General features: G+C 33.5%; 52 protein-coding genes. 34 read left to right on the forward strand and 18 right to left on the reverse strand.

The features are described from left to right. Nucleotides 1–94: 94 nt before the first annotated feature. The 8 genes from J6V67_RS05615 to J6V67_RS05650 are packed head-to-tail and all read left to right on the forward strand — an operon-like array spanning nucleotide 95 to nucleotide 6290. Nucleotides 95–1372: a DUF4910 domain-containing protein gene (locus tag J6V67_RS05615; protein ID WP_291860112.1), complete on the forward strand. Its 1278-nt coding sequence runs from the start codon at nucleotides 95–97 to the stop codon at nucleotides 1370–1372. Next, the gene (locus tag J6V67_RS05620; protein WP_291859975.1) at nucleotides 1359–1586 is read left to right on the forward strand and encodes an acyl carrier protein; all 228 of its coding nucleotides are present in this window, start codon (nucleotides 1359–1361) and stop codon (nucleotides 1584–1586) included. The genes J6V67_RS05615 and J6V67_RS05620 overlap by 14 nt, the downstream gene beginning before the upstream one ends. A 3-nt stretch (nucleotides 1587–1589) precedes the next feature. Continuing rightward, entirely contained in the window at nucleotides 1590–2261 is a 672-nt protein-coding gene (locus tag J6V67_RS05625) for a class I SAM-dependent methyltransferase (RefSeq protein ID WP_291859978.1), read from the forward strand. After that, nucleotides 2258–3064 (forward strand): AAC(3) family N-acetyltransferase, encoded by an 807-nt coding sequence (locus J6V67_RS05630; RefSeq protein ID WP_291859981.1) that lies wholly within the window; start codon nucleotides 2258–2260, stop codon nucleotides 3062–3064. The genes J6V67_RS05625 and J6V67_RS05630 overlap by 4 nt, the downstream gene beginning before the upstream one ends. A gap of 18 nt (nucleotides 3065–3082) precedes the next feature. Beyond that, nucleotides 3083–4564: an amino acid adenylation domain-containing protein gene (locus J6V67_RS05635; protein WP_291859983.1), complete on the forward strand. Its 1482-nt coding sequence runs from the start codon at nucleotides 3083–3085 to the stop codon at nucleotides 4562–4564. Next, a complete protein-coding gene (locus tag J6V67_RS05640) occupies nucleotides 4551–5279 on the forward strand; it encodes a formyltransferase family protein (RefSeq protein ID WP_291859986.1) in 729 nt (242 codons plus the stop codon). Before J6V67_RS05635 ends, J6V67_RS05640 begins: the two co-directional genes overlap by 14 nt. A 1-nt stretch (nucleotide 5280) precedes the next feature. Then, on the forward strand, nucleotides 5281–5505 hold the full coding sequence (locus J6V67_RS05645) for an acyl carrier protein (RefSeq protein ID WP_291859988.1): 225 nt from the start codon (nucleotides 5281–5283) through the stop codon (nucleotides 5503–5505). An 11-nt stretch (nucleotides 5506–5516) separates the two neighbouring features. Next, complete coding sequence (locus tag J6V67_RS05650) at nucleotides 5517–6290, forward strand: AAC(3) family N-acetyltransferase (RefSeq protein ID WP_291859991.1); 774 nt, start codon at nucleotides 5517–5519, stop codon at nucleotides 6288–6290. A gap of 108 nt (nucleotides 6291–6398) precedes the next feature. Here the strand turns inward: J6V67_RS05650 and J6V67_RS05655 are convergent, their stop codons facing one another. From J6V67_RS05655 to J6V67_RS05720, 14 genes are all read right to left on the reverse strand, one after another. After that, a complete protein-coding gene (locus J6V67_RS05655) occupies nucleotides 6399–8399 on the reverse strand; it encodes a nitrate- and nitrite sensing domain-containing protein (RefSeq protein ID WP_291859994.1) in 2001 nt (666 codons plus the stop codon). Nucleotides 8400–8636: 237 nt separating this feature from the next. Further along, nucleotides 8637–9371, reverse strand: coding sequence for an oxidoreductase (locus J6V67_RS05660; RefSeq protein WP_291859997.1), 735 nt, complete (start codon nucleotides 9369–9371; stop codon nucleotides 8637–8639). Next, the gene (locus J6V67_RS05665; RefSeq protein WP_291860000.1) at nucleotides 9364–10062 is read right to left on the reverse strand and encodes an acylneuraminate cytidylyltransferase family protein; all 699 of its coding nucleotides are present in this window, start codon (nucleotides 10060–10062) and stop codon (nucleotides 9364–9366) included. Before J6V67_RS05665 ends, J6V67_RS05660 begins: the two co-directional genes overlap by 8 nt. After that, the gene (locus tag J6V67_RS05670) at nucleotides 10059–10952 is read right to left on the reverse strand and encodes a gfo/Idh/MocA family oxidoreductase (RefSeq protein ID WP_291860002.1); all 894 of its coding nucleotides are present in this window, start codon (nucleotides 10950–10952) and stop codon (nucleotides 10059–10061) included. The genes J6V67_RS05665 and J6V67_RS05670 overlap by 4 nt, the downstream gene beginning before the upstream one ends. Further along, a complete protein-coding gene (locus J6V67_RS05675; protein ID WP_291860005.1) occupies nucleotides 10949–12031 on the reverse strand; it encodes a nucleotidyltransferase family protein in 1083 nt (360 codons plus the stop codon). Before J6V67_RS05675 ends, J6V67_RS05670 begins: the two co-directional genes overlap by 4 nt. Then, a complete protein-coding gene (gene neuC, locus J6V67_RS05680; protein ID WP_291860011.1) occupies nucleotides 12028–13176 on the reverse strand; it encodes a UDP-N-acetylglucosamine 2-epimerase in 1149 nt (382 codons plus the stop codon). The genes J6V67_RS05675 and neuC overlap by 4 nt, the downstream gene beginning before the upstream one ends. Beyond that, entirely contained in the window at nucleotides 13173–14171 is a 999-nt protein-coding gene (neuB, locus tag J6V67_RS05685; protein WP_291860014.1) for an N-acetylneuraminate synthase, read from the reverse strand. Before neuB ends, neuC begins: the two co-directional genes overlap by 4 nt. A 3-nt stretch (nucleotides 14172–14174) precedes the next feature. Then, on the reverse strand, nucleotides 14175–15182 hold the full coding sequence (pseI, locus tag J6V67_RS05690; RefSeq protein WP_291860016.1) for a pseudaminic acid synthase: 1008 nt from the start codon (nucleotides 15180–15182) through the stop codon (nucleotides 14175–14177). Nucleotides 15183–15316: 134 nt separating this feature from the next. Further along, the gene (locus tag J6V67_RS05695) at nucleotides 15317–15982 is read right to left on the reverse strand and encodes a TonB family protein (RefSeq protein ID WP_291860018.1); all 666 of its coding nucleotides are present in this window, start codon (nucleotides 15980–15982) and stop codon (nucleotides 15317–15319) included. Next, a complete protein-coding gene (exbD, locus tag J6V67_RS05700; protein WP_086243446.1) occupies nucleotides 15979–16365 on the reverse strand; it encodes a TonB system transport protein ExbD in 387 nt (128 codons plus the stop codon). The genes J6V67_RS05695 and exbD overlap by 4 nt, the downstream gene beginning before the upstream one ends. A gap of 2 nt (nucleotides 16366–16367) precedes the next feature. Beyond that, nucleotides 16368–16787 carry a TonB-system energizer ExbB gene (gene exbB, locus J6V67_RS05705; protein ID WP_291860024.1) on the reverse strand — a complete coding sequence of 140 codons (420 nt, stop codon included), beginning with the start codon at nucleotides 16785–16787 and terminating at the stop codon, nucleotides 16368–16370. Nucleotides 16788–17108: 321 nt separating this feature from the next. Then, nucleotides 17109–17894: a TIM barrel protein gene (locus J6V67_RS05710; protein WP_291860027.1), complete on the reverse strand. Its 786-nt coding sequence runs from the start codon at nucleotides 17892–17894 to the stop codon at nucleotides 17109–17111. Then, the gene (gene pseF, locus J6V67_RS05715; RefSeq protein WP_291860031.1) at nucleotides 17884–18555 is read right to left on the reverse strand and encodes a pseudaminic acid cytidylyltransferase; all 672 of its coding nucleotides are present in this window, start codon (nucleotides 18553–18555) and stop codon (nucleotides 17884–17886) included. The genes J6V67_RS05710 and pseF overlap by 11 nt, the downstream gene beginning before the upstream one ends. After that, the gene (locus J6V67_RS05720) at nucleotides 18555–19295 is read right to left on the reverse strand and encodes a thioredoxin domain-containing protein (RefSeq protein WP_291860034.1); all 741 of its coding nucleotides are present in this window, start codon (nucleotides 19293–19295) and stop codon (nucleotides 18555–18557) included. The genes pseF and J6V67_RS05720 overlap by 1 nt, the downstream gene beginning before the upstream one ends. Nucleotides 19296–19702: 407 nt before the next feature. Between J6V67_RS05720 and J6V67_RS05725 the strand changes: the two genes are divergently transcribed. The 26 genes from J6V67_RS05725 to J6V67_RS05850 all read left to right on the forward strand — a co-directional run bounded on the left by J6V67_RS05725 (nucleotide 19703) and on the right by J6V67_RS05850 (nucleotide 39870). Next, nucleotides 19703–20731 carry a cytochrome-c peroxidase gene (locus J6V67_RS05725; RefSeq protein WP_291860035.1) on the forward strand — a complete coding sequence of 343 codons (1029 nt, stop codon included), beginning with the start codon at nucleotides 19703–19705 and terminating at the stop codon, nucleotides 20729–20731. A 197-nt stretch (nucleotides 20732–20928) separates the two neighbouring features. Then, nucleotides 20929–21237 (forward strand): 50S ribosomal protein L21, encoded by a 309-nt coding sequence (gene rplU / locus J6V67_RS05730; RefSeq protein ID WP_291860038.1) that lies wholly within the window; start codon nucleotides 20929–20931, stop codon nucleotides 21235–21237. A gap of 10 nt (nucleotides 21238–21247) precedes the next feature. Continuing rightward, the gene (gene rpmA / locus J6V67_RS05735) at nucleotides 21248–21505 is read left to right on the forward strand and encodes a 50S ribosomal protein L27 (RefSeq protein WP_038455086.1); all 258 of its coding nucleotides are present in this window, start codon (nucleotides 21248–21250) and stop codon (nucleotides 21503–21505) included. A 74-nt stretch (nucleotides 21506–21579) separates the two neighbouring features. Then, nucleotides 21580–22620 carry a GTPase ObgE gene (gene obgE / locus J6V67_RS05740; protein ID WP_291860050.1) on the forward strand — a complete coding sequence of 347 codons (1041 nt, stop codon included), beginning with the start codon at nucleotides 21580–21582 and terminating at the stop codon, nucleotides 22618–22620. 68 nt (nucleotides 22621–22688) lie between these two features. Next, nucleotides 22689–23453 (forward strand): glutamate 5-kinase, encoded by a 765-nt coding sequence (gene proB / locus J6V67_RS05745; protein WP_291860055.1) that lies wholly within the window; start codon nucleotides 22689–22691, stop codon nucleotides 23451–23453. After that, nucleotides 23450–24364, forward strand: a complete 915-nt coding sequence (fmt, locus tag J6V67_RS05750; protein ID WP_291860058.1) for a methionyl-tRNA formyltransferase — start codon at nucleotides 23450–23452, stop codon at nucleotides 24362–24364. The genes proB and fmt overlap by 4 nt, the downstream gene beginning before the upstream one ends. Further along, nucleotides 24339–24977: a biotin--[acetyl-CoA-carboxylase] ligase gene (locus tag J6V67_RS05755; protein WP_363316745.1), complete on the forward strand. Its 639-nt coding sequence runs from the start codon at nucleotides 24339–24341 to the stop codon at nucleotides 24975–24977. Before fmt ends, J6V67_RS05755 begins: the two co-directional genes overlap by 26 nt. Then, nucleotides 24974–25756 carry a ParA family protein gene (locus J6V67_RS05760; protein WP_086225049.1) on the forward strand — a complete coding sequence of 261 codons (783 nt, stop codon included), beginning with the start codon at nucleotides 24974–24976 and terminating at the stop codon, nucleotides 25754–25756. Before J6V67_RS05755 ends, J6V67_RS05760 begins: the two co-directional genes overlap by 4 nt. Nucleotides 25757–25758: 2 nt before the next feature. After that, a complete protein-coding gene (locus J6V67_RS05765) occupies nucleotides 25759–26595 on the forward strand; it encodes a ParB/RepB/Spo0J family partition protein (protein WP_086225050.1) in 837 nt (278 codons plus the stop codon). Between the two features lie 62 nt (nucleotides 26596–26657). Then, a complete protein-coding gene (locus tag J6V67_RS05770) occupies nucleotides 26658–27080 on the forward strand; it encodes a FoF1 ATP synthase subunit B' (protein ID WP_291860064.1) in 423 nt (140 codons plus the stop codon). 9 nt (nucleotides 27081–27089) lie between these two features. After that, a complete protein-coding gene (locus tag J6V67_RS05775; protein WP_291860067.1) occupies nucleotides 27090–27602 on the forward strand; it encodes a F0F1 ATP synthase subunit B in 513 nt (170 codons plus the stop codon). Further along, the gene (locus tag J6V67_RS05780; RefSeq protein ID WP_291860070.1) at nucleotides 27603–28136 is read left to right on the forward strand and encodes a F0F1 ATP synthase subunit delta; all 534 of its coding nucleotides are present in this window, start codon (nucleotides 27603–27605) and stop codon (nucleotides 28134–28136) included. A 14-nt stretch (nucleotides 28137–28150) separates the two neighbouring features. Then, nucleotides 28151–29668, forward strand: coding sequence for a F0F1 ATP synthase subunit alpha (atpA, locus tag J6V67_RS05785; RefSeq protein ID WP_086225054.1), 1518 nt, complete (start codon nucleotides 28151–28153; stop codon nucleotides 29666–29668). A gap of 9 nt (nucleotides 29669–29677) precedes the next feature. Next, on the forward strand, nucleotides 29678–30565 hold the full coding sequence (gene atpG / locus J6V67_RS05790) for an ATP synthase F1 subunit gamma (RefSeq protein WP_291860072.1): 888 nt from the start codon (nucleotides 29678–29680) through the stop codon (nucleotides 30563–30565). Between the two features lie 17 nt (nucleotides 30566–30582). Beyond that, nucleotides 30583–31980, forward strand: a complete 1398-nt coding sequence (gene atpD, locus J6V67_RS05795; RefSeq protein ID WP_291860074.1) for a F0F1 ATP synthase subunit beta — start codon at nucleotides 30583–30585, stop codon at nucleotides 31978–31980. A gap of 17 nt (nucleotides 31981–31997) precedes the next feature. Then, on the forward strand, nucleotides 31998–32387 hold the full coding sequence (gene atpC / locus J6V67_RS05800; RefSeq protein ID WP_291860076.1) for an ATP synthase F1 subunit epsilon: 390 nt from the start codon (nucleotides 31998–32000) through the stop codon (nucleotides 32385–32387). After that, the gene (locus tag J6V67_RS05805; protein WP_291860078.1) at nucleotides 32388–32957 is read left to right on the forward strand and encodes a MotA/TolQ/ExbB proton channel family protein; all 570 of its coding nucleotides are present in this window, start codon (nucleotides 32388–32390) and stop codon (nucleotides 32955–32957) included. It begins immediately after the preceding gene. After that, nucleotides 32958–33350 carry a biopolymer transporter ExbD gene (locus J6V67_RS05810; protein ID WP_086225059.1) on the forward strand — a complete coding sequence of 131 codons (393 nt, stop codon included), beginning with the start codon at nucleotides 32958–32960 and terminating at the stop codon, nucleotides 33348–33350. After that, nucleotides 33350–34123 carry a TonB C-terminal domain-containing protein gene (locus J6V67_RS05815; protein WP_291860083.1) on the forward strand — a complete coding sequence of 258 codons (774 nt, stop codon included), beginning with the start codon at nucleotides 33350–33352 and terminating at the stop codon, nucleotides 34121–34123. Before J6V67_RS05810 ends, J6V67_RS05815 begins: the two co-directional genes overlap by 1 nt. Nucleotides 34124–34125: 2 nt before the next feature. Further along, nucleotides 34126–35385, forward strand: coding sequence for a Tol-Pal system protein TolB (gene tolB, locus J6V67_RS05820; RefSeq protein WP_291860086.1), 1260 nt, complete (start codon nucleotides 34126–34128; stop codon nucleotides 35383–35385). 74 nt (nucleotides 35386–35459) lie between these two features. Continuing rightward, nucleotides 35460–35942, forward strand: a complete 483-nt coding sequence (locus J6V67_RS05825) for an OmpA family protein (RefSeq protein WP_086225062.1) — start codon at nucleotides 35460–35462, stop codon at nucleotides 35940–35942. Between the two features lie 13 nt (nucleotides 35943–35955). Next, entirely contained in the window at nucleotides 35956–36873 is a 918-nt protein-coding gene (locus tag J6V67_RS05830) for a tetratricopeptide repeat protein (RefSeq protein ID WP_291860090.1), read from the forward strand. A gap of 17 nt (nucleotides 36874–36890) precedes the next feature. Beyond that, nucleotides 36891–37526: a peptidylprolyl isomerase gene (locus J6V67_RS05835; RefSeq protein ID WP_291860092.1), complete on the forward strand. Its 636-nt coding sequence runs from the start codon at nucleotides 36891–36893 to the stop codon at nucleotides 37524–37526. A gap of 9 nt (nucleotides 37527–37535) precedes the next feature. Beyond that, on the forward strand, nucleotides 37536–38447 hold the full coding sequence (gene fabD, locus J6V67_RS05840; RefSeq protein ID WP_291860095.1) for an ACP S-malonyltransferase: 912 nt from the start codon (nucleotides 37536–37538) through the stop codon (nucleotides 38445–38447). Further along, nucleotides 38444–39130 carry a 5'-methylthioadenosine/adenosylhomocysteine nucleosidase gene (locus tag J6V67_RS05845; RefSeq protein WP_291860098.1) on the forward strand — a complete coding sequence of 229 codons (687 nt, stop codon included), beginning with the start codon at nucleotides 38444–38446 and terminating at the stop codon, nucleotides 39128–39130. Before fabD ends, J6V67_RS05845 begins: the two co-directional genes overlap by 4 nt. Then, complete coding sequence (locus tag J6V67_RS05850) at nucleotides 39127–39870, forward strand: tRNA 2-thiocytidine biosynthesis TtcA family protein (RefSeq protein WP_291860101.1); 744 nt, start codon at nucleotides 39127–39129, stop codon at nucleotides 39868–39870. Before J6V67_RS05845 ends, J6V67_RS05850 begins: the two co-directional genes overlap by 4 nt. A 32-nt stretch (nucleotides 39871–39902) precedes the next feature. Here J6V67_RS05850 and J6V67_RS05855 read toward each other — a convergent pair whose 3' ends face one another. The 4 genes from J6V67_RS05855 to J6V67_RS05870 all read right to left on the reverse strand — a co-directional run. Further along, nucleotides 39903–40343, reverse strand: a complete 441-nt coding sequence (locus J6V67_RS05855) for a hypothetical protein (RefSeq protein ID WP_291860104.1) — start codon at nucleotides 40341–40343, stop codon at nucleotides 39903–39905. 10 nt (nucleotides 40344–40353) lie between these two features. After that, on the reverse strand, nucleotides 40354–40809 hold the full coding sequence (locus tag J6V67_RS05860; protein ID WP_291860106.1) for a nitrous oxide reductase accessory protein NosL: 456 nt from the start codon (nucleotides 40807–40809) through the stop codon (nucleotides 40354–40356). Continuing rightward, entirely contained in the window at nucleotides 40806–41633 is an 828-nt protein-coding gene (locus tag J6V67_RS05865) for an ABC transporter permease (RefSeq protein ID WP_291860109.1), read from the reverse strand. Before J6V67_RS05865 ends, J6V67_RS05860 begins: the two co-directional genes overlap by 4 nt. Before the next feature lie 2 nt (nucleotides 41634–41635). Next, nucleotides 41636–42280: ATP-binding cassette domain-containing protein (locus J6V67_RS05870; RefSeq protein WP_367205774.1), on the reverse strand; the 645-nt coding region annotated here is incomplete at its 5' end.

Raw genomic sequence — 42280 nt, forward strand, 5'->3', positions numbered from 1 at the left:
ATATAGCAGCAATCAATCAAATTTAGATCAAAGATCAATCACAAAAGATTGTCACATTGATAATTTAACTCTTAATAACGATTATGGTAAGCGTATGCACGCACTTATATCAAGATTATATAAAATTCCACGAAGTATCACAGGAAAGGGCTTTAGGGATAGTCTTGATATTATTGATGAGAGTGTTGGAGGTATTTTAGAGCGATTTAGTATCCCAAGCGGTACGCAGGTTTATGATTGGAGAGTTCCGCCTGAATGGGTGATAAATGATGGTTATATCATAACGCCAGATGGTGATAAAATTTGCGAATTTAAAAAGCATAATCTACATATTTTAAACTATTCAGCACCAATTGATATGCGTCTAAGCCTAGATGAGTTAAAGCAGCATATCTATACAATCCCTCATATGCCAACTGCTATTCCATATGTAACTAGCTATTATGAGCGTAGATGGGGATTTTGTATGTCTGATGAGCAGCTTGGTAGTCTAAAAGATGGTGAGTATCACGCATTTATAGATAGCAAATTTAAAGAAGATGGTGAGCTAAATTACGCTCAAATCATTATCCCATCGACGATTAAAAATGATAAAGAGATATTAATCTCAGCCTATTTATGCCATCCACAAATGGCAAATAACGAACTAAGCGGTCCGGCAGTTTGGTGCGAGCTGGTGAAATTTGTTAAAAATCTAAAACATCGTAGATATAATTATAGATTTGTCATAGCGCCTGAGACGATTGGATCTATTTGCTACATTAATCGCAACTTTGAAACGCTCAAAAGCAAAGTAGTAGCTGGTTTTGTGCTTAGCTGCATTGGTGATGATAGAGATTATAGCGTAGTTTTAAGCCCTGATGAGAATAGCCTAAGCGATATAGCTACGCTTCACACCATAAAGCATATAACAAATAATCCAAAAATTTACCCATTTTTATATCGTGGAAGCGATGAGAGACAGTATAATACTCCAAATTTAAATCTTGGTATTACGACAATTTGTAGAAGTTTATTTGGCGAGTTTGATGAGTATCATACTAGTTTAGATGATTTAGATTTTGTAACACCTACTGGGCTTGAAGGCGGATTTAATTACGCTAGAAATTTGATTGAAAATCTAGAGATTAATACCAAATATCAGCTTGCAACCACTTGTGAGCCAAATTTAGGCTCTCGTGGGCTTATGAGTACGCTTAGTCGTAGTGGTATACACGATCATACTATCTTAAATTTCTTAGCCTATTGTAATGGCAAAAGAAGCGTTATAGAGATAGCAAATATTTTAGGCGTAGAGGCTAGGAGCTTAAAGCCTATAATAGACAAATTGCTTGAATTTAAACTAATAAGGGATATATGTGAAAGAGATTAAGGAGCTTTTTGTAGATATTGGTAAAGTAGATGTTGATGAGAGTTGTGCTCATTTATTAGCTAATGGTGTGATAGATAGCCTTGATATCATAGCTCTTGTAGGGGCCATAGAGAAAAAGTATGGCAAAAAATTAGATATTAAATATATCCAAGCTGAGAATTTTATCAATTTTGCTACACTTAAAGCGATGATTGATGAGTATTTAAAAGGATAGATAATGGGATTTTCAAAAGAGTGGAATGAAATTTATATAAATAACCAGCAGCTTTCTATCTGGCCATGGGATGAGGTCATCGCACTAACACATAGAAATTTTAAACAAAAAGATGGTATGGTAGTTTTAGAGCTTGGCTGTGGTGCTGGGGCAAATATACCATTTTTTGCTTCCATTGGTGCACAGTATTACGCTATCGAAGGAAGCGCTCATATAGTAGAGCGTCTGCAAAATAGCTTTAAAAGTGATAAAATTCATATAATATGTGGAGATTTTACTAAGGATTTTGGATTTGAAGAGATTATTGGCAGAGTAGATTTAATCATAGATAGAAGTGCTGTTACACATAACTCTACAGAGTCTATTAAAAATGTAGTAAAACTAGCTAATCAATATCTAAAACCAGGCGGAAAATATATGGCATTTGACTGGTTTGCTACTGATTGTGATACATATAAAAATGATGAAAAAATCAAAATCGATGATAATACCTTTGTATTTAATAGTGGGTATTTTGCAGGTCTTGGGAATGTGCATTTTTCAACTCCAGAGCATATTAAAGAGCTATTTGCCAAATTTAGCTTAGATTATTTAATCAATAATGTAAAAGAGCAGCTCCAACCAGAGCTAAAACGCAGCTCATCATATACATTTATAGCGACTAAACCACTATGAGTATAAAAGCTATAGAAGCATTTGCTAGTCTAGGAGTTAGCAAGGGTGATATACTTTATGTAGCTAGTGATGTTACAACATTTGTAATGGACGCTATGCAAAATGGTAAAAGTATAGATGAGTGTCTAGGCGAGTTGGTTGATGGCTTACAAGAGCTAGTAGGAGAGAGCGGGACGCTGATGTTTCCTATATATTCATGGGCGTTTAATAAGGGGCAAACCTTTGATATCCGCCATACAACTGGATCGACTGGAGCGTTAGCTAACTGGATATTAAAAAACCGCCCCGAATTTAGCCGTACAGCTCACCCGATTTATTCATTAATGGTTTGGGGCAAGGATGCTAAAATGCTTGCTAGCCTCAATAATATCAATGCCTTTGGGAGTTACTCGCCATTTGGTTATATGTATAAATTTGATGCGAAAATGGCTTTTTTTAATGTAGCAATCAATATGGGAATTACATTTACACACTATGTAGAAGAGGCCTTGCAAGTGCCATATCGCTATTTTAAGCCTTTTACGGCTGGATATATTGATGCTAATGGGGTAGAGACTAAGAGAACTTATGTGATGTATGTTCGTGCTGCTGAGGTAAATTCTAAAAAAAATATGCCAAATAGCTTTTATGAGAGTATTTTAAAGGAAGCTAAATTTGATAATTACTATATCAAATTACTTGGTTCTTGTGATACTTTTAGAATCACAGCTAATGATTTATTAAATAATGGCGGTAAAAATCTTTATACATTTATTGATTATGAGCTTGATTGGAATAAGGGGGTATTTGCTAGTGAAAAATAAGATATTTAAGGTGGCGTGATGATTAGCAATATTTATGAATTTCTAGATAAAAGTGTAGCAAAATATCCAAATAAAACACTATTTGTAAGTGGTAAGAATTGTATTAGTTATCTTGAATTTAGCCATAAAAGTAGCGCTTTGGCTAGCAAGATTTTAGAATTTGGGTTAAATAAAAAGCCAGTTTTAATAATCTTGCCAAAATCCATCGAAGCACTTATAGCAATGTTTGGCGTGGCTAGAAGTGGAAATTTTTATAGTATTATAGATGAGAAAATGCCATTTGAGCGAGTGCAAAAAATTATAAATATTTTAAAACCTGCACTTATTATCACAGCAAGAGATTTGGGTGCTAATAATTATGATATTCCAATGATTTATAGCGATGAATTTGATAGCTTTAAGCCAAATTTATCACTACTTAATAGAGTTGAGATTATTGATACTGATTTGCTTTATGTGCTATTTACTAGCGGAAGCACAGGTGAGCCAAAAGGTGTGAGTATCAGCCATAAAAGTGTGATTGATTATACATTTTGGGTTAGCAAAACTTTTGATGTTGGAAGTGATGAAATATTAGTAAATCAAGCACCATTTTATTTTGATAACTCAATTTTAGATATCTTTACTGCGGTTAGATGTGGAGCGACTTTACATCTTTTATCTACTTTTGAATTTGCCTTTCCAGCTAAAGTAGTGGAGTATTTAAAAACTCACGGTGTTACAATGATATTTTGGGTCCCTAGCGTACTGATATACTTTGCTAATACAGGAGCGTTAGAAAATCAAGAGCTAAAAACACTTAAAAAGGTGCTATTTTGCGGTGAGATAATGCCAAATCGTCAGTTAAATATCTGGAGAAAAGCCTTGCCAAATGCGCTTTATGCTAATTTATATGGGCCAACTGAGATAACTGATGTGTGCTGCTATTATGTGTGTGATAGAGAATTTGGCGATGATGAGCTACTACCAATTGGCAAAGCGTGTAAAAATACACAAATTTTACTTTTTGATGAGGATAATAACCTTATTACTCAGCCATTTATCAAAGGTGAATTATGCGTGCGTGGTAGTAGTCTTAGCCTTGGGTATTATGGCAATAGGGCTAAGACTGAGCAAGTATTTATCCAAAATCCACTACATAATAATTTCTACGACCCAATTTATAAAACTGGCGATATTGCAGCTTATAATGAGTATAATGAGTTAATATGCTATGGTAGGTTAGACTCTCAAATCAAGCTAAATGGTCATAGAATTGAGCTAGGCGAGATAGAAGCAGCGCTAAATTCACACCCGCAAATCAAGCGTTCAGCGTGTAAATTTACTGGTGAGAAAATTGTAGCGTTTTATGAAGCTAGTAGAGATATAGATGAAATTAGAGAGTTTTTAAGTAAAAAAATTCAAGAGTATATGATCCCAAAAATATTTATAAGATTGGATAAATTTGCTCTAAATGCTAATGGCAAAATAGATAGAAAGGCGCTTGATGATAAGCTTTGAGAGTATTATAGTAATTGGTCAAGGAAAAGTAGCTAAAGAGTGCGCTAGAATCGCTGGAGATAAATTTGATAATGTTAAGCTTTTAGATGTTAATGAAATTTCAAATTTAGATGAGTATTTTAATTCCTTAAAAAGCCATCTAATAATTAGCGCAAATAATACCTATATATTTAAGCCCAGATGCGTAGAAAATAACGCTATAATCAACTATCACAACGCTTTGCTTCCTAATCACCGTGGAGTAAATGCTCATATTTGGGCGATATGGTGCGGTGATGAAAAAAGCGGAATTACATGGCATAAAGTCGATAATGGTATAGATAGCGGTGAGATACTTATCCAAAAAGAGATAGATATAGAAAATATGAGTGCTAAAGAGCTATTATTAGCTCAGCATATGTTAGCAATATCTAGCTTTAGTGAGTTAGTAGATGTAGATTTTGCTCCATTATGCCTGGTTGCAAATGACCCAAAAATCTCTCAAATGCATAAAAAATCAGAATTGCCAAATGGTGCTATATTAAATTTAGATTGGCAAAGCGATATGATAATGAGATTTTTGCGAGCATTTGACCTTGGTATTTTTGCTAATATCTCACGCCCAAGAGTAATGCACAAAGGTGAATTAGTAGAGATTGACTGCTATGAAATAGACCCAACAGAGATAAAAATCACATTAAAAAATCAAGAAAATTTAATTATCAAAAAGGATTAAAATGCAAGAGATAAAAGAGTTATTTGTAGCCATTGGCAAACCAAATGTAGATGAAAATATGCAAAATCTACTAAGTGATGGGATTATTGATAGTATGGATGTTATAATGCTTGTAGTTGAGATAGAAAAGCGTTATAAAAAGCCGCTAAAATCTGAGTTTATTATCAATGAGTGCTTTGAGAGTTTTGAAGCGATTAGTGCAATGATAGATAAGGCAATGCAATAAACCCCCCCCCATTGGCATTATTAGAATTTAATAGCAAAATTTATAGCTATGATGATCTGGTGCGCCGCTTAAGAGATATTGGTATAAAAGATGGCGATACTCTTTGTGTGCATACAGAGCTAATCACGCTAGGTAGGCCGCTAGTAGGCAAGGATGAGTTTTTAGGCTTAATTGTACGGGCGTTTTATGAGGTTATAGGTAGGGCTGGGACATTGATTATGCCGACATTTACCTATAGCTTTTGTAAGAATCAAATTTATGATAAACGCCATTCTAGAAGCACAATGGGGCTATTGACTGAGTATTATCGTCATTGTGATGGTGTGGTGCGAACTGATGATCCGATATTTTCCTTTGCTATTAGTGGGGCAAATGCGAGTGAGTATCTAGGCCGTACGCCAACATGCTTTAGCAAAGGTTGTGTATATGATAAGCTGCGTCAAAATGGTGGCAAGATCGTGCTATTTGGTCTTGAGCATTTAGGCTATACTTTTACGCACTATTTAGAAGAACAAATCGGTGTTAGTTACCGCTATTTTAAGCGTTTTAGCGGTATGATGATAGATGAAAATGGCGTGCAAACTCAGCAAGAGATTGATTATTATGTCAGATATCTAGACCGAACTTCAGAGATGTCAGTGCCTAAGCAAATAGAGATACTAAAGCGCTCAAATAACTTTAATCTAGCGCCATTTGGTGGGGCTATTATTGTAGCTATAGATGCTCAAAAATATTATGATGAGACATATAAGGCAATAATGGAGTCTGAGAGTAATATATTATAACTATGAGAATAAGGCGATTTAATAAAAACATCTGTTTATTAAATTGCCTTATCTATGCTTATTATTGCAATGACTAAAAGCTTAGCCATTGCAAATATTTAATTGAATTTAAAATTTAAATTCACTGATTTTATCCCTTAAATCCTCTGCTTTATGCTCTAGTGTATCAGAAACTGAGCCAATTTTATCCATTGAATTTGAGATATTTTGTAGTCTATCATTTAGCGTTTTATTATTACTTAGTAGGTTATTGGTTTTATCATTTAACTCTTTTGAACTAGCCATTGTTTGGGTAGCTAGGGCGATGATATGATCAATTCTATCATTTGCCGTTTGGATTGTATTTTGAATATTTTGCGCTTCATCGACAAATGTTGTAAAATCTCTTGAAGTTTGTGTGATTTTTGAGCTTACATCATCAATTGACCTAGTAATAGCATTGATAGTTATATCAATCTCATCTAGAGATTTGCCAGTTCTCTCAGCTAGCTGTCTAACCTCATCAGCAACAACTGCAAAGCCACGACCATGTTCGCCTGCTCTTGCTGCTTCGATGGCAGCATTAAGTGCAAGAAGGTTGGTTTGATCAGCGATATCTGATATAGTTGTTAGAATATTTTTAACATTTTGAGCATCACTATTTAGCATCGAGATGTTAGTTAATAGCTCTTGTTGGCGACTTGCATCAAGCGTTACTAGCTCAGAGAATTCAGATATAACACTAGAGGTTGAGCTTAGTTCATTTTTAGCTGTAATGATATCGTTCATTGTATCATTGCTCTTTAGGGCATTATCGCTTAGGCTATCTTCTACGCTGTGGCCGATTATTTGTGAATCTTTTGATAGTTTAAAGCCCTCTTGAGTATCGTTTTGAATTACTTTTGACTCGCTTAGTAAGTCATTTGCAATTTGTAGATTTTGTTGAATTTGTCCATCAAGCTGACCAAATAGCTGTCTAATAACTCTTAAAAATCCTTCGATTTGTTCATAGATTAGCCCGATTTCATCACTGCTTTTATTTAAAATATTACTAGGTCTAATATCTTTTGTTTTTTGGACATATACTAGATAGTTTAGGATTTTAGCAATTCTGCTATTGATATTATGGATTATAATGTAGCTAAATCCAAATGTAGCAATAAACGCAAAGGCTAATATACCAATTGAGAAAACAAGTACATCAATATTGCTTTTTCTTATCTGATCTATATCTTTGATTAATCTAGCTGCTAGTCTATCTTCTATCTGTTTTAAGATATCAATCTTTTTAGTTATGGTTGCAAACCAGTATGTACCATTAGTTTCAAATCCGCCAGTAAATGCATTGTTCATAGCTACAGCTCTCATACGTTCGACTTCTTGAAAGTCTTTATTTCCGCTAGTTATATTGTTGTAGTGGATTAGTTCTTCAGGGACTGCATATTTTTTAAACTCTTCTATATATAGATTTTGAGCTACGACTAGTGATATAAATTTGTTGTAAATTCCATCACCAAATTTATCAGCTGAGAATGTATTTGATAAAACTGCTCTTTCTTGACCAGCATTTTCTTTAGCATTTATAAAGCTTACAAATGCAGTTAAAGAGCGGATTATTTCGTAGTTATTTGAGATATTAGAGATTACTACTATATTATTGATTAGTTTTGAGATAGTATTTGTATAGTATCCTAAAACATCGCCTACTTTAACATTAAAATTATCTACGCCTCTTCTTATGGATTGGATATTATTTAATGCATTTACTGTATCTTTTATAGAGTCTCTAAGCTCAACTGGATATGCATCTATTTCAAATTCAGATAGATCGTCATTAAGCTTATTTATCTCTTTATCGCTTAGTTGGCGTTGGTTTAGTAGAATTTTTTTAAAATCCTCACTTTTACTACCTAGATATCCTGATGATGAACCTCTTTCTTTTTGTAATTCATGTATTACAAGTGAAATTTGAGATGAGAGCAAGATTCCATCTTCAAGTAACTGGGTGCGTTTGTAGGTATCGTACTCTTTATTAATGAGATTGCCAGCTATTATCATAGCGACGATGAGTGGAATGACGATGAGAATAAGCATCTTATTCTTAATCTTGAAATTGTCAAATATTGACATATTTTATCCTTTCAAAATATGAATTAATTCGTCTGATATTTTACTATTAATAAATTATTTTTAGATTAAAATTTGGGATTTGAGATTAAAAAAATTATTTTTTATGAGAGAATTTGGAGTTTGATAGTATTTTGATTGTATTATTATATAATTATTATTGATAGTTAGTATCGTTTAGCTTTGATGCTGCTTAGATTTTGGCATAGATTACTACGCCAAAATTTTACTCTACTAAGATTATAAGCAAAATCCATCATCTACAATTATATTTTGTCCATTAATAAACTCACTATAATCACTAAGTAAGAATATTAAAGCCCCGCAAATATCGCTTGGATCTAGCATACCTTTATTTAGGCAGACATCTTTATATTGGTTTAGAAATATCTCATTTTGATTGTCTAGTATTCCGCCTGGGCTTATACAATTAACTCTAATATTAGCCCCTTTTAGATATTTAGCTAGGTAGCGGCTAAGATGAATAACTCCAGCCTTAATAGCACTATATGCTACTGGAGAGCTCATTTGTGTGCCTTTATAGGTTTGAAATTTAGGTGCTACTACGCCTTGAATAGATGAGAGTGTAATAATATTGCCATATCCTTGTGATTTAAAAAATTTAGCAAATCTTTGCATAACTAAAAATGCTCCACCAAGTTGAAGATTGGTATTAGCGCAAAAATCATCATACTCTACATCAAAAAAGTGATTAGAAAAGCTTTTTGTTCTTGGGTAGGCTGAATTTACTATAGCATCTATTTTGCCATATTTTTGACTAATTAATTCTATTAGATTATCAAGCGAATTTTTACTAGTGATATCAGTATGGATAAACTCACAATCTAGTTCTATGTTTGGCCTGTTTATATCTGCGTTTATTACAGTAGCGTGATTTTGTATAGCCGATTTTACAAAAGCTTTGCCGATTAATCCTGAACCGCCAATTATTATAACTACTTTATCTTTAAGCATTTTTACTCCTTAAAATATGCTCTACTATCATAAAATCAAGCTCATCATCTATATCAATGCTACGATTTGCAGGCATTACATATAGTCCAGTTTTAGGTAAAAATAGAGTATCATTATTTAATAAAACTAAAGATTTCCATATATAAATTGAAGCGTTCATATCATATGTGGCTGGAGCATCTTGGCGGCGTAGAATTTGATTTGGTAGTGTTTTGCTAAGATTTATTTTACCATCTATCTCTTCTATAAGATTAAAGTATGGGCTTCTACGACTTGGTGTAGCAGTAATAAGAATATCATTATCATCACGCATAAACTGCTCAAAAGCCATATTAATATCACTAGGAAGGCGAAGTGGTGAGGTAGCATCAAGATCTATGATATAATCAAATTTACGCTTATAATATTCTTGACTTTTTAGCAATGCATCACGGATTACAGCTAGTTTGCCAGCAGTATCACTAGCTAGAGCGCTATCTCGTTTGAAAAATACCTCCGCTCCATATTTTTGCGCTGTAGAGGCTATCTCATCACTATCAGTGCTAACTACAATATGCTCAAATAAACCGCACTCTTTGGCTTGATTTATCGTGTGAGCAATTAGTGGAAGACCAGCAATTGGGCGGATATTTTTATTTTTAACACCCTTGCTACCGCCTCTAGCGCAAATGGTACATAGTATATCACTCATATGTTTTCCTTTTGAATTTGATCTATTAGTCGCATTGTATCCATAGCTTGAGAAAATGTACATATATGATTTTGCAGATTTAAAGCATCTATATGCATCGCTTTAAAAGTATCGTTTCTTTGTAAATTTGGTTTTTGTATTTGAGTTATTTTTCCATCTTGATCTGCTATTTTAAGTGTATTTGTGATGAGGTCAAGATGATAGGTATTATTATTTGTCTCAATTAAAATTTGACGATATGGTGTTTTGCTTAGATAATTTAGGCTGATATTTATTAAAGTCTTATCGCATTTAGCTAAAATCATACAAATATCATCGCTAGTGATATTTAAATTTGATACTTTGGCTTGATAAGATTTAATCAATTCTAATTTAGAATCGCATAAAAAGCTAAGATAGTCAATCTCATGACTAAGATCTAGCAAAACGCCCCCACCAAGCTCCTTTTTAGCGCTATATGAGCTAGTATATTTTCGTTCTCGCCATGATGGCAAATATTGACCGCAGCGTGCTTCAATAGTTAAAATATCGCTTGGATTTAGCATATTTTTTAGCTCTAAAATTAGTGGATGAAAACGCAGATTATACCCAATAAAAATCTTATTATTTGGATTAAAATCTCTAAATTTATCAAATAATGGCTTTTCACAAAGTATTATTTTATTACAGACATTTAAATCAATATAGCTTAAATGTTTAAAATGCAAATATGTAGGCGAGGCAATGATAAAGTAATCAAACTGATTTATATCTACTGTTTCAAGCTCTTTGTAGCATTCTATGTCAGCAATCTCTTGCGATGAAATAGCGCTGATGCTAAGCCCCATTGAACGCAAAACATCAGCATGGCGACGGCCGATTGACCCCATAGAAAGTATAAGCGCTCTCATGAGAAAATCTCACTATAAAGCTCATTTGCTAGGTTATACTCTTCGATTCTGCCTATATCTAGCCACTCTTCTTTAATTAGATAAGCTTTTGGATTTTGATTTTTAGTAGCTAAAGAGTTAAAAAGATCTGGCATATCTAGATACTCATTTTTTGGAATAAAATTTAGTATTTGCGGGTTTAACATATAGATTCCAGCACTTACATGGAATTTTTGGCGTGGCTTTTCAGTGATAGATTTGATAGTATTATCATCTAAATTTACCACTCCATATGGGACTTGCATCTCATATTCTCGCACACACATTGTAGCAACAGATTTGTGAGCTGTATGATAGTCGTGAAGTTTGGTAAAATCAGTATTTGTTAGCAGGTCGCCATTCATTACAAAAAAATCATCTTTTGGTGGATTTATCAAGCTTAGCGCCCCAGCTGTACCAAGGCGTTTATCTTCAAAAACATAGCTTATGTTTGCACCAAATTTCTTGCCATCGCCAAAGTAGTTTGTGATAATCTCAGCCTTGTAATTGACACAAATAATAAAATCACTATATCCATTTGCAAGAAAGCTTTCTATGATTGTTTGTAGAATCGGTTTTGGACCTACATGAAGCATTGGCTTTGGAATTTGATTAGTTAGTGGGCGAAGCCTTGTGCCTAATCCACCAGCCATTAATATAACCTGGTTTGGCTTTTTAAAGTTTGGCTCATAGATATTAACAATAGCAGTTACGATATCATTTTCATCGATAATTGGAATGTAGCGTATATTTTTAGCTTTGGCTTTAGCAATGATAGCTGGAGAGATATGCAAAGAGTGCGAAACTATAGGCTCGCGATAGTATAGGGATTCAATGCTTTGAGTTAGCTCCATTGAGCTTAATAATCCTCGCCTAATATCACCATCGCTAATTGTACCTAAAAGTTTGCCATCGTTATTTACAACTAGCGCCATTTGGAGTGCGCCACTATCTATTATTTTAAGAGCCTCTTTTATACTGCTAGTTGGGCTTAGCTTTAGAGAGTTTATATTCATATTATGGCCTTTTTGAGGTAGAACCCCCCCCCAATTTAAAGTCATACCAAATCCTTAAATCTTTTGACTGTGATATCTTTTAAATTTATATTTTTTAGCACTTTGACTATGGTTTTACTAGGCTTTGAGTCGCCATATGGATTTTGTTTTTTCTGGACTATTTTTTGAAATTTTGGACTATAGGCAAGTTTTATTGCTTTTAAAATTTGCGCCTTTATAGGCTTGATATCTATGATGCTTGGTGCTTTTAGTCTGCCATCTTGTCTTGGGCCTATATTTATGGTCGCAACTCCCATACTAGGGGCCTCTAGCAATCCACTAGAACTATTACCTAAAATTATATCTACATGCTTAAGTGCACTTAGGTATCTTAGGCTTCCAAGGGAGGCAAAGGCGATACAATTAGGGCGAGATTTGACATATTCATCTATCATTTTATTTATAGCTATTCCACCAGCATCGCTATTAGCTTTTGTAAAAATTATATTTGTATCTTTTAGTTCATTTAGTGCTTTTAAAATCTCTTTAAAATCTTTTTTATTATCTGTTTGAGTAGTAAGTGGATGGTAGGTTACTAGGATATTTTTTTTATTTAGGTTAAATTTAATTGAGTCTTGAAATTTGGCCTTATTTAATAGCTTTAACCTTTTTATATTTTCAATTCCCATACCGCCAACATTAAAGATAAATTTAGGATCTTCGCCTAATTGAGCTACTCTTTTAGCATACTCTTTATTTGCAGTAAAATGGATATGCGACATCTTTGTAATACTATGCCTAAATGACTCATCAATAGCCCCAGCGCTGAGTTCCCCACCGTGAATGTGAGCTATTGGAATACCTAATACTAGGGCCGCAGATGCCGCGCAAAATATCTCATATCTATCGCCTAAAACTACAACAATATCAGGAGCTAGTTCGCTTAAGGCTTTGCCAATCTCGCTAGTAGCTACTCCCATAGATTTGCATACACCAAGAGCATCATTGGCAAAATTTAAAATATCAACCTTTTTATTGATATTAAACTCATCTTGAATTTGTAAATATGTATTGCCAAAATCACTTCGCAAATGGCTACCTGTTACGATTAATTGAAGTTGCAGACTTTTGCTGATGCTAAGCTCTTTAATCAGCCAGTAAAGTAGACCATATTCAGCTCTTGATCCAGTTATTACGCATATTTTTCTCATATTATCTCATCTTTTTTATAATTTTTTTGTGCTGGAGTTCCTATTATTTCATCCCATTTCATTGGGCTAATTCCTGCTGGCGTGGTACGTTTTGTAGTGATATTATCATCGGTAAAAATTTCGCCTTTTTTAATATCAAATTTAGCTACGATAGATTTTCTAGCAATGTTTATATTTTTTATCTCGCTTGGGCTTGGGCTTTTTATTCCATCGCCTAGGGCTAACTCAATTGCTCGAATTCCAGCTACCATTTGAGCTAATTCGTTTGGTTCTAAACTAGCTTTGTGATCTGGGCCTGACTGAGTCTTATCTAGGGTAAAGTGTTTTTCAATTACGCTTGCCCCAAGTGCAACTGCTGCAATTGGCACAGCAACTCCTAATGTGTGATCACTATAGCCAAATTTAACTCCAAATTCAGCCCCAATACTAACCATTGCTTTTAGATTAACATCGCAAAAAGGTGTAGGATATTCAGTATTTGCATGCAAAATTGTGATATCTTCTAGTGCTACATTGGTAGTAAGAATATTAAAAGCGTCCCAAATCTCAGCCATTGTAGCCATTCCAGTTGATAAAATTATTGGCTTTTTAAATTTAGCAATAGTACGAAGTAGCGGTAGATTTGTTAGTTCGCCACTTGGGATTTTAAATTTGCTCAGACCAAGCTCAAAAAGTAAATTTGCTGAATCAATATCAAATGGAGTAGATAAAAACTCAATTCCAATATTTTTGGTATGCTCTATTAGCTTAGTATGAGATTCAATGCTTAGCTCAAGGGCTTTTAACATCTCATATTGGCTTTGTTTAGAATCTGTAGTTTGCTTTTGATAGTCTGCCTTTAAAGCAGTTTTGCTAACTAAATTTTCAGCTTTAAAGGTTTGAAATTTAACAGCATCAGCGCCGGCCTTTTTAGCTTCATCTATTAATTTTTTAGCTGTGTTTAAATCTCCATTGTGATTTACTCCAGCTTCTGCTATTATATAGACTTTTTGCATAGCTTACTCAAAGTCACTAAGCTCTAAAGGCTTAGCAAATTTAAGATCTCTTGTAGCTTTTTTGCCAATGGCTTGTTCATAATATCGTGGATGAAGACCTTGAGCTGGGCGAATAGAGCGGATATTTTCAGGGGTTAAAATTTCGCCTTTTTTAATATCTTTTGTTACAAAAAGCGATCTAGCATATTTACGGTTTTGCTCGCTAAAGCTATAATCAACCTTACCAAGGGCTTTATATGCATTTTTAACCGCTTGAGCCATTGCTCTAAATTCATCTTTATTTAGCGAAAATCCGCTATCTTCTCCACCTAAGGCTCTATCAAGAGTAAAGTGCTTTTCAATCACACTAGCTCCAAGAGCTACAGCAGTGATTGGTACTTCTAAGCTCATTGAGTGATCGCTTAGCCCAACCTTTACACCAAGTGGAGCAAATCTAGATATCATATCAGAGATGGTTGCAATATTCATATCTTCTATTTGAGCTGGGTAGTTAGAGGTACATTTTAGGATTGTAATATCGTTATTACCAACACTTTTGCATGCGTCAATTGCCTCGTAAATTTCATCAATTGTGCTAACTCCAGTAGATATTATCATTGGCTTTTTATGCTTTGCAGCATATCGAATAAGTGGATAATCCATCGCTTCAAAAGAGGCTATTTTATAGCGACTAACATTAATGCTTTCTAAAAAATCAACTGCGCTAAAATCAAATGGTGTACTAAAAAACTCAATCCCAATCTCATCAGCATAAGCTTTTAAATCAGCCTGCCACTGCCACGGCGTGTAGGCCTTTTGGTATAATTCATAAAGGCTTTGTCCGGCCCAAAGTCCATCATCTCTAGTCATAAATATCTCATCACGGCAATCAATCGTAATTGTATCTGCTGTGTATGTTTGAACTTTAATAGCATCAGCACCGCACTCTTTGGCAGCTTTGATAATTTTAAAGGCTAAATCTTTATCTCCGCAGTGATTAGCTGACATTTCAGCTATGATAAATGGATTCATGATAACTCCAAATTTGATTTTATAGATTGTATCTAAAAAAGGTCAAAATATAGCTACAAATGTAGAAATTTAATCTAAATTTTAATCCAAATCCAAATCGCCCAAAGATAAGATGGGCAAAAATTTGGTAGTTTTTAGTTTATTTTATAAACTAGCGGGATTTGAATTTGAACGGTTTTATCGTGTTTTGGAAAACTTTTAGCCGCTGCTGTTATCGTAGCTAATGCAGCTTCGTTTAGAGCTTTGTGCTGAGAAGATTTTAGAATTTTTAACCCTTTTAACTCCATATCTTTTGTCCATATAAACTCAACTAATACATTGCCTTGTTGTCTTAGTCTTTTAGCGGTGCGTGGGTATATGTGATTATCATTTATAGCTGATTTTATCGCTGCTAAAAATGGATCTGGTGTAGCACTGGTTATATTATATGTTTGTATTTGTTCTACTGGTTGGGCTTGTGCTACTGGGGCGGTTTGTGCTACTGGGGCGGTTGGTTCTATTTGTTTGGCTGGTTGAGATTTTATAGGTGCTGGTTTTGGAGTTGGCTTTGGTTTAGCTGGAGCTGGTTTTGGGGTTTTGATTGGTTCGATTTTTTGAACTTGTTTTGGTGTCTCAAATTTAGGTGTTTGCACTGGAGCTGGTTTTGGAATTTGTACTATCTGATTTAGGCTAATGCTTTGTGTAGTGATAGCTGGAACGATTGGTTTTAATACATTTAGACCAAACCAAATAAATGGAATAAATAGCATACTAGTTAAGCAAAATGATTGGGTTTTGCTTGAGTAAATTGCTCGCATCATCGTGTTTTCTCCGTAATGATTGAGAAATTTTGGTGATTATTGACCTTTAAAATATCGATAATTTTGACAAAGCTATCAAATTTAGCACCTTTGTCGCTTTTTAATTCAACTACTGTTTGTTTTGGCGTAGCAGCAATTTTAGCCTCAAGGTCGTTAATATCTATGATAGTATCGTTGAGATAAAAGTTATCATTTTGATCGATTATAATGGTAAGCTTTTCTTTGGATTCTAGCGGTTGAGCTGAGCTAGCATTTGGAAGATCAACTTTGATTTGTCCACTAGCAATAAATGTAGAAATGCTAAGCACCATAGCCAAAACAACAAGCATAATATCTATAAATGGGATTATATTTAGCCCTTCATTTTTAGGTAAATTTATCAATTTTACGCCTTATTTGTGTATTGACTAGAGATGAGATTTACCCAGCGTAATAGATAATTATAAGCTATTAGACTTGGTATAGCAACTAATAGACCAAGGGCTGTGGCCTTAAGCGCAAGTGAGAGGCCTAAAACTACACTTTTGACATCAATAGTAGCTGAAATACTCATATCATAAAAGCTAATCATAATACCAATAACAGTACCTAAAAGTCCGACATACGGGGCATTGGAGTAGATTATATATAGGGTTGTTAGATTATAACTTAGAGCATTATCTAGGTCAGTTTGATTTGCATAGCTATCTATATTCACTTTGCGCAAAAACAAAATACGCTCAATCACACACCAACACGCTACAAACGCCATTATTCCAAGGGTAGCAAATATGATGTAATCTATATACTCTTTTAGAAATTCCATTTATACTCCAATTTTCTAAAATATTTTTGATAATTATACTCAATTTAACTTTAAATTAAGATTATAAAAATAGCATAAATTAGGAAATAAATTTGATATAAATTATTAAATATCTTTTGATTTCATAATCTTAAGAATTATTATCATAGTTGAGATGTGATTTTGGAAAATTAGTACGGCATTAATAGCTAAATAATCTATTATAATTATTTTTTTGATATTATTAATTTAAGTGATAAATTTATATTTAGATTAAATTTGAGATTGAAATTTTAATCCCAAATTTAGCAATAAAATAAATTTATTAAAAATACTCTAAAATTACTTAGTATTTTTAATTAGCAACTTTAAAATTGAGCAATCCTTATCAAAATCATCTAGATTTTCTTTGCTATTTTTTATAGTTTCAATGGCTAAAAACTCCCCGCCACGCAGCAATTTCAGCACTCTAGCTAGATCGATACTTCCATCACCAAAATGCATATGCGCATCAAATTTAGAGTTCTCATCGTTATCGCTTAGATGATAAATTCTAGGATTTAGCTCGTTTAATTTAGCAATATACTCATAAGGATTTAATCCTTGATAGTTTGCACTACAAAGCGCGTGTCCAGCATCAAGGCAAAACTCACATCCTACTTCGTCTAAAATTCGCTTAATACTCAAAAAATCTGCCCCTATGCAAAATGCGGTTCCATTGTCCATCGGCACGATATATGGTTTATTTTCGATAGCAAATTTGAGATTTTTTACCATTTTCATCTGTCGCACGCTCTCATCAATGCTTCCACCAATTCCAGGATGAAATACGGTATAAACGGCCTCTAGCTCGCCGCTATAGCGTTTTACTTGTTCGCATAATTCTAGATTATAACGCTGTTTATTAGGATTTGAAAAATCTAACCCACTGCTAAAATGTGGCGCATGAATGGCAAATTTAACACCGCAATCTTTAGCTAAATTTTTCCACAAAGATAGCATTTGCAAGCTATTAGGTACAGCATAAAGTTCTATATAATCATACTCGCCACGCTCATAAAGCTCTTTAGCTGGTGCTATATAATTCTCATTTAAACTCCAAAGCTTTAATCCAATTTTATAGCTCATTTTTTACCTTAAATTTAATCTCTGCCATCTTCCAATCCTCCATTGTATCGATATCTTGCGCTACAGATTCATCTATTATATATGGAATTATATTTTTACCATTTAGTTTTGTACCTTTGTAAAAGTAAAACATTCCTACATCATGATACATAGGCTCTAAATCTTGACTTCTTTTAGATGCGTTTTGCGGCTCTCTATATTCTAAAAAACCATCTTTAATCCTAAATGATCTTTGAATCGGAAAACTAAATTTAACAACAGGAGTAAGTCCATCAGCACCACTTGATTTAAATTTATCATAAGCTAAGCGTAAAATCTCTCCATCTAAAAATGGTACGCACGGATAAACACAACAGACCACAGAAGGCTCAATTCCACGCTTTTTATACTGCTCTAAAACTTCAGTTAATACATCATTTGTAGTCGCATAATCATCTGAGTTTTTAGCAGATCTCATAAATGGTACACTCGCACCAAACTCTCTTGCTACAGTTGCGATTTCATCATCATCAGTTGAGACCATAATCTCATCAAAAATCCCTGAATCTTTGCACGCATCAATAGCATATGCGATCATAGGCTTTCCCATAAATTCTTTAATATTTTTGCGTGGAATTCGTTTTGAGCCACCACGAGCAGTAATAATAGCTAGAGTGTTCATTATAATCCTAGTGTTTTAGCATCAATTAGCATAGGCACACCACGTACAGCACCGGTGGTAAAGATTTTATCAACTTGAGCTTTAAACTTATCAATCTCTTCTTGGCTAATCATTTTAGGCTCTTTGGCATTTGGAGCAAAATATTTTCTTAGGATTTTTATTTTAGCAGTATCGTTTTTAGCACTTTTTGCTTCGTTTAGTATCGCAATAGATTTTTTAATTGCAGGAATACCGTGGTTTGAGACTGGTGCTAGGATTATTTTTAAATTTGCGCTTTTTAGTTTAGCTTCAATCAGCTCTAAATCCTGGCGACAATATGGGCAATCTGGATCTGTAAATAGATATTTTGTCTCTTTGTTTTTATCATTGCCAATTGATATTATACTATCTTTTGGCATTGATTTGATAAGTTCGCCTAGCTTTTTGGTTGCGTTTTCTATGGCAATTTTGACTTGAGCGTTTTCAAAATTTGCTAGATAGCTGATTTTATTTTTAATATCAATCACATCAGGAAATATATAAGTCCCATCGCTATAAAGTGCAATGTAAGCGCTATTTTCACCATCGCTCATTTTGATTTTGATCTCTTCAAAATTTGTATTTGGTAGATTTTTGCGTGAGTCGATTGTGTATTTTAGCTCTTCATCGCCACCTTCAAAAACTTGTAAAATCTCAGCATCGCTAAGTGCGCCAAAAAGCAGGCTTGAACTAAGTAAAGAGCCTATAAAAATTTTTTTCATTAAATGTATCCTTGTTTAAAATGGCTAAGCTAAATTATATGGTTAAATTTTAAATAAAAATCAACAATTTTTAGGACGGTTTTAAGAATTTAGATTAAATTTTTGGTATTTTAGTAGGATAGAATTTACTAATGGTAACATTTTTACAATTTTATTTAATTTTTTTATTATAAATTTTTATTATAAATTTAGTTAAAAATATTTAAACAGTTGAGTTGATACTACCTTTTAAGCACTATTTTACCAATATAAAAAGATTAAATTTATCTTAACTAAAATAAGTAAAATTTATATTTTATGAAAATCGGTATAAATAATTTAAATTTGCAAATTATAAAATTTATTTCTATTTAATTTTAATTATTATAACATTTGACACAAATTAAATTTTCTTAAGGGGTTTTGTTATGAAAAAAACATTACTTTTAGGTTCTGTATTAGTTGCTACATCTGTATTTGCTGCTAGTGATGCTGATCTTTTAAAAGCTGCTAAAGATGCTGGTCTTAAAGCTCTTCCAACAACACAAGCTCAAGTTGATGCAGTATTAAAAGATTTAGGTGTAAAACCAAACAAATTCACAGAAGCAAAAGCTGAATTAGGTAAAAAACTTTACTTTGAACCACGTCTATCAAAAAGTGGCGTAATTAGCTGTAACACATGTCATAATTTAGGTTTAGGTGGTACTGATGGTGTTGCTGCTGCTGTAGGTCACAAATGGACAGTAAACCCACATCACCTAAATAGCCCAACAGTTTATAACTCAGTATTAAATACAACACAATTTTGGGATGGTCGTGCTATGACTTTAGTAGACCAAGCAAAAGGCCCAATCGAAGCTGAACCAGAAATGGCAACTCCAGCTAAGCTCGCAGTTGAAAGAATTGGCTCACTTCCTGAGTATCAAGCTGAATTCAAAAAAATCTATAAAGATGGTGTAACATTTGATAATATAGCTGATGCGATTGCAAGCTTTGAAAGAACTCTTCTTACTCCATCTAAATTTGATAAATTTATGAATGGTGATTTAAAAGCATTAAATAAAGATCAAAAAGCTGGTCTAAAAACATTTATCGACAAAGGCTGTGCAACTTGCCACACTGGCGTAAATCTTGGTGGTTCAATGCAAGCATTTGAAGTAGCTGGTAAATACAAATTTGCTAACCTAGGTGACTTTAAAGGTGATGCAAATGGTATGGTTAAAACTCCAACTCTAAGAAATATCACTGAAACTGCTCCATACTTCCACAATGGTGCAATTTGGAAACTTGAAGAGGCTGTAAAAGAGATGGGAAGCGTTCAGCTTGGTATTGATATTAGTGATGCCGAAGCAAAAAGCATTATTAGCTTCTTAAATGCACTAACTGGCGAAAAACCAAAAATCGTTTATCCACAATTCCCAGTTAGCACAGAAGCTACTCCAAAACCAGAGCTATAATTTAGCAACCGCCCGTTTGGGCGGGTTTTATCTTAAGTTTATTCCAAATTTTATCTCGAGTTTTATTCAAGTTTTAGTAAAAATTTATCTAAATTTTAGTATAATCACGCCTTAATAGCCAAAAAAGCCCCATAAATTTTTTAGCTTTTGGTCTAAGAATGCTTTTTGGTCTTACCAAATTTATAAAGGATAGTTTGATGTATGCAATTATCAAACATGGCGGAAAACAGTATAAAGTTAGCGAAGGCGACTTCCTAAATTTAGACCATTTTAGCGCCGAAGCAAAATCAAGTGTCGAAATTACTGAAGTTCTAGCAGTAAATGATGGCAGTTTAAAGGTAGGTGCGCCGTTTGTAAGTGGTGCAAAAGTTGTTTTAGAAGTAGTATGCGAAGGTAAAGATAAAAAAGTTATTATCTATAAAAAACGCAGAAGAAAAGACTCAAAATTAAAACGTGGTTTCCGTAGAGAATATACTCGCGTAAAAGTTACAAGCATCAAAGCCTAAGGAGTAAAGTATGGCACACAAGAAAGGTCAAGGATCTACCCAGAATAACCGTGATAGTATTGGTCGCCGTTTAGGTGTTAAAAAATTCGGTGGTGAGTTCGTAAGAGCTGGAAATATCATCATTCGCCAAAGAGGTACTGCTACTCACCCAGGCAATAATGTAGGTATGGGTAAAGACCATACTATATTTGCATTGGTTGATGGTTTTGTAAAATTTGAAAGAAAAGATAAAGATAGAAAAAAAGTTTCTGTCTATCCAGCTGCTTAATTTAAGCCCCATTTAAGGGGCTTACTCTTTAATTAATTTATTCCTCATAGCCTTTAGATACAAGGATATCCAAAATGTTTATAGATAGTGCAAGTTTTACTGTAAGTAGTGGTAAAGGTGGGCCAGGTTGTGCTAGTTTTCGTCGTGAAAAGCATGTTCCGCTAGGTGGGCCAGATGGTGGCGATGGCGGAAATGGAGGTGACGTATATTTTATAGTTGATAATAATACTCATACTTTAGCAAACTATAAAGGCAAAAGAGTTTTAAAAGCTGCAAATAGCGTACCTGGACTTCCAAGAAATATGACTGGCAAAAAGGGTGAGAACCTTGAATTAATTGTACCTCCAGGAACTGCTGTGTATGATAATGATAGTGGCGAGTTGTTACTAGACCTTACAACTGAAGGTCAAAGGGAGTTATTTTTAGTTGGTGGAAAGGGTGGTCTTGGTAATATTCACTTTAAAACAAGTGTAAATCAAGCACCTTCAAAGGCTCAGCCAGGACTTCCAGGAGAGACTAAAAATATTAGACTCGAGCTAAAGCTAATTGCTGATGTTGGTCTTGTTGGTTTTCCAAATGTAGGTAAATCTACTCTTATCTCAGCCGTATCAAATGCTAAGCCTCAGATTGCAAATTATGAATTTACCACACTTACACCAAAATTAGGTCTTGTTGAAGTTGATCAGTTTAATGGATTTGTAATGGCTGATATCCCAGGCATTATAGAAGGAGCTAGTGATGGCAAAGGGCTTGGAATTAAGTTTTTAAAACATATTGAAAGAACTAAAGTCTTGCTATATATGATAGATTTAGCAAATTATAGAAGTCTTGAAGAGCAGTTTGAAACTCTAAGATCTGAAGTTGAAAAATTTTCACCTTTACTTGCTAAAAGACGTTTTGCTATCGCACTTACTAGAGCTGATGTAGTTGAAGAAATTGATGAGAAAGTGCAAAGTTTTATATCTAAATTTGGTTTTGAAGCTAAGCAAAGTGGATATAAAATCGATACTTCGCTTCCATATTTTGTAATGCCAATTTCAAGTGTTAGCGGAGAAAATATAAAAGAGCTTAAATTTGGTCTTTTAGAGATTTTAAAAGATGATGCTACAGCCTAAAATCAGGCGATAAATTTAGATAAATTTCGATATAATTCTAGCCCTAAATAATCATAAAAAGGGCTAGAGTGAAACGCATAGTTATAAAAGTCGGCTCACATGTTTTAAGTGATGAGAGTTCGATTAGTCAAAGTAGAATAGATAATCTTTGTGAATTTTTAAGCGATTTAAGTAGTAGATTTGAGGTTATACTAGTTAGTAGCGGTGCAATTAGTGCTGGTCAAGCTAAGCTTGATCTACCAAGAACAAGTGTGGTAAATAAACAAATTTTATCTAGTCTTGGTCAGCCATATTTGATGGAAATTTACTCTAATTCTTTATTAAAGCATGGTAAAATGGCAGCTCAAATTTTGCTTACAGCTGGCGATTTTGACTCTAGAAAGATTACACATCATGCTAAAAATGTAATTAATGGATTACTTAAAAATAAAATTTTACCAATTATAAACGAAAATGACTCTACAGGAATTAGTGAGATAGTTTATGGTGACAATGATAGATTATCAAGTGCGGTGGCGTACTATTTTGATGCTGATTTATTAGTGATATTAAGTGATATAGATGGTTATTATACAGCCGATCCAAGTCTAGATAAAACTGCTACGATAAGATCAGTAGTAACTAATATCGATCAATCTGAATTAACTAAAAATTCGCAAACAGGCTCTAAACACGGTACAGGCGGAATCACTACAAAACTATTAGCAGCTGATTTTTTAATGCAAAATGGGAAAGATATGTTTTTAGCTAGCGGATTTGATCTTAGCGTAGCAAGAGAATTTTTACTAAACTCCAATCAAATTGGCGGTACAATTTTTAAAGGTAAAAAATGAAAAATATAGTTTTTATGGGAACTCCAAGTTATGCTAGTAAGATTTTAGAAGAGATTTATAAGGCTAAATTTAATATTCTTGCTATCTATACTCAGCCTGATAAACCAGTAGGAAGAAGCCAAATTCTAACTCCACCAGATGTAAAAAAATTAGCTATTGATTTAGGAATTCAAGATATAGTTCATCAGCCAAATTCCTTAAGAGAAACTGGGGTTAAAGAGCATATTAAATCACTAAATCCTGATATCATTATCGTAGCAGCTTATGGACAGATTTTGCCACGTGATATTTTAGATATTGCGCCATGTGTCAATTTGCATGCATCTATTTTACCAGCATATCGTGGTGCATCTCCTATACAATCAGCTATTTTAGATAAAAATAATCTAAGCGGAGTTACAGCTATGGCGATGAATGAAGGGCTTGATAGTGGTGATATTTTAGCATTTAGTATTCTTGATATTACTAATATGAACTCATATGAGTTATTTAATAAACTAAGCATAATGGCAGCAAATTTGACTATTAAAGTATTAAATGAGTATAAAAATATTAATCCAATTAAGCAGTTTGATGCTCTTAGTTCAAAGTGTAAAAAGATAAAAAAAGATGATGGTCTAGTTGATTTTAGTGTTGATAGTGCTGGTCAAATTTGGGCAAAATTTTTAGCATATTATGGATGGCCAGGGATTTTTACTAAAAATGGAATAAAAATTTTAGATATAGAAGTAGCAAATTTAAATGGTGGAATTGGCGAAATTTTATCTATTAATGATAATGGTTTTGTAGTTGGTGTAAATAATGGAAGTATTTTAATAAAAACACTACAAGCAGCTGGCAAAAAACCAGTTGATGCAAAAAGTTATTTAAATGGCAAAAGGCTAGGTGTTGGAGATAGAGTATATTTGTGAGTGTCAATCGACACAAACTAAACTAATTGAAGATATAAAATCATTTAAAAAATATCCTCCGTGTGCTATAGTGGCTGATTTTCAAAGTCATGGCATAGGAAGTAGAGCAAATAGCTGGCAAAGTCCAAAAGGCAATTTATACTTAAGCTTTGCAATAGATGCCAAGGATCTGCCAAGCGACTTAGAACCAGCATCTGCAAGTATATATTTTGCCTATATTTTAGTCTTGGCACTTAGAGAAAAAGGCTCAAAATTATGGCTAAAATGGCCAAATGATATTTATCTAGGCGAGCATAAAATTGCAGGTATCATTACGACAAAAATTAAGAGCGTATATGTATGTGGAATAGGGCTAAATTTAAAAAGTGCTCCTAGCTTTGCTAAGTGCCTAGATATAGAGCTTAGTAGGGATTTTATACTAGATTTGTATTTTAAAAGTTTAAATGCTAAGCCGCAATGGAAGCAAATTTTTAGCAAATATTTGATAGAATTTGAATTGTCAAAGAATTTTTGTGTCCATATAGATGAGAAGCCAGTGAGCTTAAGCGGTGCTACATTGCAAAGCGATGGCTCGATAATAATAAATAATAAAAGGGTGTATTCAGCAAGATGAGTGAGGTTATAACCATTGCCAACCAAAAAGGTGGCGTAGGAAAGACTACTACAGCTGTCAATTTAGCAGCTTCGTTGGCTGTGGCTGAGAAGAGAGTTTTGCTACTTGATATTGATCCACAAGCTAATGCGACGACTGGGCTAGGCTTTAAAAGAAGTGATTACGAATTTAATATTTACCATGTTTTAACTGGTAGAAAAAATATCAGCGAGATAATATTAAAAACAGAGCTGCAAATGCTTGATATTGCCCCATCAAATATTGGGCTAGTTGGTATTGAGCAGGAATTTAACGAGCAAAATCGTGACTATAAAAATATTTTAAAAAGCAAGCTAGCAACCATCCGTGATAGCTATGATTATATAATAATCGATAGCCCACCAACGCTTGGGATTTTAACAATTAATGCGCTAACTGCTAGTGATAGCGTTATTATTCCGATTCAATGCGAGTTTTATGCTATGGAGGGTTTAGCACAGATTTTTAACACTGTAAAAGTGATAAAAGAGACAACAAATCCAAAATTAGCCATCAAAGGATTCTTGCCTACGATGTATAGTTCGCAAAATAATCTCTCTAAAGAGACAGTTGCTGATTTGAAAAAACACTTTAGTAATAAGCTATTTAAGGCTGAAAACTGTGAAGATGGGTTTGTCATAATTCCTAGAAATGTTAAATTAGCTGAGAGTCCAAGCTTTGGCAAGCCAGTTATTTTATATGATATAAAATCTAGTGGTTCTTTAGCCTATCAAAAATTAGCTCATTCGATAATGGGGTAAATATGGCACTTGGTAGAGGATTAGACTCCATCTTAGGTGATGTTGAGCAAGCATATAATAAAGAATTACACAAAGAGTTAGTAGCTGATATTGAAATTGATAGAATTGAGCCAAATCCGTTTCAGCCTAGACGAAATTTTAGCGATGAATCATTAAGAGAACTTAGTCAAAGTATCGAGCGTCACGGACTAATTCAGCCAATTATTGTTATTAGAAAGGGTGATAATTTTACACTGATTGCCGGCGAAAGGCGCTTAAGGGCTACTAAACTTTTAGGAGAGGATAAAATCAAAGCAATCGTCGCAAATATCGGCGATAAAAATCTAAGAGAATTAGCGCTAATTGAGAATATCCAAAGAGAAAATTTAAGCCCAATTGAACTAGCAAATGCATATCAAGAGCTAATTAATGAATATAAAATTACCCAAGAGGCTTTAGCGTCTATTGTTAAAAAAAGCAGAACGCAAATAACCAATACTCTAAGACTTTTAGGGCTTGATGAACATACTAAAGAGTTAATAGATGAGGGTAAAATTACTCAAGGTCATGCTAAGATTATGGTTGGTCTAAATAAAGATAATCAAAAACTAGTAGCTGATAGTATAATGGGGCAAAAGCTTAGCGTAAGAGATACTGAAAATTTAGTAAAAAGACTTAAAAATAGCAATCAAAGCAGACCAAGGATAGATTTTGAGGATAGAAAAAATTTAAATTTGCTTAAAGATTTAATTGAAGAACTTGGAATAAAATGTAAAATAAACGGGCAAAAAATTACTTTAAATTTAAATGATAGTAAAAAAATCGATAATATGATAAAAATAATTCAAAAAATTCAGTAGAATTTATTTTTTAATATTGTAAAATACTCGATTAGTTTAATGAAATTACATAAGGAGAACCGATGCTACATATAGATCCGCCGTTGTTGCTGATTACATTAGTGATCTTTTTAGGGCTTATCTTTGTGCTAAATTCCATTCTCTACAAGCCTTTGCTTGGTTTCATTGATGATAGAAATAAATCTATCAAAAATGATGAAGAGAGCGTTAGTAAAAATGCTAGCGATACTGGAAATTACGAAGCCCAAATAGAGAAGATCATAGGTGATGCTAGAGCTGAAGCGCAAGCTAAAAAGCATGCTGCTTTAAGTGAAGCTAAAGAGAGAGCAGCTACTAAAGTTGCTATCAAAAAAGAGAGTTTAGAAGCTGATTTTGACAGCTTTATGGCTGGACTTGCCGATAGAAAAGCTGAGTTAAAATCTAATTTAACCGCTAAAATTCCAGAATTAAAAAGTACCCTTGCTGGTTCTTTATCAAAAATGTAGGAGATTTGTATGAATATTAAATTTATCCTATTATTAGCAGCTCCAATGTTTGCTTTTGGTGCTGGCAGTGGAAGCGGTGAGTATGATATCATTCCTAGGGTGATTAACTTTGTTATATTCTTTTCTATACTCTACTACCTAATAGCTAAGCCAGTTAAAGCTGCATATCATGGCAGAATTAACGCTATTGCAAATAGATTAAACGCTATTCAAGAGAAGCTAAAAGCCTCAAATGCTAAAAAAGAAGAGGCTGCTAAAAAGGTAGAAAATGCTAAAGTTATAGCAAATGACTTAACTCAAGCTATTAAAAAAGAGATAGAAATCATGTTAGTTAAGATAGAAAAAGATACTCAAAATGAGATTGCTATCTTAGAAAAAAGTTATGAAGAACAAAAAGACTTTGAAGAAAGAAAGCTTGTTAGAGCCGTAGTTAGCGAAGTTTTAGATGAGCTATTTGCAAGTGATGCTATGAAAATAGATCAAAATGAGCTTATCAATCTTATTATGAAAAAGGTGAGCTAAATGAGAGAAATAGTAGCCAAAAAATATGTAAAAGCACTAATTTTAGCTTTAGACGCTGATGAATTTAATATAGTAAGTGACGAGATTAGTAAGTTAGCTGCTGCGTTTGGCCTAGATAAATTTAACTACATAATAGATTCGCCAATCATTGATGCGAAGTCTAAAGTTGAGTTTTTGCTAACTTTAGTTAATGATAATAAAAATGAAAAACTTGCTAATTTCTTAATGCTTTTAAGTCATAGAGGTAGATTGCATTTAATTCCAGAAATTGCAAGAGAATTTGAGTATCAAAAAGCTTTAAGAGATGGTAAATTTAAAGGTTTAATCTCTGGAAATATCGAATTAAGCGAAGCTCAAAAGAGCGAGTTAGAGCAGAAATTTTCTAAGAAATTTGATGTAAATGTTGAATTTCAAACTGTAAAAAACGAATTTAATGGTATTAAAATTGAGATTGACGATTTAGGTGTTGAAGTTAGTTTTTCAATCGATAGATTAAAAGCTCAAATGAGCGAATATATATTAAAAGTAATTTAATAAGGAGTAAAAGCGTGAGTGTTAAGTTAAAAGCTGATGAGATTAGCAGTATCATCAAAGAACGCATAGAAAACTTTGATCTTAGCGTTAATATTGAAGAGACTGGCAAGGTTATATCAGTCGCTGATGGCGTGGCAAATGTTTATGGTCTTAAAAATGTCATGGCTGGCGAGATGGTTGAATTTGAAAATGGTCAAAAAGGTATGGCGCTAAACCTAGAAGAGAGCAGCGTTGGTGTTGTTGTTTTGGGTGGTTGTAATGATATTAAAGAAGGAAGTAGCGTAAAAAGACTTGGTAGACTTCTTAGAGTTCCAGTAGGTGATGCACTTATTGGTCGTGTTGTAAATGCCTTAGGAGAGCCAATTGATGGTAAAGGTACAATTGATGCTACTGAGACTAGATTTATTGAAGAAAAAGCTAAAGGCATTATGGCTAGAAAATCTGTTCATGAGCCACTTCAAACAGGTATTAAAGCAATTGATGCTCTTGTGCCAATTGGTAGAGGTCAAAGAGAGCTTATTATTGGCGACCGTCAAACTGGTAAAACTACAGTTGCAACTGATACAATTATCAACCAAAAAGGTCAAGATGTAATTTGTATTTATGTAGCAATTGGTCAAAAACAATCAACTGTTGCTCAAGTTGTTAAAAAGCTTGAAGAGTATGGTGCAATGGATTATACAATCGTAGTAAATGCAAGTGCTAGCGATGCAGCTGCTTTACAATATTTAGCACCATATGCTGGTGTAACAATGGGTGAATATTTCCGTGATAATTCTCGTCATGCGCTCATTATTTATGATGATTTAAGCAAACACGCTGTTGCATATCGTGAGATGTCACTTATTCTTCGCCGTCCACCAGGTCGTGAAGCTTATCCAGGCGATGTATTCTATCTACACTCAAGACTACTTGAAAGGGCAAGTAAGCTAAGTGATAAACTAGGAGCGGGAAGCTTAACAGCACTACCTATTATTGAGACTCAAGCTGGCGACGTTTCTGCATATATTCCAACCAATGTTATCTCTATTACAGATGGTCAAATTTTCCTTGAGAGTGATCTATTTAACTCAGGTATTCGCCCAGCAATTAATGTTGGTCTATCTGTATCTCGTGTTGGCGGTGCTGCACAAATTAAAGCTATCAAAAAAGTATCTGGTACTCTAAGACTAGACCTAGCTCAATACCGTGAATTACAAGCATTTGCTCAATTTGCAAGCGATCTAGATGAGAGTAGTCGTAAGCAATTAGAGCGTGGTCAAAGAATGGTTGAAGTTCTAAAACAACCACCATACAGCCCGCTTCCAGTTGAAAATCAAGTTGTAATTATTTTTGCAGGAAGCAATGGATATTTAGATGATCTTCCAGTATCTGCTGTTACTAAATTTGAAGCTGAGCTTTATCCATATATCGAGGCTAAATACCCAGATATTTTTGAACAAATTCGTAACAAAAAAGCGCTTGATAAAGATATCGAAGAGGCACTAGATAAAGCATTAAATGAATTTAAAGCAATATTTAGCGCTGAATAAGGCTAAAATATGTCAAATTTAAAGGATATTAAAAGAAAGATCAAGAGCGTACAAAACACGCAAAAAACAACAAAAGCGATGAAGCTCGTCTCTACTGCAAAATTAAAAAAAGCAGAAGAGGCAGCTCGCCATTCTCGTGTTTATGCTCTAAAGATCAATGAGGTCTTAAGCGAGATAGCTTATGAGATTAATAAGTTTAAAATCGTTGGCGAAGGTAATAAATTTTTTGACACAGAGGCTAAGGTAGAAAAGGTTGATATAATTTTTGTTACTGCTGATAAAGGTCTTTGTGGAGGTTTTAATATCTCAACTATTAAAGCTGTAAGAAATATGATAGATGAGTTTAAATCTAAAAAAGTTAAAGTTCGCTTAAGAGCTGTGGGTAAAAAAGGTATTGAATTTTTCAATTTCCAAGGTATTGAGATTTTAGAAAGTTACCGTGGCGTAAGTTCAGCACCTACATATGAGAAAGCTCAAGAGGTTATTAAAGTAGCTATTGATGATTTTTTAGCTGGAGTAACTGATAAAGTTATTTTAGTTCATAATGGCTATAAAAATATGATTTCTCAAGAACTAAGGGTAAATACAGTAGTTCCAGTTGAACCACCAGTGATTGAAGATAATCAATTGCATAGTTCACTTATGGACTTTGAGCCAGAACATGATGAGAGAATACTCGATGAGCTTATGAGAAAGTATTTTGAGTATAGTATGTATTATGCTCTTATTGACTCTTTGGCAGCTGAACATAGTGCTAGAATGCAGGCTATGGATAATGCAACAAATAATGCTAAAGCTAGAGTAAAAGAGTTAAATCTTGCCTATAATAAAGCAAGACAAGAGAGTATCACAACAGAGCTTATAGAGATTATAAGTGGCGTTGAGAGTATGAAGTAAATTTATAAGGAGTAATAATGAAAGGTGTAATTAGCCAAGTTATGGGTCCTGTAGTTGATGTTGATTTCAAAGACTACTTACCTAAAATTAACGAAGCTATTGAAGTAAATTTTACTGTTGAAGGTAATACGCATAAGCTAGTATTAGAAACTGCTGCACATCTAGGAGATAATAGAGTTAGAACAATTGCTATGGATATGAGTGAGGGTTTAACTCGTGGTCTAGAGGCTACGGCTTTAGGCGCGCCTATTAGTGTACCTGTTGGTGAAAAAGTTCTTGGTAGAATTTTTAATGTTGTAGGCGATTTAATAGACGAAGGTGCTGAAGAAAAATTTGACAATAGATGGTCTATCCATAGAGATCCGCCTCCGTTTGAAGAGCAAAGCACAAAAAGTGAAATCTTTGAAACTGGTATTAAAGTTGTTGACCTTCTAGCTCCATATGCAAAAGGTGGTAAGGTAGGTCTATTTGGTGGTGCTGGCGTTGGTAAAACAGTTATTATTATGGAACTTATTCATAATGTTGCATTTAAACATAGTGGTTACTCAGTATTTGCTGGTGTTGGTGAGAGAACTCGTGAAGGTAACGACCTTTATAATGAAATGAAAGAATCGGGCGTTTTAGATAAAGTTGCCCTATGCTATGGTCAAATGAACGAGCCACCAGGGGCAAGAAACAGAATTGCTTTAACTGGTCTAACAATGGCTGAGTATTTCCGTGATGAGATGGGACTAGATGTTCTTATGTTTATCGATAATATCTTTAGATTCTCTCAATCAGGTTCAGAAATGTCAGCACTTCTTGGACGTATTCCAAGTGCGGTTGGTTATCAACCTACACTTGCTAGTGAAATGGGTAAATTGCAAGAGAGAATTACATCAACTAAAAAAGGTTCTATTACATCAGTTCAAGCTGTTTATGTACCTGCAGATGACCTTACTGACCCAGCTCCTGCGACTGTTTTTGCTCACCTTGATGCTACTACAGTTCTTAATAGAGCCATTGCTGAAAAAGGTATTTATCCAGCAGTTGACCCACTAGATTCAACATCTAGAATGCTAGATCCACAAATTTTAGGCGAAGAACATTATAGAATTGCTCGTGGCGTTCAAGCGGTATTGCAAAAATATAAAGACTTGCAAGATATCATTGCGATTTTAGGTATGGATGAGCTAAGCGAAGAAGATAAATTAACTGTCGATAGAGCTAGAAAAATTGAAAAATATCTATCTCAGCCATTCTTCGTTGCAGAAGTATTTACAGGTAGTCCTGGTAAATATGTAAGTCTAGAAGAGACAATCGCTGGATTTAAAGGTATATTAGAAGGTAAATATGACCACCTACCTGAAAATGCATTTTACATGGTAGGAAATATTGATGAGGCTATCGCTAAAGCTGAAAAGATGAAAGCGTAAGCTAAAAAGGAAGCTATATGAATACAATACATTTAGAAATAGTCACCCCAGAAGGGCTAATATTTTCTAATGATGCTAAAATGGTAGTCCTTCCTGGTGCAGATGGCGAGTTTGGCGTTTTGCCAGGCCACGCCTCTTTGGTTTCCTTGCTTAAAATTGGCGTAGTAGATATAGAAAATCTAGATGGAAGTCATGACGCAGTTGCTATTGATTGGGGCTATGCTAAGATCGATGAAAACAAAATTAGCATCTTAGTTGATGGTGCTGTACATGTAAGTGGCAATAGTGAAAGTGAGATTGCTAAATCTATAGAAAACGCTAAAGCTCTTGTAAGAAAAATGCATGATAACAATGGAATCTTAGCTACTGCATTATCTAAGATTGATAGTTCAGTAAGGGTTAGATAAGTGGAGTCTATAGAGCTTCTTATAAGTTATCTATCTAAAAGTAGCTTGGTGACAATCGTCGTTCTTGCGTGGTTGTCACTCTACTTTGTTATTAGTTTTACTATTTTATTCTCAAGATATAATGGGCTTAATCGCTGGATTAAAAAAGAGAAGCAATCTTTGGAGGCGATCTTACTTGGAAATAAGCTTGAAAATACAGATTCAGTTTTAAAAAAATGCCCACAATCAAATTTAAGCAAAGAACGTCTAGAAGTCTTTATATCGCTAGCTCAAACCAACTCCACAAGTGGCCTTACAACTCTTGCAATTATCGCATCTACTTCGCCATTTATAGGGCTTTTTGGGACTGTTATTAGTATATTAGAGACATTTGCAGCACTTGGTCAAGGTAGCGGTGCAGCATCTCTTTCAGTTATTGCGCCAGCTATTTCAGAAGCTTTAGTTGCTACTGGTTGTGGAATATTTGTAGCTATTCCAGCTTATAGTTTTAATCTATTGATTAAACGTAAAGCTTATGAATTAATAAGTCTTATACAAAGAGAAACAAATTTATTGCTTAGTAGTAAATAGATGATAAATTTTGATGAAAATCCAGAATTAAATATTACCCCTTTAGTTGATATTATGCTGGTGCTATTAGCGATTTTAATGGTAACAACACCAGCTATTATTTATGAAGAACAAATTAGTTTGCCAGATGGTTCAAAATCTAAAGTATTAAGCCAAGAGTTAAAAAGTTTAACAGTTAGAATTGATAGCCAAAGACAGGTATATATTGATCAATCTAAAATGTCTTTAAATGAGCTTAGTGATAATTTAGTATTATTATCTAAAAAGTATGACAAAAATTCACCAGTATATATAAAAGCTGATAAGAGGCTTATATATGATGATGTTATGTTTGTTTTAAAAAGCATGAAAAATGCAGGTTTTTCTAAGGTTGCCTTAGAAACAAATGGTTAATGAATAGCAAATTCGGAATTTCATATAACACTACAGGCGCTTTTTGGTGTTCTGTAATATTATATTTTTTCATTATATTTTTTATATTTTTTAAACTCAGTAGATATGAAGAGAGCATAAAATATACAAATGATAAAGACGCATTTATGGATGTTTTTGTTGTGGAATCAGATATTAGCCAAAGCATTAAAGCGCCCGAGCAAAATGAACAAAAAATAGAAGAATCTATAATTAAAAAGCAAATAGAACCACCTTTAGAATTAAAACAAGAGACAACAAATAAAAATATTGTATCGCAAGAACAAGATAAACCAAGCGTAAATTTAAGTGATCTTTTTAGCGAGGCTGCACCTATAGATATTACTCCTCAGACAACTCAAGCAGTTCAAAGCAATGCTAAAAGTGAGCCAAAATCTAATTCAAAAAGTGCAGCTGATATTATCGCTTCACTCCAAAAAGATATAGATAAAAAAGCACCAAAATCATCAATGACAGGCGTGTATAATAAATATATGGGTGATATAGTAGAGATTATTCAAAATAGATGGGTGCGCTACAAAGCAGATACAAACAATAACGCTAAAGTTAAAATTATTATAGATAAATTTGGAAAACTAAGCTATCATATAGACGAGTATTCATTAAATAGTGCATTTAATAGCAAGGTTAGGGAGTTTTTAGAGCAGTTAAAGGCTATAGATTTTCCAATTTCGCCTAGTAAAGATGTTACTGTATTGGATATAAATTTAATTGATTTAATAGAAACGGAGTAAAGGTGAAAAAGATATTTTTGTTATTTATGATCTGTATTGGGTTAATAGCTGCAGATGGTAGAGTTGATATTGTAAATAAGGGGCTTGTATTGCCAAAAATTATAGTTCAAGATGCTACGCAAAATTTTGGCAATAGAGCATTGCAAGATAAATTTTTTAAGCTTATCGTAGGAGATTTAAAGGTTGGTTCAGCATTTGAGGTCTTAGATGGGTATTATACTAGTGATTTTAATGATAGCGCAATCCTTACTAGTGAGCAAAATGCTGATCTGATATACAGATATGCTCTAACTCAGTTAGGCAATCAATTAAGTCTAAAAGTTAAGGTATTAAATGCTAAAAATAATCAGATAAGATTTAGTGGTGAGTATATCCAAAGCGTGGATAAATTTCCATTTTTAGCGCATAAAAGTATTGTAGAACTTGCTAGAAATCTAAATTTATCTCCAATTGAGTGGATGGATAAATCTATTATATTCTCTCAATACACAACACCTGGTAAGAGCAATATTGTAGTAGCAGATTATACGCTTACATATCAAAAAATTATAATTAGCGGTGGATTAAATATCTTTCCAAAATGGGCAAATGATGATCAAAGTGCTTTTTATTACACATCTTATGTAAATTTAACTCCGACTCTTTTTAAATTTGATTTACATACTAAACAAAAGAGTAAAATTACTCAAAGTAGCGGTATGATTGTAGCAAGTGATGTTAGTCGTGATGGTACTAAATTACTTTTAACAATGGCACCAAATGATCAAAGCGATATCTATCTATATGATATATTTACTAAAAACTTAAAACGAATTACTACATTTAGCGGAATTGATGTTAATGGCAATTTTGTAGATAATGATACCAAGGTAGTGTTTGTCAGTGATAGAATGGGATATCCAAATATATTTTCTACTAGTCTTGATGGTAATGGGTTAGTTGAACAGATGGTATTCCATGGTAAAAATAATAACTCAATTAGTACTTTTGATAATTATGTGGTATATTCAAGTCGTGAGAGTGCAAATGAATATGAGCAAAAGACTTTTAATTTATATTTAATTTCAACAAAAAGTGACTATATTAGACAACTTACAGCAGGCGGGGTTAATACTTATCCAAGATTTTCTAGTGATGGTGGAAGTATTGTATTTATCAAAAATATTAATGGAAGTAGTTTGGTTGGAATTATTAGGGTTCATGAAAACCGCAGTTTTCAGTTCCCTTTAAAAATTGGTAAATTACAGTCAATTGATTGGTAATAAATATTAAATTTATATCTAAAATTTGAATATTTATGCTATAATTCGCCCAAAATTTTTTAAAAAGGAATGAGATGAAAAAATTAGTCCTAGTTTCTACTGTTGCTGCGGCTCTATTTATGGCTGGTTGTAGCTCAAAATCTCCAGAGGTAGATATGAGTGCAGACGCAAATAAAGCTAATCAAGGCGTTATCAGCGCTGCTGAAAGATTAAATTCATTACAAGCTCAAGTTCAAAATGTATATTTTGATTTTGATAAATTTAGCATTCGTCCAGATATGCAAAGCGTAATTAATCAAAACGCTTCTATTTTTAATCAAGCTGGCAACTACAAAGTAATGGTAGAAGGCAACTGTGATGAGTGGGGTAGTGATGAGTATAACTACGCTTTAGGCGTAAAAAGAGCAAAAGCTGCTAAAGATGCTTTAATAGCACAAGGTATCGCTGCAGATAGAATCGAAATTACCAGCAATGGTGAGAGCAAACCTGTATGTACTGAAAAAACAAAATCTTGCGATGCTCAAAATCGTCGTGATGAATTTAGACTACTTCCATAATTTTATCTAATAAATGAAAAAATTTATCCATGTTGCAGCCGTTTTGGCTGCAACTTCTATATTTGCTGAAGTTTCAGTATTCGATGCAGGTAATATAAATAAAGAAAATCCATATGGCCTTACAGAAAATGAAAAGGTTTTATTAAATAATAAAAAAAAGGTAGATAGACTAGATCAAAATATAGGTTCAATGCAATCTGATGTGGCTCTAGCTCAGGAGAATATCGAAGGTGTTAAAAGCCTTTTAGATGGTATAAATCAGCGAATTTTAGCAATTGAAAGCAGAGTAACTCAGCTAGAAAATAGCCTAAATTTGCAAAAAACTACTACCGCTAAAGATATATCAAATTTAAAATCACAGATCAAAGCACACAAAACTAAGTATGATGAAGATGTTAAAAATATTACTATAGCACTTGGTGAGCTAACTGCTTTAATAGATAGCAAACATCAAGAGACTTCAACTGCTCAGCCAAAAGCTCAAACCAAATCTGAAGATAAAAAAGCTGTAAACAAAGAGGTTAAAGAGCAAACATCTCAAAATAAAGAGACAAAATCAAATTTAAAACTTGATGATATGCCAGCTTCTGAGATTTTAATAATGGCTGATAAGGCCTATAAAGCTAAGGAATATAAAAAAGCTAGTGAGTGTTTCACTCATTTAATTAGTAAAAACTATAAGCCAGCCTACTCAAATTTTATGCTTGGCGAGATTGAATATTTTAACAAAAGTTATAAAACTGCCGTGCCATATTATGAAAAAAGCGTAGCAATTAGCCAAAAGGGTAATTATATGCCAAAGTTATTATATCATACGGCAATCAGTTTTGATAAGATAGGCGATACAAAAAGTGCTAATAAATTTTATAAAGCATTAAAACAAGCCTATCCAGATAGCGCAGAGGCAAAGGCTGCACCAGATAGAAAATAAATTATTAGGAGAGATATATGTCAAAAGTTATTAAAATGTTTTATGAATTAAAAGATGCAAATAGTGGCGAACTTTTAGAGTCAAATATCGGTGGTCAAGAAATTGCATTTGTAAGTGGTAAAAATCAAGTTTTAGATGCGCTTGAAAACGGTGTTTTAAATTTAGAAGTTGGTCAAAAAGCTACAATCAAAATTCCAGCTAGTCAAGGTGTAGGTGAGTATGATGAAAATGCTTTACAAGTACTACCTAAAGAGCAGTTTGCAGGTATTGATTTAAATATTGGTATGGAGCTTTTTGGTGAGGGCGAAGATGGTAGTACAGTTCGTGTAACTGTAAAAGCTATTGGTGAAAATGATGTTACAGTAGATTTTAACCATCCATATGCCGGTAAAGATTTAGAATTTAATGTTCAAATTACAGAAAATAGAGATGCTGATGCTGATGAGGAATTAACAGGTGTTGTAGCTATGCCTCATGTATGTGGCTGCGGTGGTCACGATCATGGACATGGACATCACCATGGCCATGGTGGTTGCGGAGGTCATGGCGGCTGCGGCGGTCACGGCCATCATCATCATGATGATGAAGATGAGTGTTGCAATGGTGCTCACCATGATGAAAATGGCGGCGGATGCTGCGGTAAACACCACTAAGAGTTTGATATGAAAGTTGCATTTATTTTCCCTGGCCAAGGCTCACAAAGTGTTGGTATGGGGCAAGAAATATATAATGAATTTGGTGTTGCTAAGGAGCTATTAGATAGCGCTAGTCAACATTGCGGGATTGATTTTAAATCTTTGCTTTTTGAGCCAAATGATAAGCTTGGTGAGTCTGAATTTACTCAACCAGCAATTGTGTTAAACTCATTAATGTGCTTTGAGGCATTTAAGAGTCAATTAAATTTAAAACCAGAATTTAGTTTTGGTCACTCTTTAGGTGAGTTTAGCGCACTTAGTGTAAGTGGGGCTTTAAAACCACTTGAAGCTATAAAACTAGTAAATTTGCGTGGTAAATTTATGACTCAAGATTGCTCAGGAATAGGTGCTGGAATGATGGTTGTACTAGGTTTGAGTAATGAAAAAGTTGAAGAGATCTGCAAAAATAGTAATAAGCAAATTTGGGCGGCAAATTATAACTGCGATGGTCAAATTGTAGTAGCTGGTATTAGGAGCGATCTTGAGGCTACTATAGAGGAGTTTAAATCTGCTGGAGCTAAAAGAGCAATGCTGCTTGATATGAGTGTAGCAAGTCACTGCCCTTTACTTTACAATGCTAGCGTAAAGCTTGCCAATGAGCTTGAGAGTTTCTTAAGTAATGAGTTTTTGCCAGTAATTTCAAATGTTACTGCTAAGGCTTATACTACCAAACAAGAGGCTTTAGAATTATTAAAACTTCAATTAACTAGTCCAGTTTTATATCAAAATAGTGTAAAAAATTATGTTGATGAGATTGATTGTTTTATTGAATTTGGTGCAAGTGTACTAAAAGGAATGAATAAAAAAATTTGCGATAAACCAACATATAGTATTACAAATTTAAACTCATTAAATGAGACTTTAGAGGCGTTAAAATGAAGATTGCTATTCTTGGAGCAATGAGTGAAGAGATCGAGTTTTTGCTAAAAGCTATTGGTGATTATCAAAAGATCGATTATGCTAGGAATTCTTTTTATAAAGCACAATATGGTAATAACGAATTAGTCATAGCTTATTCAAAGATTGGTAAAGTCAATGCAGCTTTGACAGCGGCGGTTTTAATTGAAAAATTTGGCTGTGAAAAGTTGATATTTACAGGTGTTGCCGGCGCTTTAAATGATAGCTTGAAAATTGGCGATATGCTATATGCTACTACTACAGTTCAACATGATTTAGATATCACTGCTTTTGGGCATCCATATGGATATGTGCCTGGAATCAATATTTTTGAAAATAGTGATGAGATGCTAAATAGTGTAGCTAAAAAAGTAGCTAATTCTTTAGGCTTGAATTTAGTTGGTGGAGTAGTCGCTACTGGGGATCAATTTATCTGCAATGAAGAGAAAAAAGAGTGGATAAAATCAACTTTTAAAGCTGATGCTGTAGAGATGGAGGGCGCAAGCGTAGCTCAGGTTTGCGCTGCTCTTGATGTTGGCTTTTGTATGCTTAGGGCTATTAGCGATGAAGCTGGTGGTAAAGCAGAGGTTGATTTTGATACATTTTTAGTGGAAGCAGCAGATAAATCTGCTAAGTTTGTCTTAGAAATGGTGAAAAATATATGATAGAACTAAGCAAAAAACTAATCAGACAAGTTGGTCAAACCAATGCTAAATATAAGATGTTTGAAAAGGGTGATAAGATTTTGCTAGGCTTAAGTGGTGGTAAAGATAGTCTTAGTTTAGCGCATATTCTTAAGCATTTTCAAAATGTAACTCCTGATAAATTTGAATTTGAAGCTGTAACGTTAAGTTATGGAATGGGTGAGGATTATGGCTATTTAACTAAGCATTGCGAGGCTCATGGGATTAAGCATAGCGTTATTGATAGTTCTATATTTGAGATTAGCAAAGATAAAATTCGCAAAAATTCAAGTTTTTGTAGTTTTTTTAGTCGCATGAGACGAGGATATCTCTATACATATGCACTAGCTAATGGATTTAATAAGCTTGCTATTGGCCACCATTTAGATGATGCTGCAGAGAGTTTTTTTATGAATTTCACATATAATGGTGCTATGCGAACCTTAGCGCCAAAATATACTGCTAAAAATGGCATTGTAGTAATTAGGCCGCTTATTAATGTACGTGAGCGTCAATTGCGTGATAATGCTACTAGAAATGAGCTTAGAGTGATTGGCGATGAGGCATGCCCGGCTATGAGATTTGATGTCAAAATGCCGCATGCAAGGGCTGAAACTAAAGAGCTTTTAGCTACTTTAGAAAAGCAAAATCCAAAGCTATTTGTAAGCCTACAAGCAGCTTTTGAAAATATTCATATTGATACATTTTTTAAAATTGATTAATGGTCAAATAGCTAAAAAGCTATTTGGCTAATTTAACTTTTTAAATCAAAATCTATATAAATTCCAAGTTGTTTATCTCCATCATAAAGCTCTAAACGATAATTCATCACCTCTACTACACATGAGCTTAGCACAACAGTTCCCATATATAGATTACCACGATTTTCTAAATTTGCTTTTATGGTTCCCATATCCATATTTAAACCATAAATTCTAGCATTGAGATTTTTATATTTACTGTTTAGGCCGCTAATTTTAAGTGTAAGTGGCGCCATTGCCTCAAGCGGTCTAGGATAAAATGAAAATTCAATCTTATCTTCATTATGATTTATGCTACAATTTTGTGAATTTAAATCACAGGTTATATTTGATTCAGCAGTTATTTTTTGAGCTGGATTATCAGTATAATTCATAATAAAAGCAAACACTCCACCAGCAATAACTGCACTTAAAACAAATAAAATTTTATTCATCCTTAATCCCTTAATCTAGATAATCAATCAATTTTTTATTAATTTTACTAAATTCAAAAATTCTACTAGCTGAGTTTTGATTGGCAAATTCCTTAGCATCATTAAGGTTTCCAAATGGTATTAAATCATCTCCGCTAAAGCTTACCACACGGCTACCAAAGACATAAAATGCCTCTGTCGCTTCAATAAGTTCTTTAGTTTTATAGTCAGTAACATACATCTTTTTAAGTGGTACAACCTCTTTGGGTTTGCTTGTATAAAAGTAGTAAAACATCTGCTTAGCTGAGCTAAATAGCACCTTTTTGCCATTTTTATACTCAAGTACAGCTATCCAATCAGGATATTTAAAAACATCTATAAATTTAATCGGACAAGTAGAGTTTGTATCTTTAAAAAACTCATTATCTTTTAAATTTGCACCAAAAACTATACCGGCACAAAGAGCTAACAATACAATCTTTTTCATACTAAATCCTTCTTAGAAAATGAAATATATCCAGCTATTATGCATATAATACCAAGAAGTGTTGGATATAGTGCTGAGTATATTAAGAAATTGATTTTGCCAAATCCATCTAAAATAAAATAAGCTGCTGGGCCAATAACGGCTAAATTTGGATCAAATAGGCTAATTGCTGCGATTCTAAATACTTGCATAGGATTTGCTAATGAGATAGAGTAGATAATATTTTCATTGACTGAGCTTTGCATCATTAGACCTATTAATGCAAGATCTAAAAATGCTAACAAAAATAGCCAAAATAAAAATGAAAACCCAAGTCCAAGTTCGCTACTTTTAATAAGACTTGAGATTAAAAATCCAAATGATAAAAAAGCAAAAGATAATACTAAAAGTAGTATAGTATAGTAAAAAAATACTCCCCATGGGATATCTACATTTTTAAAAATAGCTATAATTAATGATAAAATAAGAGCTATAAATATAGGCAAAAAGACTGTAAATGCTCTTCCTAAAGCTTTGCCAAAATAGTACTCTTTTAGTGATACTGGAAAACTAAGAAGATATTCTAAGGCCCCAGTTTCTCTATCTGAGTTTATACTTCTTACGGTTGTAATGAGAATGAATATAGGCAGGATTATTATGCAAATTTGAATAAATAGCAAAAGCATTCTAGTAAGTCCACTAAATCCAGCAACTCTGCTATCAACAACTCCTGTTACAAAAAATATCGCAATTAACCCAGCAAAGGTAAATAGATAAAAGAAAAACCATTTTGAAGCAAATGTCTCTCTTATATCAATTTTTGCTATTAAAATCAAATTTTTCACTATTATACCTCACTATCTTTAATTATATTGCCTAAGTCCATCTCAATAACACGATTTACTATACCTTGGACCTCACTTACTCTGTGAGAGATAAATATAAGGGTGTGAGATTGGAATTTGGATTTTAATATATTGATAAATTTCTCTCTAGCATCAGGATCTAGATTAGCAGTAGGTTCATCAAACATTATAATTTTTGAATCTCTTGCAAGAGCTAAAGCGATTAAAACCTTTTGCTTCATACCGCCTGAGAGCTTATAAAATGGCTTTTTATGCTCTTTTTCATAGCTTAAATCTAGCTCTTTTAAATAGTTTATTATATTATTTAAATCCGTTTTGGTTGAGCTTATGCAGTACTCACATAACTGAGCAACACTAAGTCTAAGAGGCGGAGGAGTTTGCGGGACAAAGCTTAGATATTTTAGAGCATTTTTTCTATCTTTGATTGGGTTTATTTCATCTATAAATATAGAACCATTATCGCAAATTAACTCGCCTAATATCGCTTTCATTAAAGTGGATTTTCCAGCTCCATTTTGCCCCATTATAAGAACTTTTTGGCCATTATTGATGGTTAAATTTATATCATTTAGTATAGTTTGTGAGCCAAATTTTTTAGTAATATTTTCTATTTTTATCAATCTTAA

The organism is Campylobacter sp., from assembly GCF_017646085.1.
In the GTDB taxonomy this organism is placed as follows: Bacteria; Campylobacterota; Campylobacteria; order Campylobacterales; family Campylobacteraceae; genus Campylobacter.

Coding starts and splice junctions, on each gene's coding strand:
- J6V67_RS05845 (WP_291860098.1), top strand. CDS start 38,444: ATGAAGATTGCTATTCTTGGAGCAATGAGTGAAGAGATCGAGTTTTTG.
- J6V67_RS05765 (WP_086225050.1), top strand. CDS start 25,759: ATGGCACTTGGTAGAGGATTAGACTCCATCTTAGGTGATGTTGAGCAA.
- J6V67_RS05825 (WP_086225062.1), top strand. CDS start 35,460: ATGAAAAAATTAGTCCTAGTTTCTACTGTTGCTGCGGCTCTATTTATG.
- pseI (WP_291860016.1), bottom strand. CDS start 15,182: ATGAATCCATTTATCATAGCTGAAATGTCAGCTAATCACTGCGGAGAT.
- J6V67_RS05725 (WP_291860035.1), top strand. CDS start 19,703: ATGAAAAAAACATTACTTTTAGGTTCTGTATTAGTTGCTACATCTGTA.
- atpG (WP_291860072.1), top strand. CDS start 29,678: ATGTCAAATTTAAAGGATATTAAAAGAAAGATCAAGAGCGTACAAAAC.
- J6V67_RS05665 (WP_291860000.1), bottom strand. CDS start 10,062: ATGAGTGATATACTATGTACCATTTGCGCTAGAGGCGGTAGCAAGGGT.
- J6V67_RS05635 (WP_291859983.1), top strand. CDS start 3,083: ATGATTAGCAATATTTATGAATTTCTAGATAAAAGTGTAGCAAAATAT.
- J6V67_RS05645 (WP_291859988.1), top strand. CDS start 5,281: ATGCAAGAGATAAAAGAGTTATTTGTAGCCATTGGCAAACCAAATGTA.
- J6V67_RS05625 (WP_291859978.1), top strand. CDS start 1,590: ATGGGATTTTCAAAAGAGTGGAATGAAATTTATATAAATAACCAGCAG.
- J6V67_RS05655 (WP_291859994.1), bottom strand. CDS start 8,399: ATGTCAATATTTGACAATTTCAAGATTAAGAATAAGATGCTTATTCTC.
- J6V67_RS05675 (WP_291860005.1), bottom strand. CDS start 12,031: ATGACTTTAAATTGGGGGGGGGTTCTACCTCAAAAAGGCCATAATATG.
- J6V67_RS05670 (WP_291860002.1), bottom strand. CDS start 10,952: ATGAGAGCGCTTATACTTTCTATGGGGTCAATCGGCCGTCGCCATGCT.
- J6V67_RS05640 (WP_291859986.1), top strand. CDS start 4,551: ATGATAAGCTTTGAGAGTATTATAGTAATTGGTCAAGGAAAAGTAGCT.
- pseF (WP_291860031.1), bottom strand. CDS start 18,555: ATGAACACTCTAGCTATTATTACTGCTCGTGGTGGCTCAAAACGAATT.
- J6V67_RS05710 (WP_291860027.1), bottom strand. CDS start 17,894: ATGAGCTATAAAATTGGATTAAAGCTTTGGAGTTTAAATGAGAATTAT.
- exbB (WP_291860024.1), bottom strand. CDS start 16,787: ATGGAATTTCTAAAAGAGTATATAGATTACATCATATTTGCTACCCTT.
- rplU (WP_291860038.1), top strand. CDS start 20,929: ATGTATGCAATTATCAAACATGGCGGAAAACAGTATAAAGTTAGCGAA.
- J6V67_RS05815 (WP_291860083.1), top strand. CDS start 33,350: ATGAATAGCAAATTCGGAATTTCATATAACACTACAGGCGCTTTTTGG.
- atpC (WP_291860076.1), top strand. CDS start 31,998: ATGAATACAATACATTTAGAAATAGTCACCCCAGAAGGGCTAATATTT.
- atpD (WP_291860074.1), top strand. CDS start 30,583: ATGAAAGGTGTAATTAGCCAAGTTATGGGTCCTGTAGTTGATGTTGAT.
- J6V67_RS05720 (WP_291860034.1), bottom strand. CDS start 19,295: ATGAAAAAAATTTTTATAGGCTCTTTACTTAGTTCAAGCCTGCTTTTT.
- J6V67_RS05860 (WP_291860106.1), bottom strand. CDS start 40,809: ATGAAAAAGATTGTATTGTTAGCTCTTTGTGCCGGTATAGTTTTTGGT.
- rpmA (WP_038455086.1), top strand. CDS start 21,248: ATGGCACACAAGAAAGGTCAAGGATCTACCCAGAATAACCGTGATAGT.
- J6V67_RS05835 (WP_291860092.1), top strand. CDS start 36,891: ATGTCAAAAGTTATTAAAATGTTTTATGAATTAAAAGATGCAAATAGT.
- J6V67_RS05855 (WP_291860104.1), bottom strand. CDS start 40,343: ATGAATAAAATTTTATTTGTTTTAAGTGCAGTTATTGCTGGTGGAGTG.
- J6V67_RS05615 (WP_291860112.1), top strand. CDS start 95: ATGCACGCACTTATATCAAGATTATATAAAATTCCACGAAGTATCACA.
- J6V67_RS05850 (WP_291860101.1), top strand. CDS start 39,127: ATGATAGAACTAAGCAAAAAACTAATCAGACAAGTTGGTCAAACCAAT.
- neuC (WP_291860011.1), bottom strand. CDS start 13,176: ATGAGAAAAATATGCGTAATAACTGGATCAAGAGCTGAATATGGTCTA.
- J6V67_RS05830 (WP_291860090.1), top strand. CDS start 35,956: ATGAAAAAATTTATCCATGTTGCAGCCGTTTTGGCTGCAACTTCTATA.
- J6V67_RS05695 (WP_291860018.1), bottom strand. CDS start 15,982: ATGATGCGAGCAATTTACTCAAGCAAAACCCAATCATTTTGCTTAACT.
- J6V67_RS05775 (WP_291860067.1), top strand. CDS start 27,090: ATGAATATTAAATTTATCCTATTATTAGCAGCTCCAATGTTTGCTTTT.
- J6V67_RS05810 (WP_086225059.1), top strand. CDS start 32,958: ATGATAAATTTTGATGAAAATCCAGAATTAAATATTACCCCTTTAGTT.
- J6V67_RS05760 (WP_086225049.1), top strand. CDS start 24,974: ATGAGTGAGGTTATAACCATTGCCAACCAAAAAGGTGGCGTAGGAAAG.
- neuB (WP_291860014.1), bottom strand. CDS start 14,171: ATGCAAAAAGTCTATATAATAGCAGAAGCTGGAGTAAATCACAATGGA.
- J6V67_RS05630 (WP_291859981.1), top strand. CDS start 2,258: ATGAGTATAAAAGCTATAGAAGCATTTGCTAGTCTAGGAGTTAGCAAG.
- J6V67_RS05660 (WP_291859997.1), bottom strand. CDS start 9,371: ATGCTTAAAGATAAAGTAGTTATAATAATTGGCGGTTCAGGATTAATC.
- fabD (WP_291860095.1), top strand. CDS start 37,536: ATGAAAGTTGCATTTATTTTCCCTGGCCAAGGCTCACAAAGTGTTGGT.
- J6V67_RS05770 (WP_291860064.1), top strand. CDS start 26,658: ATGCTACATATAGATCCGCCGTTGTTGCTGATTACATTAGTGATCTTT.
- obgE (WP_291860050.1), top strand. CDS start 21,580: ATGTTTATAGATAGTGCAAGTTTTACTGTAAGTAGTGGTAAAGGTGGG.
- fmt (WP_291860058.1), top strand. CDS start 23,450: ATGAAAAATATAGTTTTTATGGGAACTCCAAGTTATGCTAGTAAGATT.
- J6V67_RS05780 (WP_291860070.1), top strand. CDS start 27,603: ATGAGAGAAATAGTAGCCAAAAAATATGTAAAAGCACTAATTTTAGCT.